Origin of the sequence: Bartonella acomydis (assembly GCF_039543025.1) — a bacterium.
In the GTDB taxonomy this organism is placed as follows: Bacteria; Pseudomonadota; Alphaproteobacteria; order Rhizobiales; family Rhizobiaceae; genus Bartonella; species Bartonella acomydis.
The window spans coordinates 57,672-115,342 of record NZ_BAABIY010000020.1 but is presented as its reverse complement, the minus strand read 5'-3'; the positions used below and the strand labels follow the sequence as shown (position 1 = coordinate 115,342).

General features: G+C 37.4%; 50 protein-coding genes and 1 other RNA gene (1 of these 51 only partly in view). 19 read left to right on the top strand and 32 right to left on the bottom strand.

The genetic code is table 11. From position 1 onward, the window contains the following. A protein-coding gene (gene argJ, locus ABD909_RS04805; RefSeq protein WP_345096829.1) for a bifunctional glutamate N-acetyltransferase/amino-acid acetyltransferase ArgJ crosses the window boundary here: on the top strand, nt 1–479 show its 3' portion. 754 nt of this gene lie to the left of the window's left edge; 479 of the gene's 1,233 nt are visible here — the last part of the coding sequence; its start codon lies beyond the left edge, outside the window; its stop codon occupies nt 477–479. A 136-nt stretch (nt 480–615) separates the two neighbouring features. Next, nucleotides 616–1,032 (top strand): (deoxy)nucleoside triphosphate pyrophosphohydrolase, encoded by a 417-nt coding sequence (locus tag ABD909_RS04800; RefSeq protein ID WP_345096828.1) that lies wholly within the window; start codon nt 616–618, stop codon nt 1,030–1,032. 738 nt (nt 1,033–1,770) lie between these two features. Here ABD909_RS04800 and ABD909_RS04795 read toward each other — a convergent pair. The 4 genes from ABD909_RS04795 to ABD909_RS04780 all read right to left on the bottom strand — a co-directional run bounded on the left by ABD909_RS04795 (nt 1,771) and on the right by ABD909_RS04780 (nt 6,270). Further along, nucleotides 1,771–2,640, bottom strand: coding sequence for a C40 family peptidase (locus ABD909_RS04795; RefSeq protein ID WP_345096827.1), 870 nt, complete (start codon nt 2,638–2,640; stop codon nt 1,771–1,773). Between the two features lie 151 nt (nt 2,641–2,791). Further along, the gene (locus ABD909_RS04790; RefSeq protein WP_345096826.1) at nt 2,792–4,168 is read right to left on the bottom strand and encodes a leucyl aminopeptidase family protein; all 1,377 of its coding nucleotides are present in this window, start codon (nt 4,166–4,168) and stop codon (nt 2,792–2,794) included. A gap of 10 nt (nt 4,169–4,178) precedes the next feature. Beyond that, complete coding sequence (gene coaA, locus ABD909_RS04785; protein ID WP_345096882.1) at nt 4,179–5,123, bottom strand: type I pantothenate kinase; 945 nt, start codon at nt 5,121–5,123, stop codon at nt 4,179–4,181. Between the two features lie 157 nt (nt 5,124–5,280). Beyond that, nucleotides 5,281–6,270: an asparaginase gene (locus ABD909_RS04780; RefSeq protein ID WP_345096881.1), complete on the bottom strand. Its 990-nt coding sequence runs from the start codon at nt 6,268–6,270 to the stop codon at nt 5,281–5,283. A 220-nt stretch (nt 6,271–6,490) separates the two neighbouring features. On the opposite strand from ABD909_RS04780, the gene hslV reads away from it, so the two are divergent. After that, complete coding sequence (gene hslV, locus ABD909_RS04775) at nt 6,491–7,072, top strand: ATP-dependent protease subunit HslV (protein WP_345096825.1); 582 nt, start codon at nt 6,491–6,493, stop codon at nt 7,070–7,072. Continuing rightward, complete coding sequence (gene hslU, locus ABD909_RS04770) at nt 7,073–8,383, top strand: ATP-dependent protease ATPase subunit HslU (RefSeq protein WP_345096823.1); 1,311 nt, start codon at nt 7,073–7,075, stop codon at nt 8,381–8,383. A 13-nt stretch (nt 8,384–8,396) separates the two neighbouring features. On the opposite strand, the gene ABD909_RS04765 is transcribed toward hslU, so the two are convergent. The 3 genes from ABD909_RS04765 to rpsO all read right to left on the bottom strand — a co-directional run bounded on the left by ABD909_RS04765 (nt 8,397) and on the right by rpsO (nt 12,193). Further along, nucleotides 8,397–9,395 (bottom strand): class I SAM-dependent methyltransferase, encoded by a 999-nt coding sequence (locus ABD909_RS04765; RefSeq protein ID WP_345096821.1) that lies wholly within the window; start codon nt 9,393–9,395, stop codon nt 8,397–8,399. 67 nt (nt 9,396–9,462) lie between these two features. Continuing rightward, nucleotides 9,463–11,664 (bottom strand): polyribonucleotide nucleotidyltransferase, encoded by a 2,202-nt coding sequence (gene pnp, locus ABD909_RS04760; RefSeq protein ID WP_345096820.1) that lies wholly within the window; start codon nt 11,662–11,664, stop codon nt 9,463–9,465. A 259-nt stretch (nt 11,665–11,923) separates the two neighbouring features. Then, nucleotides 11,924–12,193, bottom strand: coding sequence for a 30S ribosomal protein S15 (gene rpsO, locus ABD909_RS04755; RefSeq protein ID WP_006589006.1), 270 nt, complete (start codon nt 12,191–12,193; stop codon nt 11,924–11,926). Between the two features lie 322 nt (nt 12,194–12,515). Between rpsO and ABD909_RS04750 the strand changes: the two genes are divergently transcribed. Beyond that, nucleotides 12,516–14,144: an MFS transporter gene (locus ABD909_RS04750; protein ID WP_345096818.1), complete on the top strand. Its 1,629-nt coding sequence runs from the start codon at nt 12,516–12,518 to the stop codon at nt 14,142–14,144. Between the two features lie 469 nt (nt 14,145–14,613). Here the strand turns inward: ABD909_RS04750 and truB are convergent, their stop codons facing one another. The 24 genes from truB to ABD909_RS04630 form a co-directional block, all read right to left on the bottom strand. Next, nucleotides 14,614–15,573, bottom strand: coding sequence for a tRNA pseudouridine(55) synthase TruB (truB, locus tag ABD909_RS04745; RefSeq protein WP_345096817.1), 960 nt, complete (start codon nt 15,571–15,573; stop codon nt 14,614–14,616). Nucleotides 15,574–15,577: 4 nt separating this feature from the next. Then, nucleotides 15,578–15,991: a 30S ribosome-binding factor RbfA gene (gene rbfA, locus ABD909_RS04740; RefSeq protein ID WP_345096816.1), complete on the bottom strand. Its 414-nt coding sequence runs from the start codon at nt 15,989–15,991 to the stop codon at nt 15,578–15,580. Between the two features lie 126 nt (nt 15,992–16,117). Then, on the bottom strand, nt 16,118–18,640 hold the full coding sequence (gene infB, locus ABD909_RS04735; RefSeq protein ID WP_345096815.1) for a translation initiation factor IF-2: 2,523 nt from the start codon (nt 18,638–18,640) through the stop codon (nt 16,118–16,120). Then, nucleotides 18,637–19,272, bottom strand: a complete 636-nt coding sequence (locus ABD909_RS04730; protein WP_345096814.1) for an RNA-binding protein — start codon at nt 19,270–19,272, stop codon at nt 18,637–18,639. The genes infB and ABD909_RS04730 overlap by 4 nt, the downstream gene beginning before the upstream one ends. Continuing rightward, complete coding sequence (gene nusA / locus ABD909_RS04725; RefSeq protein ID WP_345096813.1) at nt 19,273–20,907, bottom strand: transcription termination factor NusA; 1,635 nt, start codon at nt 20,905–20,907, stop codon at nt 19,273–19,275. A 62-nt stretch (nt 20,908–20,969) separates the two neighbouring features. Beyond that, a complete protein-coding gene (rimP, locus tag ABD909_RS04720; RefSeq protein ID WP_345096812.1) occupies nt 20,970–21,581 on the bottom strand; it encodes a ribosome maturation factor RimP in 612 nt (203 codons plus the stop codon). Between the two features lie 150 nt (nt 21,582–21,731). Next, a complete protein-coding gene (locus tag ABD909_RS04715; RefSeq protein ID WP_345096811.1) occupies nt 21,732–22,433 on the bottom strand; it encodes a tRNA (guanine(46)-N(7))-methyltransferase TrmB in 702 nt (233 codons plus the stop codon). Continuing rightward, on the bottom strand, nt 22,430–23,698 hold the full coding sequence (metK, locus tag ABD909_RS04710) for a methionine adenosyltransferase (protein ID WP_345096810.1): 1,269 nt from the start codon (nt 23,696–23,698) through the stop codon (nt 22,430–22,432). The genes ABD909_RS04715 and metK overlap by 4 nt, the downstream gene beginning before the upstream one ends. A 127-nt stretch (nt 23,699–23,825) precedes the next feature. Next, nucleotides 23,826–24,245: a helix-turn-helix domain-containing protein gene (locus tag ABD909_RS04705; RefSeq protein WP_345096809.1), complete on the bottom strand. Its 420-nt coding sequence runs from the start codon at nt 24,243–24,245 to the stop codon at nt 23,826–23,828. Nucleotides 24,246–24,393: 148 nt separating this feature from the next. Continuing rightward, on the bottom strand, nt 24,394–26,028 hold the full coding sequence (gene lnt / locus ABD909_RS04700) for an apolipoprotein N-acyltransferase (protein WP_345096808.1): 1,635 nt from the start codon (nt 26,026–26,028) through the stop codon (nt 24,394–24,396). Next, complete coding sequence (locus ABD909_RS04695) at nt 25,991–27,010, bottom strand: hemolysin family protein (protein ID WP_345096807.1); 1,020 nt, start codon at nt 27,008–27,010, stop codon at nt 25,991–25,993. Before ABD909_RS04695 ends, lnt begins: the two co-directional genes overlap by 38 nt. A gap of 66 nt (nt 27,011–27,076) precedes the next feature. Further along, nucleotides 27,077–27,577 carry an rRNA maturation RNase YbeY gene (ybeY, locus tag ABD909_RS04690; RefSeq protein WP_345096806.1) on the bottom strand — a complete coding sequence of 167 codons (501 nt, stop codon included), beginning with the start codon at nt 27,575–27,577 and terminating at the stop codon, nt 27,077–27,079. A 12-nt stretch (nt 27,578–27,589) separates the two neighbouring features. Further along, complete coding sequence (locus tag ABD909_RS04685; protein ID WP_345096805.1) at nt 27,590–28,699, bottom strand: PhoH family protein; 1,110 nt, start codon at nt 28,697–28,699, stop codon at nt 27,590–27,592. 159 nt (nt 28,700–28,858) lie between these two features. After that, nucleotides 28,859–30,235 (bottom strand): tRNA (N6-isopentenyl adenosine(37)-C2)-methylthiotransferase MiaB, encoded by a 1,377-nt coding sequence (gene miaB, locus ABD909_RS04680; RefSeq protein WP_345096804.1) that lies wholly within the window; start codon nt 30,233–30,235, stop codon nt 28,859–28,861. A 31-nt stretch (nt 30,236–30,266) separates the two neighbouring features. After that, nucleotides 30,267–30,758 carry a ribosomal protein S18-alanine N-acetyltransferase gene (rimI, locus tag ABD909_RS04675; RefSeq protein ID WP_345096803.1) on the bottom strand — a complete coding sequence of 164 codons (492 nt, stop codon included), beginning with the start codon at nt 30,756–30,758 and terminating at the stop codon, nt 30,267–30,269. Continuing rightward, nucleotides 30,740–31,444, bottom strand: coding sequence for a tRNA (adenosine(37)-N6)-threonylcarbamoyltransferase complex dimerization subunit type 1 TsaB (tsaB, locus tag ABD909_RS04670; protein ID WP_345096802.1), 705 nt, complete (start codon nt 31,442–31,444; stop codon nt 30,740–30,742). The genes rimI and tsaB overlap by 19 nt, the downstream gene beginning before the upstream one ends. A 382-nt stretch (nt 31,445–31,826) precedes the next feature. Continuing rightward, nucleotides 31,827–32,855, bottom strand: coding sequence for a YeiH family protein (locus tag ABD909_RS04665; RefSeq protein WP_345096801.1), 1,029 nt, complete (start codon nt 32,853–32,855; stop codon nt 31,827–31,829). 69 nt (nt 32,856–32,924) lie between these two features. Further along, entirely contained in the window at nt 32,925–33,530 is a 606-nt protein-coding gene (recR, locus tag ABD909_RS04660; protein WP_345096800.1) for a recombination mediator RecR, read from the bottom strand. 36 nt (nt 33,531–33,566) lie between these two features. Continuing rightward, nucleotides 33,567–33,890, bottom strand: a complete 324-nt coding sequence (locus ABD909_RS04655) for a YbaB/EbfC family nucleoid-associated protein (RefSeq protein ID WP_345096799.1) — start codon at nt 33,888–33,890, stop codon at nt 33,567–33,569. A gap of 14 nt (nt 33,891–33,904) precedes the next feature. Beyond that, nucleotides 33,905–35,800 (bottom strand): DNA polymerase III subunit gamma/tau, encoded by a 1,896-nt coding sequence (locus ABD909_RS04650; protein WP_425547943.1) that lies wholly within the window; start codon nt 35,798–35,800, stop codon nt 33,905–33,907. A 231-nt stretch (nt 35,801–36,031) separates the two neighbouring features. After that, an RNA gene (ffs, locus tag ABD909_RS04645) (signal recognition particle sRNA small type) lies at nt 36,032–36,129 on the bottom strand. 308 nt (nt 36,130–36,437) lie between these two features. Then, nucleotides 36,438–36,842 (bottom strand): hypothetical protein, encoded by a 405-nt coding sequence (locus tag ABD909_RS04640; protein ID WP_345096797.1) that lies wholly within the window; start codon nt 36,840–36,842, stop codon nt 36,438–36,440. 541 nt (nt 36,843–37,383) lie between these two features. Beyond that, nucleotides 37,384–38,244 (bottom strand): prephenate dehydratase, encoded by an 861-nt coding sequence (locus tag ABD909_RS04635; protein ID WP_345096796.1) that lies wholly within the window; start codon nt 38,242–38,244, stop codon nt 37,384–37,386. Then, entirely contained in the window at nt 38,241–38,972 is a 732-nt protein-coding gene (locus ABD909_RS04630; RefSeq protein WP_345096794.1) for a 3-deoxy-manno-octulosonate cytidylyltransferase, read from the bottom strand. Before ABD909_RS04630 ends, ABD909_RS04635 begins: the two co-directional genes overlap by 4 nt. Before the next feature lie 107 nt (nt 38,973–39,079). On the opposite strand from ABD909_RS04630, the gene ABD909_RS04625 reads away from it, so the two are divergent. From ABD909_RS04625 to ABD909_RS04615, 3 genes are all read left to right on the top strand, one after another. Then, on the top strand, nt 39,080–39,640 hold the full coding sequence (locus ABD909_RS04625) for a c-type cytochrome (RefSeq protein WP_345096793.1): 561 nt from the start codon (nt 39,080–39,082) through the stop codon (nt 39,638–39,640). A 974-nt stretch (nt 39,641–40,614) separates the two neighbouring features. Continuing rightward, nucleotides 40,615–41,676: a HesA/MoeB/ThiF family protein gene (locus tag ABD909_RS04620; protein WP_345096792.1), complete on the top strand. Its 1,062-nt coding sequence runs from the start codon at nt 40,615–40,617 to the stop codon at nt 41,674–41,676. After that, the gene (locus ABD909_RS04615) at nt 41,676–42,911 is read left to right on the top strand and encodes an MFS transporter (protein ID WP_345096791.1); all 1,236 of its coding nucleotides are present in this window, start codon (nt 41,676–41,678) and stop codon (nt 42,909–42,911) included. Before ABD909_RS04620 ends, ABD909_RS04615 begins: the two co-directional genes overlap by 1 nt. Nucleotides 42,912–43,810: 899 nt before the next feature. Here ABD909_RS04615 and ABD909_RS04610 read toward each other — a convergent pair. Continuing rightward, complete coding sequence (locus ABD909_RS04610) at nt 43,811–44,587, bottom strand: molybdopterin-synthase adenylyltransferase MoeB (RefSeq protein WP_345096790.1); 777 nt, start codon at nt 44,585–44,587, stop codon at nt 43,811–43,813. 87 nt (nt 44,588–44,674) lie between these two features. Here ABD909_RS04610 and gshB point away from each other — a divergent pair, with 87 nt between their 5' ends. The 11 genes from gshB (at nt 44,675) to ABD909_RS04555 (ending at nt 56,922) form a co-directional block, all read left to right on the top strand. Beyond that, nucleotides 44,675–45,613: a glutathione synthase gene (gene gshB / locus ABD909_RS04605; protein WP_345096789.1), complete on the top strand. Its 939-nt coding sequence runs from the start codon at nt 44,675–44,677 to the stop codon at nt 45,611–45,613. Between the two features lie 143 nt (nt 45,614–45,756). Further along, nucleotides 45,757–46,803: a substrate-binding domain-containing protein gene (locus ABD909_RS04600; RefSeq protein WP_345096788.1), complete on the top strand. Its 1,047-nt coding sequence runs from the start codon at nt 45,757–45,759 to the stop codon at nt 46,801–46,803. A gap of 62 nt (nt 46,804–46,865) precedes the next feature. Continuing rightward, nucleotides 46,866–48,326, top strand: a complete 1,461-nt coding sequence (gene pstC, locus ABD909_RS04595; protein WP_345096787.1) for a phosphate ABC transporter permease subunit PstC — start codon at nt 46,866–46,868, stop codon at nt 48,324–48,326. Continuing rightward, nucleotides 48,323–49,615 carry a phosphate ABC transporter permease PstA gene (gene pstA, locus ABD909_RS04590; protein ID WP_345096786.1) on the top strand — a complete coding sequence of 431 codons (1,293 nt, stop codon included), beginning with the start codon at nt 48,323–48,325 and terminating at the stop codon, nt 49,613–49,615. Before pstC ends, pstA begins: the two co-directional genes overlap by 4 nt. A 75-nt stretch (nt 49,616–49,690) precedes the next feature. Further along, nucleotides 49,691–50,449, top strand: coding sequence for a phosphate ABC transporter ATP-binding protein PstB (pstB, locus tag ABD909_RS04585; protein WP_345096785.1), 759 nt, complete (start codon nt 49,691–49,693; stop codon nt 50,447–50,449). A 21-nt stretch (nt 50,450–50,470) separates the two neighbouring features. Next, on the top strand, nt 50,471–51,193 hold the full coding sequence (gene phoU, locus ABD909_RS04580) for a phosphate signaling complex protein PhoU (protein ID WP_345096784.1): 723 nt from the start codon (nt 50,471–50,473) through the stop codon (nt 51,191–51,193). 581 nt (nt 51,194–51,774) lie between these two features. Continuing rightward, nucleotides 51,775–52,626 (top strand): cell wall hydrolase, encoded by an 852-nt coding sequence (locus ABD909_RS04575; protein WP_345096783.1) that lies wholly within the window; start codon nt 51,775–51,777, stop codon nt 52,624–52,626. Between the two features lie 30 nt (nt 52,627–52,656). Then, nucleotides 52,657–53,904 (top strand): aminopeptidase, encoded by a 1,248-nt coding sequence (locus ABD909_RS04570; RefSeq protein ID WP_345096782.1) that lies wholly within the window; start codon nt 52,657–52,659, stop codon nt 53,902–53,904. 55 nt (nt 53,905–53,959) lie between these two features. Beyond that, the gene (mutM, locus tag ABD909_RS04565) at nt 53,960–54,835 is read left to right on the top strand and encodes a bifunctional DNA-formamidopyrimidine glycosylase/DNA-(apurinic or apyrimidinic site) lyase (protein ID WP_345096781.1); all 876 of its coding nucleotides are present in this window, start codon (nt 53,960–53,962) and stop codon (nt 54,833–54,835) included. 75 nt (nt 54,836–54,910) lie between these two features. After that, nucleotides 54,911–56,302 carry a dipeptidase gene (locus ABD909_RS04560; RefSeq protein ID WP_345096780.1) on the top strand — a complete coding sequence of 464 codons (1,392 nt, stop codon included), beginning with the start codon at nt 54,911–54,913 and terminating at the stop codon, nt 56,300–56,302. Beyond that, nucleotides 56,299–56,922: a ribonuclease D gene (locus ABD909_RS04555; protein ID WP_345096779.1), complete on the top strand. Its 624-nt coding sequence runs from the start codon at nt 56,299–56,301 to the stop codon at nt 56,920–56,922. Before ABD909_RS04560 ends, ABD909_RS04555 begins: the two co-directional genes overlap by 4 nt. Nucleotides 56,923–57,671: the final 749 nt, after the last annotated feature.

Below are 57,671 nucleotides of genomic sequence, written 5' to 3'. Positions count from 1 at the left end.
CACAGAAAGCTGATCCACGTTATGAGATATTTTCAAAGCATTTGCGTGCGCTTTTGCATGAGCTTGCACTACAAATTGTTTGTGATGGAGAAGGCGCACGCCATTTAATTGAAGTGAATGTGATTGGTGCAACAACAGACGATGCTGCAAAAACGATTGCTCTATCAATTGCAAATTCACCTCTTGTAAAAACCGCTATTGCTGGTGAAGATGCTAACTGGGGACGAGTAGTAATGGCAGTTGGCAAGGCAGGTGTTGAAGTAGATCGTGATCTGTTGACGATTTGGTTTGGGGAATATCGCTTAGCTGTCAATGGTGAACGAGATCCTGAATATTGCGAAAAAACAATAGCCGCTTATATGCGAGGTAAGCACATCACAATTCGTGTTGATGTGGGTTTGGGCGTTGGTACGGCGACAGTTTGGTCTTGCGATTTGACGAAAGAATACGTTACGATTAATGGGGATTACAGAAGTTAATGGATACATCATAAATTTGACATCAGGCAACTGTATATTTAGGGAGAGTAGGGAGCATTTTAGCGCTTTCATTTCGAAGTAGAGGGTAATACAAAAGAGATGTTTATCTTTATCCTTATCCTTTTTGGAGGGTGGTATGTGTACAAAAAGTTCACTTCTTCTTGTTGTTGCGTGTGCATTACTAGATAAAGATAATTGTGTTTTGCTTACAGAACGTCCTCAAGGAAAATCACTAGCTGGTTTATGGGAGTTTCCTGGTGGAAAGGTTGAACAAGGTGAAACTCCAGAAGCGTCATTAATTCGTGAATTAGAAGAAGAGCTTGGTATTCATGTTCAGGCAGATAATTTACAGCCCTTAACATTTGCAAGCCATAGCTACGACACATTTCATCTCCTAATGCCATTGTATCTTTGTTGCCATTATGAAGGTGTGGCTCAAGGGCGAGAAGGACAAAATTTAAAATGGGTTTTTATTGGTGATCTTGAGAAATATCCTATGCCTGATGCTGATAAGCCATTGGTGAAGCTTCTAAAAAATTTTCTTCTTAAATAAATCCTTGAAAAAACAATATCCTTTACAAATAAAGGATATCTTTTTTAATTCAGTTTTGAGCTGTTCAAAAATAGACACAGCAATATTCTTTAAATAATGGAGATAACACAATGCTTCGTATTTTTATTTATTGCATTCTTTGAATATAGGATCATACTTATTATACAACATAGAGCGCCATAATGTGTGCTCATTTTGAAAAAAATATTTTTGAGTGCATTTCACGACTATGTTTGTGAAGAAGATAATATAAAATTCATTGGGTCGTACTATTTTTATCTTTATGAAGGTGCAAGCTGACATCATTATATTACTTACATGTCCACCTTGCTTATATAACTGACAAGTGAATGATTTTGATTGATGTATATGAGAAAGCAATACAATCAGCACAAAGATATGAGGATATCTATTATAAAAATATTAGATTTCATGAAAGAACGAGAGAAAAAACATAAGGTGCCGTAAAGCCTCCATAGCTTTTAAAAGCTATGGAGTTGAATAAGAAAAAAATGGTAATTCCTAATAATAATTTTAATCTTTTAGATTAATCATTTTATGTTTTTCTGATTTAAGTTGCATAAAGCGCATTTTCATGAAAACTTCAATAAATGGGGCGGTGAATTATCACAATCTCCCCAATACGTGAATTGCATATAGATTTTTAAGACTTCAGATTCCATGACAGAATATAACAATAGAAATATTTGTGAGTTGTACTCATATAAAAAATACCACTTACATTTCTAATATTGGACGACGTCTTGCTATGGGATGTCGTTGATATTTTTGAGCAATACGTGTAGTTGCTTCTTCTAGTGGTTCGACCATAACATCCATAGAGGAACCATTTGCATGAATAATATTTTCATGATCCGTCATAATAGCAACATGACCTTTCCAAAAAACCAAATCACCTCGTTGAAGTTTATCACCTTCTGAGAGTGGAATTCCTACAGTTTTTTGTTGCATGTCAGTATCGCGTAAAACCACTTGACCAGCCATTGTCATAGAAAGCTGGACCAGTCCTGAGCAATCAATTCCAAAACTACTAGTTCCACCCCAAAGATAAGGTGTATGAGTCAACATTTCAGCGACCTTAACATAGTCTTTATACACGATTTGGCCAATCGGACTGAGATGACTGCTAATGATTGCACTCCCATTTTCAAGTATAGAATACTTGGTTTCACGGACTTCAACTTCATTAACAACGCTTACCTTACTTCCCATGGACAAAGGATATTCTACTGGTCCACGCAAGTCAGCTTGGAAATATTGAAAAGTACGTGGAGCTGAAACAACATGTGTTTGTTTTACGGTTGATGTGCAAAGTGCTTTTGTGTCAATATAGCCAACATAACCATCTTTGAGAGACTGTCCCCACGACATAGGGCTTTTCTGTTCAAAGATGAGAAGTTCTTCTCCAAATAAGCACTCTGTTTGCATTTCACTTTTTTTATTGTCTTCTTTAAACAATCCAGCGACAGGTACATTAACACGTTTTGTTTCGCCTTGCACAAAGCGCTGTGCTGTAACTTCTTTTTCAAGACGTTTATCTGCTATATCGTCTCTGAATGCATTTAGTCTCCGATCTCTAGAAAACATTTATTTCCCTTTCATTTTATCTTTAAATGGGTTTGCAGTCACCATGTAGGCAGATTTCTCATCTTTAAATAAAAGACAGAACATAACTTTAAAGCAATAAGATGATTCTTCTGAAACCTCAAAATTGTCCATCTTTATGGAAATTTTGTGTTTAATTTTGGTTTTTAAAAAGATTGTAAAGAGCACGAATAGTTTGTGCCGATCCACCAACAGGAAAGCCTGGTTTTTCTTTTGGAATCCAGCCATAGAGATCAAAATGTGCAAAATATTTGGTTTTTTCAACAAAAGAGTTAAGAAATAAAGCAGCAATTATAGAACCAGCAAAGTTATTTCCAGTTATATTGTTCAAGTCAGCGATTGGTGACGATAACGTTTCTAGGTAAGGCTTCCAAAGTGGCATTTGCCAAAGGGGATCACAAACAGAGTGGGCAGACTGAGAAATTTGTTGCGCCCATAGTGAATTATTACAATAAAATGCTGGAAGATCTGGTCCTAATGCTATACGCGCTGCTCCCGTTAAAGTTGCCATACAAAGCATAAATTGTGGACTTTCTTCATCACCATAAGCAAGTGCATCGGCAAGGATAAGTCGCCCTTCAGCATCTGTATTACCAACTTCAACTTTTAAACCTTTACGACTTTGGAGAATATCGCCTGGTCTATAAGCATGAGCAGAAATTGCATTTTCAACAGTTGGTATTAAAACGCGTAGACGAAAAGGTAATTTAGCATCCATGATAAGTTTAGCCAATCCCAAAACATGTGCTCCACCTCCCATATCTTTTTTCATGAGTGACATATTATTGGCTGATTTAATATCAAGGCCTCCAGTATCGAAGGTTACACCTTTACCAACCAATGTTATTTTAGGATGATTTTCTTGGCCCCAGTGCAGTTCAATCAGTCGTGGTGCAGTGCTACTGGCACGTCCTACAGCATGGATCATAGGAAAATTATATGTTAAGAGATCATCACCACAAATACTTTTTATATCAGCACCATAAGCTTTAGCCAATTGCCGTGCTTCTTCCTCGAGAGTATCGGGATTCATATCATTGGCTGGAATATTGATAAGATCACGGACAAAAAAGACAGTTTTATAAATTCTTTGAAGCTCATCAAAATTAACCGTATCGTTAACATAGATTGACAATATTTTAGAGGAAGGGTTTTGGCGATAACGATTAAATTGATAACTTCCAAATGCTAATCCAAGATAAGTATTCATTTCATGGGAAGCTTCTCCTTCTAAATGCCATTGACCAGCAGGAAGTTTTTTAGCGAGAAGCCCTGTGATAAAAGTTTCATCACCATTGCCAAGTCCAAAGAAAACTTTTTTCAAATGCCCTGTTTCATGGGGTATGAAGAGTATTTGTCCTGCTTTGCCAGTGAAATCATGAACTCTCATCCATGCTTTTGTTGAAGCATCAATTGATAAATCAGCAAGACTTTCAGGGTTTACCAAGAATATAGGACAGCTATTATCGAGAGGTTTTTGGCTAAAAAAAATGTGATGTAAATGCTTCATTGTGAAATCCTCATAATCGTCGAAGTGCAACATATTCAACCAAATGGTTTTTCCCTTTGCGTAGAATGAGATTAGACCGTGGTCGTGTTGGCAATATATTTTCTTGTAAATTTTTCAAATTAATTGTTTGCCAGATATTTTCAGCAATTTTTAAGGATTCCTCTTCACGCAGGAGTGCATAACGATGAAAATAAGATTCAGAATTTTGAAAAGCTGTTTTACGCAAACGTTTAAAACGTTCTAAATACCAGTGTCGAATGACTTCTGTTTCAGCATCTACATAAATTGAGAAATCAAAAAAGTCTGAAACAAAAGGAATAATTTTGCCATCTTTAGGAAGATCACTGACTTGCAGGACATTAATACCTTCAATGATTAATATATCAGGGTGGTCAATAGTAATAGTTTGATTTTCTAAAACATCATAAGCCATATGCGAATAAAGTGGAGCACTAACATTGCCAATACCAGCTTTTATAGCAGAAAGAAAACTTAGCAATTTTTTGATATCATAAGAATCTGGGAAACCTTTACGATTCATACGATTTTTTTTCTGTAAAACAGCATTAGGATAGAGAAAACCATCCGTTGTAATTAAATCAACTTTCAAGCTAGATGTCCAACGTTTTAAAAGTTCTTGAAGAATACGAGCGGTAGTTGATTTTCCCACCGCAACAGAGCCAGCAATCCCAATGATAAAAGGCGTTTTTCGCATTCCTTCTTGATGTAAAAATTGTTGACGCTTGTGAAAAAGTCCTTGTACTGCTTCAACATGACATGAGAGTAGACGCGATAAAGAAAGATAAATACGTTGCACTTCTTCAAGATCAATTGGATCATCGATTGAGCGTAAACGTTTAATTTCATCAAAGGTCAAAGTAAGTGGTGTATCTGCACGAAACTCTGACCATTCTTGTGCAGTAAAGATACGATAGGGTGAGTATCGATCAGAAATAGATTTGACCAAATTATCTCTTTGATCAATTTTTGAGAGAATCATATCAATCATTTGTTTTCAATTGAGACCTTTTTGCCGAAGCAATTGATTAAGAATAGAGACATGCAAGCTGTTTTACATGTTTTTATTCTTTGAGATAATAAATAATCTTTCGTTAGCTTATAGTCCATTCATCCCAGTGAGCCTTGATTTGTGTCAATGAGTATCCTTGTGCCAAAAAAGCCCATAAAAGTAAACGCGCTTTTACTGCTGATAAATAACCAGACATAAGAGCACCAGAAGCAATCAAATCGACTTCTGAGCCTTTATAACCATAAGTTGTGCGAGTTGTTGAGCCAGTACAAATACGGCTAGCAATAATAATGGGCATTTTTTGTGTATATTGTCGCACAATATCTGCTTTTTCAAAACTACAATGTCCTGATCCAAAACCAGCAATGACAAGCCCAGCATACTGCCCACTCTCAAGGCAGAATTTAATTAATTCTGTATCAGATGATAAAGAGGAGTATAGGAGAGCAACTTGGTGTTCATAATTTTGGGGAAGATCAAATGTTTTTGGAAAAAAAATTCGATCATTAAAATAAATGAGTTTTCCTTCCAAAAGAGCACCTAAAATACCTGTCATCCCTGATTGAAATGTTTCAATTTTAACAGTATGATTTTTCTGAACCCAATAAGGTGAGTGAATGCTATCGTTAATCACTACGAGAACGCCTCTGTTACGACTTTGTGGATGAGCAGCAACACGTGTTGCTGCTAAAACATTGGCTGGTCCATCAGCACCTGCTTCATGAGGCATACGCATAGCACCAGTTATAACAAGGGGTTCTGCTTTATCCCAATAAAGAGAAAGAAAAAATGCTGTCTCTTCTAGAGTATCAGTCCCTTGAGTTAAAACAATACCTTGTGCACCAGTTTCTATTTGTTTTTTTGCCCATTTTATGATTTCAAAAAGAATTTTAAAAGATAAAGATCCACTAGGCAATTGTGTGAGTGTTTGGGCATGAATATCAGCAACGTTATTTAAGCCAGGAACACTTTTGATAAGGATATCTGAGGTTAATGTCGGTTGCATTTGGTCAAAATCATCAGCAGCCATTGCAATTGTTCCTCCCAATGTCCCGATTGCTATTTTTTTCATCATTTTTCTCTTAGAAGACGCAAATTGTTTAAAAAGCTATTTAACAATAATTTGCATCGATAACAATGCACTCATTTTTTTATTTTAACAAATTGAATTGTGCTAAATCATTGTGTTTTGCAATATATGTTCTTAAATAGGGACAATAATGATTAGATTTTACATTTAATGGAAAGAAATCAATATTAAGAAAAGAAATTAATATTCAAGGAGTTTCCTTATGGCAGAACATAAGCCAGATATAATGTATGGTACTACTATTATTACTGTACGAAAAGGTGGCAAAGTCGTAATAGCCGGTGATGGTCAGGTTTCACTGGGGCAGACGATTATGAAAGGCAATGCACGTAAAGTTCGTCGTCTTGGGAAAGGTGGAGCAGTTATTGCTGGTTTTGCAGGTGCCACAGCAGATGCTTTTACTTTGCTGGAAAGATTAGAAACTAAGCTTGAACAATATCCTGATCAACTTATGCGTGCTTGTGTAGAGCTTGCAAAAGACTGGCGAACAGATCGCTATTTACGTCGTCTTGAGGCAATGATGCTTGTTGCGGATAAAAAAGTAACTTTAGCTTTAACAGGACTTGGTGATGTTTTAGAACCAGAAGATGGGGTTATGGCAATAGGTTCTGGAGGCAATTTTGCTCTTTCAGCTGCGCGGGCACTCATGGATATGGATATTGATGCTGAAACGATTGCCCGTAAAGCTATGGATATTGCCGCTAAAATTTGTGTTTACACCAATGATCATTTTACAATTGAAACATTGGATGCAGAATTATCTTCTTTAGAGAAAGCTATTTGAATGTGTGTTGTATTTTCCCCTCGTGAGACTGTTTCTGAACTTGATCGTTTTATTATTGGTCAAAATGATGCCAAACGTTCTGTTGCTATTGCATTGCGTAATCGTTGGCGTAGACAACAGCTTGATGGCCCTATGCGTGAAGAGGTCATGCCAAAGAATATTTTGATGATAGGACCAACAGGTGTTGGTAAAACAGGTATAGCGCGTCGGTTAGCAAAACTTGCTGGAGCCCCTTTTGTTAAAGTAGAAGCGACTAAATTTACTGAAGTTGGTTACGTGGGGCGCGATGTTGAACAAATTATTCGTGATCTTGTTGAGATTGCCATTTCTCTTGTGCGTGAAAAAAAACGCGAGGAAGTTAAAGTAAAGGCTCACATGAATGCTGAAGAGCGTGTTTTAGATGCGCTTGTTGGCAAGACAGCAAGTCCCGCTACCCGTGATAGTTTTCGCAAAAAATTGCGCGAAGGTGAATTGGATGAAAAAGAGATTGAAATTGAAGTAGCCGATAATAATAGCAATAGTGCTTCAACCTTTGAAATTCCTGGAATGCCTGGTGCACAAATGGGAATTATGAATTTGTCGGATATTTTTGGTAAAATGGGAAGTCGTACAAAGGTCCGCAAAACAACAGTAAAGGATGCTTTTAAGCCTCTTATTGATGATGAATCCGAAAAACTTCTTGACCAAGATCAAATTATTCAAGAAGCACTTCGTGTTACTGAAAATGATGGAATTGTTTTTATCGATGAAATTGATAAAATTGCAACGAGGGATGGTGGGGGAAGCGTTGCTGTTTCGCGTGAAGGTGTCCAACGCGATCTTTTACCATTAGTTGAAGGAACAACAATTGCTACAAAATATGGGCAAATCAAAACAGATCATATTCTTTTTATTGCATCGGGTGCATTTCATGTTGCCAAACCATCTGATTTGTTGCCAGAACTTCAGGGACGTTTGCCCATCCGCGTAGAACTCAATGCTCTTACAAGGGAAGATTTACGTCGTATTCTTACCGAACCTGAAGCAAGTCTCATCAAGCAATATGTTGCTTTAATGGCAACGGAGGAAGTTCATTTAGAAATTACCGATGATGCAATTGATGCTTTGGCAGATATTGCTGTGGATTTAAATGCAAGGATTGAAAATATAGGGGCACGTCGTTTGCAAACGGTAATGGAGCGTGTTTTGGATGAAATTTCTTTTACAGCACCTGATAAAGCTGGCACATCATTTAAAGTTGACGCTGCTTATGTCAGAAAATCAATAGGTGATCTCGCTGCTGATATTGATCTTTCGCGCTTCATTCTTTAAAGTATCATTTGTTTTATCTGCGTGCTTGGATAACTTTGAAACCATGGGCTTTTTCATGTATCAAGACTGTGTGAAAAATGTCTTTTAACAATGTTTCATAAGGCAGGTGGCTATTGGCGACAAGAAGCAGATGTCCACCTAGCTTTAGGCATTTTGCAGCATTTATAATAAAATGTTGTCCTAATGAGACGTCTGTCGTTTGTTGTGTATGAAATGGCGGGTTTGAAATGATTGTATCATAGAGTTCTGTGATTGGTTCATGCATCAGATCATACCAATAAAAATGAATGGGGCAAGAAGTTGTTACGTGTTCAAGGTGTTTTTTGGCTGCTTTCAAAGCATTATAATCGGCTTCATAGAGGTCAAGAGTTGTTAGTTTTTCACTTTTTTCAAGTGCAGTGTAAGAAAGAAAACCCCAACCAGCGCCAAAATCAGCAGTTTTTCCAGAAATAATTTCACACATATGCTGAGCAAGTGCGGCAGATCCAGGATCAATACGACCATGCGAAAACATGCCAGAAGTTGTTTGAAATTTATTTTCAAAAGAGAGTGCTGGTGAGCGTAACTGTGCAATCTTCTGTATGTCTATTTGTTGTGGAACTTGAAGCCAGAATACCAGTCCATGATTTTTAGATAATTTATCGGTGATGGGAATAAATGTTTTGACCCATTTCATCATTGAAGCAGCACCAACAGTTTTATCTCCACCAATAATAATCCATCCACCAGGCTTCACACATTCTAATAAATCAAGGAAACAATTTTGGTTAAAACCACGATATTTGCTCAAGTGTAAAAGTGCACCATCATAGATAAAATTTTTATCTATTTGAGGTGCACAATGAAACTGAGCATTGGCAAATTTTAAAAAATTTGATCGCCACGGCGTTATAACTTTTAAGTTTTTCCTCCACTCTGATCTAGGAATTTCAGTTAACCCAAAACTCAACCATGATTGGCTTGGATTAGGAAAAGGAAGGTTGTGGTTTTCAAAAGGTAAAAACAATAACACATATAGCTCTTTCAAAGAAAAAATGCCATTCTCATATGAGAATGGCATTGTATAACAAGAGAAAAGATTACTCTTCTTTTTTCTTACGACGGCGCTTATTTTCAGATTTGTTTTTTTCATCCATGCACTTGTCTTGTTCTTCTTTTATTGGCCTGTCATTCGTAATTTCTTCACCGGTTTGCTGATCGACAATTTTCATTGATAAGCGAACTTTACCACGTTCATCAAAACCCATGAGTTTTACCCAAACTTTATCACCCTCTTTAACAACATCTGTTGTTTTTGTGACGCGTTCTGAGGCAAGTTGAGAGATATGAACAAGCCCATCACGTGAACCAAAGAAATTTACAAATGCACCGAATTCTGCAGTTTTTACAACTGTCCCTTGGTAGATAGCACCAATTTCAGGCTCATCGACAATAGAGTGGATCCAGCGCTTTGCTGCTTCAATGGTTTTAGCATCAGCGGAAGCAATTTTAATTGTTCCATCATCTTCAATATTGATTTTTGCTCCAGTTTGTTCAACGATTTCTCGAATAACCTTACCACCAGAGCCGATGACATCACGAATTTTATCAACAGCAATATTCATCACTTCAATACGTGGAGAAAACTCGCTGAGTTCAGCTCGTGCACTGGTTAAAGCTTTGCTCATTTCGTGAAGGATATGAATTCGACCACTTTTAGCTTGTTCAAGTGCAATTTTCATAATTTCTTCGGTAATACCATCAATTTTAATATCCATTTGCAAGGCAGTAATACCATTTTCTGTTCCTGCCACTTTAAAATCCATATCCCCAAGATGATCTTCATCTCCTAAAATATCAGATAAAACAGCAAAGCGCTCACCTTCCTTAATTAATCCCATAGCAATACCTGCGATGGGACGTGTCAGAGGAACACCGGCATCCATGAGTGCAAGTGAAGTTCCGCAAACCGTTGCCATGGAAGAGGACCCATTGGATTCAGTAATTTCTGAAACAGCGCGAATAGTATAAGGAAAAGATTCTTTTGTTGGCAGCATAGGGTGGAGAGCACGCCATGCCAATTTTCCATGTCCAATTTCACGGCGACCAGGAGAACCAAGACGCCCTGTTTCACCTACTGAAAATGGTGGGAAATTGTAATGAAGGAGAAATGTTTCTTTATACATACCTGTCAAGGAATCCACATACTGTTCATCTTCACTTGTTCCCAGTGTTGCAATAACCATTGCTTGTGTTTCTCCACGGGTAAAAAGTGCAGATCCATGGGTTCGTGGTAAGAGACCAACTTCTGATTGGATGGGACGTACTGTTGAAAGATCACGTCCATCAATACGTTTTCCTGTATCAAGAATATTTCCGCGAACAATTTTTGCTTGCAACTGTTTAAAAACGTTTGCAATTTGGTCAGCACTAAACTTACAGTTCTCTTCTGTTTCTGATGTAAATTTATTGATGACTTCTGTTTTAAGAGCATCAATTGCAGCGTAACGCTCTTGTTTATCGGTAATTGTATAAGCCTCTCTTATATCCTGTTCGGCCATTTCCAGCATAGTTTTTTCGAGATCAGAGAGATCTTCAGGGACGAAATCACGTGGATCTTTTGCGGCGACTTCAGCAAGTTTTATAATGGCATCAAGAACAGGCTGCAAACCTTTGTGCCCAAACATAACGGCACCCAACATGATATCTTCCGGTAACTCTTGTGCTTCTGATTCAACCATCAACACAGCACTCTCTGTTCCGGCAACAACAAGATCAAGTTTTGATTCAGGCATCTCATCGATATGAGGGTTGAGAACATATTGTCCGTTACAGTAGCCAACACGAGCACCAGCAATAGGGCCCATGAAAGGAACGCCTGAGAGAGTCAATGCAGCAGAAGCTGCAATCATTGCAAGGATATCGGGATTATTTTCAAGATCATGCTGTATAACGGAAACGATAACTTGTGTATCATTTTTATAGCCGTCAGCAAAAAGGGGACGAATTGGACGATCAATCAAACGTGAAATCAAAGTTTCATTTTCAGTTGGTCGGCTTTCACGTTTTAAATAACCCCCTGGTATTCTACCAACAGCATATGATTTTTCTTGATAATTAACTGTAAGCGGAAAAAAATCTTGGTCTGGTTTTGAATTTTTTGCCGATACAACGGTTGCTAAGACAATGGTTTCTCCATAGGTGGCGATAACTGCACCATCAGCTTGACGTGCTATTTTTCCTGTTTCAATTGTGAGTGGCCGACCAGCCCATTCAATTTCTATCTTGTGCGTTTTGAACATTTTTTATCCTTAATAACCAGTGTTCACATCTTTGAGTGCTTACATTCTGGTTTTGCATAGCAGATTTTAAAACCATGGGCAGGATAACAAGACATTACAGTTTTTTCGCGAGAAGAGAAAAATAAATTACAATTTAAACGCGAACCAACTAGCAATCCTGCTTCATACTAGCAATCCTGCTTCATAATGGTTCCTCATCAGTTTTTAACAACAGTAAAAAATGGGTGGATTTCGTAGAAAAACCACCCACCTATTTTTTCTAGCGACGCAAACCTAATTTCTTGATAAGTGTTTGATAACGGTTTTGATCAACTCCTTTAAGATAATCAAGAAGACGACGGCGTTGAGAGACCATCTTTAAAAGACCACGACGGGAATGGTTATCCTTTTTGTGTGATTTAAAATGGTTCGTTAAATTAGAAATACGTTCAGAAAGTACAGCAACCTGTACTTCTGGTGATCCTGTATCACCAACTTTATTTGCATATTCTGCGATAAGAGCTTGTTTACGTTCAGCTGTAATCGACATCGTATTATCCTTTCAAAAAACAAAACACCAAAAGCCACCCATAGCCGAGATGTCGTTCAGCAAGGGCCTTTGAAAAAACAAGAAGAGTTTAAAACTCTTACCTATATTGACATTTATATAGGAAAGGAGGTTAAAATGCTAGCCCTTAAAAGCACTTTGAAGACCTTCTTTAAAAAGATGATTTTGTTTTGAAATATTGCTTGTTAACTGAGAGAGATAAAAAGTTTTTAAAGGATTATGCATTTTTTTGATACAAAGATTACTGCGTCACAGAGTTTGTGTATGACAATAAACGCGATAAATACCGATTTGGAGGCAAAAGGTGCAAAGCATTTCAACATTCAAACTTTTTCGTAATTCGGTATTTCGAAATTTGTGGTCATCCACTCTGATTTCTAATTTAGGAGGACTCATACAGGCTGTTGGAGCAGGGTGGTTAATGGCGTTGATTAGTTCTTCGCATTCCATGGTTGGACTTGTTCAAAGTGCGACAACTTTACCACTTGTTGTATTCTCTCTCATGGCAGGAGCATTAGCTGACAATTTTAATCGCCGCCAAATTATGTTGTGCGCGCAGATTATGATGATGGTTATATCCATGAGTTTGGCTATTTTATCCTATATGAGCTTTCTAACACCTTCACTGTTATTATGCTTCACATTTTTAATTGGCTGTGGAACAGCCTTTTATAATCCTTCTTGGCAGGCGACAATAGGAGATATTGTGAGCAGAGAAAATATTCCTGCTGCTGTGAGTTTGAACAGTGTTGGTTTTAATCTGATGCGTAGTGTAGGACCTGCTATTGGTGGTGCTGTCATTGCAACGTTAGGTGCAGCCGCTGCTTTTTTGTTTAATGCGATAAGTTACATTCCCTTAATTGGTGCTTTGTTTTTTTGGAAACCAAACTATGAAAACAACACTTTGCCACGAGAAAGACTTTTAGGAGCTGTCTCAGATGGTTTGCGTTATGTTGCGATGTCACCTAATCTTATCAGTATTATGGTAAGAGCGTTTATTTTTGGTATTGGAGCGATTTCAATTTTGGCTCTTTTGCCAATTGTTGTGCATAATATCCTTAGAGGAAGTGCGCTTCTTTACGGTACATTACTCGGTTGTTTTGGTTTTGGAGCCATGATAGCAGGTATAATTAATTCATCCGTACGAAGTTATTTTCGTTTAGAGACAATTATTGCAAGCGCATTTATTGGCTTTGCTGTTTCTTGCTTTTGTTTGGCAATGAGCCGCTCACTTATTATAAGCCATATTGCCTTATTTCCTGCCGGCTTATGTTGGGTTTTAGCATTATCGCTGTTTAATACATCTGTACAGCTTTCTACACCACGTTGGGTTGTGGCACGTGCTTTAGCGCTTTATCAAACGGCCTCATATGGAGGGATGGCTGTTGGAAGTGCAATTTGGGGTGCTTTAGCTGATGGTTATTCTCCGACTGTTGCTTTGAGTATTTGTTCTCTCTTCTTGGTTTTTGGAGCCTTGGCGGGGATAAAGTTTAGAATTCAAGAAATTCCCCAGATAGATTTGGATCCGCTTGATCATTTCAGAGAACCAGAACTTTTACTAGACCTAAAAGCAAGGAGTGGCCCGATCATGATTATGATCGATTATCAAATTCATGAAAATGATCTTGAAGAATTTCTCAAAGTCATGACACGTCGTCGCCATATTCGTTTACGTGATGGAGCTCGCCAATGGGTTCTCTTACGCGATCTTGAAAGACCCCAATATTGGACAGAAGCATATCATATGCCAACATGGATCGATTATTTACGCCATAATCACCGTCGCATAAAAGCAGATGCAGAGGTAAATAAACTTCTGCGTCACTTAAATTGTGCGCCTAACGGTATAAGAGTACACCGCATGATTGAACGACAAACAATACCACAAGCAGATGAAATGATTTTAAAGTCTTCTGCTGATCAATTACCTTGATTATAAGGGGACGAAAACAGTTTTCTCACAGTCTATTCAATGTATGCAATATCATTATTTTATGGATAAATTTGTTTATATGAACAAAATAATAGCAATTATAGAGATTAATGAACACTTTATACTACTGGTAAATTGTGGGCAGATTTATTTTAAACAAATAATGAAAAATTACAAATATTGCAATTTGTTTAAGCTAAAGCCTGTTTTTCTATTCCACAACAATTTCTTAACATGATAGTATGTATCCATATATCCAATAATGATTAAAGAGACAATTTAAAATAAAAAAGTAGTCTTTATTCTTTATTATGCAAGCAAGAATTAGACTTTCGAACACATAACAGATTTCAGATTTTCGATACAAATTATTGTAAAAGGCTAAGTATAAGATAATGAAAAGGGTTATCTTCTTTTTATTGATATGAGAAAAACCTTTTTACAAAAGATTGTTATAAGAAAGAATAAATCAAATTGTGAAAATCCGTTTTGGTTTGAATAGGCTTTTGTTAAGGCTACCTATAGAAAGAAGTTGCCCTTTATAAAAAACACAGACCTCATCTTCATAAAGAGATGCATTGTGATTACAAAGAGGCACTGGAGTGCCCATCATAATCCGCTGTGCTTGGGGTTCACTAAGAGTGTAATGAGGGAGACAATTCAGAGCAGCCCCTGTCTCCATTAAAAGTGCATCGAGGGTTGAAAAGTTTCTTTTGGAAGAAGTATTATTTTCATTTTTTATATTTTTACTCAATTCTGCTGCTTTTAGCATGTTCCATGTGATGAGATCATTTTCACAAAACGGTGCTACTGCAATACGTCTTAAATCAGCTATATGCCCATAGCACTTAAGATCACGTCCCATATCACGTGCCAGGGAGCGCACATAGGTCCCCTTTCCGCAGGTTATTTCAAAGACAGAATATTCTCTGGTCGGATTTTCTATTAATTTAAAGGTTTCTATTTCCACTTGACGCGGTGGAATTTCAACAATTTCACCTTCACGGGCTAAATCATAGGCACGATTACCAGAAATTTTAATTGCCGAAAACTGCGGAGGTGTTTGCAGAATAACACCTGTATATTGAGGGAGAAGGGCAAGAATCTCTTCTTTTGTTGGACGTTTGGGAGATGTCTTAATTACTTCTCCTTCTAGATCATCTGTTGATCGTTCTTCACCCCACGCTATGTGAAAACGATAGGTTTTTGTACCTTGCATCACGTAAGAAACGGTTTTAGTTGCCTCACCCAATGCAATGGGGAGGAGACCAGAAGCAAGAGGATCCAGTGTACCCGCATGCCCTGCTTTTTGTGCATGAAAGAGCCATTTGATTTTTGAAACAGCTTCTGTCGATCTCATTCCCTTTGGTTTATCAAATATAACCCAGCCAGAAACAGAACGGCCTTTTTTTTTACATTGCCGTACCATGCTTTTAATCCTCAAATTCATCATTATCATTCTGTTGAAGATCACGTGCTACCTCAGGTAAGCGGAGCAGGGCATCAATTTTTGAAAAATTATCAAAACTGCTATCAAGTCGAAAACGCAGTTCAGGCATATATTTCATCTGACGCAACGCATGACTGATTTCTCTACGGATAAAACGGCTATGTTTATTGAGGATGTCAACGATATCAACATGAGATGCATTCTCAACAGTGCTGAGAGGAGAAATAAAGCAGGTAGCAATTTTTAAATCTGGTGACATGCGTACTTCAGAAACTGAAACCACCATATTTTTCAAGAGATCTTCAAGGAGAACACCGCGCTGTAATATATGTGCTACTGCATGGCGCACTTGTTCTCCTACTCTGAGTTGCCGTTGTGATGGCCCTGCATTTTTCATCAAAATCTTTATCCTTATTACACTCTCTTTTTTGACCATCTTAAAAGATTAAGGAAAAACAGAGGCGTTTCATAGAAATCCAATAACGTTCCTCATTTTTTGATTGAGCAAAGTCATTGGATGATTTCATAATGTGCGATTAATATGTTCGATACGGAAGGTTTCAATCATATCTCCTGCGCGTATATCTTCATAGTTTTCGAAGGCTATACCGCATTCTTGACCACTTTGTACTTCATTGACTTCATCTTTGAAGCGTTTGAGTGTTTTCAGTTTTCCTTCATGAATGACAATATTATCACGGATAAGGCGAACACCAGCTCCCCGTTCTATTTTACCTTCTGTAACGCGACAACCCGCAACTTTTCCGATTTTTGTAATGTTAAAGACTTCTAAAATTTCAGCATTACCAAGGAAAGTTTCGCGCTGTTCTGGTGAAAGCAATCCTGACATGGCAGCTTTTATATCGTCAACAAGATCATAAATGATATTATAATAGCGAATTTCAATGCCTTGCGTTTTAGCAGAATCACGTGCCTGTTTGTTAGCACGAACATTAAAGCCAATCACAGCTGAGTTAGAAGCTTCCGCAAGAGAAATATCACTTTCAGTGATACCTCCAGCACCAGAATGCACAATGCGTGCACGCACCTCTTCATTTCCGAGTTTTTCTAATGCTGAAGCGATTGCTTCGATTGATCCCTGTACATCTCCTTTAATAATAAGAGGAAATTCTTTAATGCCAGTGGTTTGCAATTTTGTCATCATTTGTTCAAGAGAACCACGAGAACCAGTTTGTCGAGCGACAGCTTTATCACGTGCTAATCGCTGGCGATATTCAGCAATCTCGCGTGCTTTTGCTTCATGACTAACAACAGCAAAACGATCACCCGCTTGTGGTGTTCCCTGCATACCTAAAATTTCAATAGGTGTAGAAGGAACCGCTTCTTTGACGTGACGACCATAGTCATCGATCAAAGCACGCACGCGCCCCCATTCATTACCGGCAACAATAATATCAGAAGGATGCAATGTACCTTTTTGCACAAGAACTGTTGCAACAGAGCCACGACCACGATCCAATTTGGCCTCAATAACAACACCCTCTGCTGTTCGTTGAGGATCTGCTTTGAGATCGAGCATTTCAGCTTGAAGGAGAATAGCTTCGAGAAGTTTATCAAGATTTTGGCCAGTTTTAGCAGAAACTTCAACGTCCAAAGTCTCACCACCCATTGTTTCAACAAAGACTTCATGCTGTAAAAGTTCTGTACGCACTTTTTGAGCATTCGCAGCTGGTTTATCAATTTTATTAATAGCAACAATAATAGGTACGCCAGCAGCTTTGGCATGATTGATTGATTCAATCGTCTGCGGCATGACACTATCATCAGCTGCGACAACGAGGACGGCAATATCGGTAACACGAGCACCACGAGCACGCATAGCTGTGAAGGCAGCGTGTCCGGGTGTGTCAATAAAGGTAATTTTTTGACCATTTTGTTCTACTTGATAAGCGCCAATATGCTGCGTAATACCACCTGCTTCACCAGAAACAACATTGGCTTTTCGAATAGCATCAAGAAGAGAAGTTTTTCCATGGTCGACATGGCCCATAATCGTTACAACGGGTGGACGAGAACGCATTTTTTGAGGATTATCAGCAATATTAAAAATACCTTCTTCCACATCAGATTCTAAAATACGTTTGACAGTATGACCAAATTCAACAGCGATAAGTTCAGCAACATCTGCATCGATAACATCGCCAGGTTTCATCATTTGTCCCTGTTTCATTAAAAATTTAATAACATCAACGGAACGCTCAGTCATACGCTGTGCGAGTTCTTGAATTGTAATGGTTTCAGGAAGAACAACTTCGCGAGAAATTTTTTCTCTTGGTTCTTGGTTTTGTGCTCGTTTAAATTTCTCCTGCCTGCGACGCATCGCAGCCATTGAGCGTCCACGTGCACTCCCTTCTTCGTCTAAAGCACTATTGAGAGTGAGTTTTCCACGACGTCGTTCATCTGCTCCTTTTACGACCTTTGGTGCACGAACTTCTGATTTCACGGGGTTAGTACGTCGACTATGTCGATCTTCTTCTTTATTTTCATCTGCTTTACGTTTTTCAACCACAGTTGTATTTTTAGGCGCAATAGGAATGTCTATCGGTTCTATAATAGAGGGTGTGGAGTTAAGAGGTGGTGTCTCTACCGGCGGTTTTTCTTCTTCTTGATATATTTCTGTTTCTTGAATTGACTGCTGCAAACTTTCTTCACGCTCTTTTGCACGTCTTGCTTCTTCTTCAGCTTGTTCACGGATTATTTTTTCTTGGATATGTGCTTCTTCTAATGCACGAAGCCTCGCTTCCATTTCAGTAGATGAGAGATTACTCTTCGCGACAGGTTTGCTCGGTTTTTCTTCTTCATATCGCGGCTTAGAGCGTTGAGAAGCTACATGCGGTTTCGTAATCGGCTGTTGTATTTCAGTTTTTTCTTCAGGTCGTGTAATTTTACGCCGTTTGGTTTCGACAACCACAGCCTTTGTACGGCCATGGCTAAAATTTTGTTTAACCGTACTCATTTCTAGGACCGACCGCTTGAGGGTTAGGGTCCTTTTGACTGTTATTTTGTCGTTATTCTTTTCACTCATTGTACTTCCTTCACGGTTTGAACCGTCATCTCACCAGACTTGCTGTACTTTTCATCACGATAGACGAGTAGTTTATGTATCGTTTTGAGAAACACTTCGGCAGCTTTAATATCTAATAAGGCTGCATGCATAACAGGATTAGCACCAAAAGCCACCCGCATTTCATTACTTGTAAATAAAGATATGGTTTTTATATTCCGATTTGTTTGTTGTTGTACTGTATGAATAGCTTGTGCAATTTTTCGTTTCCCATCTTCTCTAGTTTCTTTAGCATGAAGTACGAGAATAACCTGACCAGAGCGGATAGCAGCATCAACTTTTGTTGCTCCCATAACAACGGCACCTGCTTTTTTCGCCATAGAAAGGCTTGCAAGAGCAGATTTTATTAAAAGTGTATCAACAATATGTGCAAGATTTGGTGCAACCTCAACTTCTTTTTTAAAACTTTTATGAAAAGCTTTCTGTTTAATGGCTTTCTCAATGATAGAATGATGAGCAGAAACCCAAACACCACGTCCTGGTAAGTTGGCTTTAAGATCGGGGACAATTTGATTATTGGGACCAATAACAAAACGGATCAGCGTTTTTGCTGAAGCGTTTTTTCTGGTCACAATGCAAGTCCGTTCATTCATTTAAAGTTCATCCACGTTCAAATTATCGATGTTTTCATCTTTTGCAAAGTTTTCATTCTCAGCGAGAATTTCTTTTTTAACAAGATCAGCTTCGTTTATCCAGCCTGCTTGCACACGTGCCGCTAAAACCATCGCTTCTGCATCAGCACGTGTAATATCAAATGGAGTTAGGATGCCAGCAAAATTTTGTGTTTGACCTTCTTTACGTTCTCTCCAACCAGCCAAATCATCGACTGCGTAGCCAGCAAAGTCTTCTATTGTCTTTACACCATCTTCGCCAATCGCAACTAACATAGCACTTGTCATACCAGGCAGTGCTCGCAATTCGTCGCTAACACCGAGTTTTTTGCGCTTTTCATCAAGTTCTTTTTCTTTATGTTCGAGATATTCGCGCGCACGGTTTTGGATTTCAGCAGCAGTTTCCTGATCAAAACCATCAATAGAGGCAATTTCTTCAAGATCAATATAGGCAATTTCTTCAATAGAAGAAAAACCCTCTGATGCCATAACCTGCCCAATCATTTCGTCAACATCTAAAGATTCCATAAAAAGTTTACTACGTTCAGTAAATTCTTTTTGACGATTTTCAGATTCTTCCTTTTCCGTTAAAATATCAATATTCCATCCTGTTAATTGCGAGGCTAAACGAACATTTTGTCCACGCCGTCCAATAGCAAGGCTAAGTTGGTCATCAGGCACAATGACTTCAATGCGTTCTGCATCTTCGTCAAGTACAACTTTTGAAACTTCAGCAGGTTGTAGCGCATTAACGATAAACGTTGCTGCATCAGGGGACCAAGGAATAATATCAATTTTTTCACCTTGTAGTTCTGCGACCACAGCTTGTACACGGCTTCCTCGCATTCCCACACACGCTCCAACAGGATCAATGGAACCATCGCGTGAGATAACAGCAATTTTAGCACGTGAACCTGGATCACGGGCAACGGATTTAATTTCTATAATACCATCATAGATTTCCGGTACTTCCATGGTAAACAATTTTACCATAAATTGAGGATGTGTGCGCGAAAGGAAAATTTGCGGACCACGCGATTCACGGTGCACATCGTTGACAAAGGCACGGATACGATCTCCATAACGGAAAGATTCACGGGGAATTAATTCATCACGACGCACGATAGCTTCACCCCGTCCTAGATCAACAATAACATTGCCATATTCCACACGTTTCACGGTACCAGAAATAATTTCACCAATTTTATTTTTAAATTCCTCATATTGTTGTTCACGTTCTGCATCGCGTACCTTTTGTACTATAACCTGTTTAGCAGATTGTGCTGCGATACGCCCAAAATCCATAGGAGGTAAAAGATCAGCAAAAAAATCACCAATTTTTGCATCTGTTTGACGTTTAAGTGCATCGGACAAAGCTATTTCACTTGTATAATCTTCAACGACATCAACAATTTTGAGTAGGCGTTGTAGTTTAATTTCACCTGTTTTGGAATTGATTTCAGCACGGATATTGGTTTCTTGACCATAACGAGAACGTGCTGCTTTCTGAATAGCATCAGCCATTGCAGAAATAACAATTTCACGGTCAATTGACTTTTCACGTGCAACAGCTTCTGCAATTTGCAGAATTTCAAGCCTGTTAGCGCTTGTAGCCATCAATTTTCTCCTTCTTTGTGCCACACAAGGGGCATTTCCCAGTGATATTAATTTTTGTAATTTTACGTCTGTTTTGAGATATGAGGATGATCTTCGGGAATGAATTGTGGATTTAAATCTTTATTTTTTTTCAATGCATCGCGAATAAGTTCATCTGTTAGCACCAAATGCGCATTTATGATATCACAAAAGGGGATAGAGATATACATAGCTTCTCCATAAGCAGCTTTATCAGTGTTTAAAGTAAATCCATTTTGCGTGATATTTTTAAGTATTCCACGAAATTTACGGCGGCCATCAATTGTTATTTTGGTTTCAATCTTTGCAAGATGTCCTTGCCAGTGAAAAAAGTCAGATTTCCTTACCAGAGGACGATCAATCCCAGGTGATGAAATTTCTAAATGATATTTGCGTTCGATAACATTTTGCACATCAAGAAGAGGCGAAACAGTTCTACTAATGGTTTCGCAATCTTCTACGGTCATAGAGCCATCAGCACGTTCTACCATAATTTGAAGTGTTAAACCATTTAAACCAAGCAACTTTACGCGAACCAAACGAAAACCTAAAGGCTTAAGCAATGGTGTGATAAGAACCCCAATGCGCGCTTCGATACCATCTTCTTCAAACAGACGTGGTTCATCAAGATCGCTTATTTTTTCAGTTTCGTTCATACATTTTATCCAAGTCATTTTCACTAGTTTATGACATTAAAAAAGAGCGGGTCCAATGTCCCACTCTTCATCATAAGACCAAGAATTTCAATATTACTACTCTTAAATTCAAAATTTTTCAAGTTGTTTATAAGAAAAGCATTTCACCATTTATTTCTTTATAAAGCTAAGATAGGCAGGTATTCGTCCCTCACGTAGAGCTTTTGCTTCATAGCGCGTACTTATCCATAGCGGATAAGGCGTTTTCCAATCCTTAGGGTTTTCTGCCTCCCACTCAAAATGATGATGTTGTGCACAATGATAGAGGGTCCAGTTTACATAACTGTCTATATCGCTGGTAAAACGAAATTTTTTTCCTGTTTTAAGAACACGAGCAAAACGGTTCAGATTTTTTATATTGATGAAACGTCGTTTCCAATGTTTTTTTTTGGGCCATGGATCAGGATAGAAAAGATCTATACCATCAAGTGAAGCATCTGGAAGCCAATCAAGAAGGATTGTTGCATCATTATCATAAAGGCGAAGTTGGTTTTGATATTGTTTATGTTGTTCAAGAGACAGTAATATTTTTGCCATACCATTGGTAAAGGGCTCAATGCCAATAAAACCAGTTTGTGGAAGATATTCCATTTCATGCAATAAATGTTCACCACCACCAAAACCAATTTCAAGTCGAACTTCTTTTACTGTACTAGGAAATAAGGATATGAAATCTAAGGGGGCAGGATTATTTAAATCAATATGAAGAGTTGGAAGCAGCATTTTCATACGTGCAAGCTGACTGTCTCGCAGTCGTTTTCCTTGTCGGCGACCAAAAAAAGCTTCACACCTACATGTATTATAGTCATTCATGGCATTTTAATCATTGTTTGAAGTGTTGGAACAAGATCCGTTTTTTCCCATGAAAATGAACCGTCAGGTTTTGGTGTGCGTCCAAAATGACCATAAGCAGCTGTTTTTGTATAAATAGGTTTATTGAGGTTAAGATGTTTTCGAATGCCAGTCGGTGAAAGATCCATGATTTTGCGGATAGTTTTTTCAAGAATTTTTTCATCAACCTTTCCTGTTCCATGGAGATTCAAATAAATGGATAAGGGTTGTGCAATACCAATTGCATAGGAGATTTGAATGGTGCATCGTTCTGCTAAATCAGCTGCAACAATATTCTTAGCTAGATAACGTGCAGCATAGGCTGCGGAACGATCAACTTTTGTTGTATCTTTTCCTGAAAAGGCTCCTCCGCCATGAGGTGCAGCGCCTCCATAAGTGTCAACGATAATTTTACGTCCTGTCAATCCAGCATCGCTTTGAGGACCACCGATGACAAATTTTCCTGTTGGGTTAATATACCAACGACATTGGGTAGAAATGGGAATATCATGTAAAGCTTGACGAATATAAGGCTCAACCACTGTACGGACTTTATCCGAATTCCAATTTTCATCTAAATGTTGTGTTGAAAGAACGATGGACGTTACCTCTATAGGTTTTCCATCTTTATACCGTATTGTTATTTGGCTTTTTGCATCCGGTCCCAATTTTCCAGTTTCTCCTTCTCCTTTATGGCGGGCTGCAGCAAGAAGTTTGAGAATTTTATGAGCATAATAAATAGGAGCTGGCATAAGATCTGGTGTTTCACGACAAGCATATCCAAACATGATTCCCTGATCACCTGCTCCTTCTTCACCATGTCGATCCGTAGCATTATCAACACCGCGTGCAATATCTGTTGATTGAGGACGTAAAAGAACATCAATTTTAACAGTTTTCCAATGGAAGCCTACCTGTTCATAACCAATTGCGCGAATAGCATGACGCGCTACTGCACGAAAACGCGCAGGATTAATGAGTAAACAGCCAGTTTCATCGTAGATAAATTCTTTATTTTTATCTCTTTTTAAGAGTGTATCAGGAACACGTACTTCACCAGCAATAACAACACGATTCACACTCACAAGAGTTTCACATGCGACCCGTACCAACCATGGATCTGTACCTGTTTTTTGTGCTTCTTTATAGACCATATCAACGATTTCATCGGAAATACGATCGCAAATCTTATCAGGATGTCCCTCAGATACCGACTCACTCGTAAAAAAATAATCTTGATGAGGCATAGGAACTCCTTCAAAAAGAAAACCAATAGGTTATTAATTGTCTGTTAAAGCTGGTCCTATTTGCCAACCTCATGACAAATCGTCAATGCTCAATTTATAAACTTCATGGAGAGAAAATACGTAACCTTTATTTTACATTTTGTTTGTCATATTCTTCTTCAGACAATGCTTTTGCCAAGTCAATGATTTTTCTACGCACTTTAGCATCAGAGATATTTGTAAAAGCACGCATTAATTGTATACCTTCATTACTGGAGCAAAAGTCTATAAAATCATTATCGCTTTCAGTAAATCCTTCTACGTGCTGTGTCTGGAGACCTTTATCAAAAAAATAAGAAACAGGAACATCCATAATTTCTGCAATTGCTTGAAGACGGCTTGCTCCAATACGATTTGTACCTTTTTCATATTTTTGAATTTGCTGGAAGGTAACACCTAATTTTTCACCTAGTTTTTCTTGGGTCAATCCTAAAATATTACGACGTAAACGAATACGGGTTCCAACATAGATGTCTATAGGATCGGGTTTTTTTCTAGTCTCGGCCATAATGCAACTCTTTAATTTCCAGCACTTTGCTTCTAAACCAACAAAAGATTTCTCTAAGGCTGGTTTATCATATAATTAAAATAATATGTAACAATTTTTCCCAATATTACTGGCATACACAATGTAATACCGTATATGGGCATTTGAATCATTTAAGATGTTTTGTAGAACCAAAACCGATGCGGCACAATAGCATAAGAATAAATAAGATGAAAGTAGAGAATATTCTATATTCATTGCTTCCTATAGGGGGAATGGGTGATGGAATTGGTGAATCAATAATGCCAATAGCATTTTGCTGGAGAGCTACAATGATTCGCCCATAAGAATCAATAACAGCTGATATCCCATTATTGGCGGCTCGTATGAGGGGGATTCCCAGTTCAACGGCACGAAGCTGTGCTTGTTGAAGATGTTGATATGGACCAGGGGTTATACCAAACCATGCATCATTTGTAATATTAATGATTGCTTGAGGAAAGGAACCTTTAAAAGTCATTTCATTGGGAAATATGATTTCATAACAAATCAATGGAAGATAAGAAAATCCATTTGGCATTGTGACAATTTTGCGCACACTTGCAGCACTATATCCACCTATATTATCGGCAAGGATATGTAATCCAATTTTTTCCAATAAATTTTGATAAGGGAGATATTCACCAAAAGGAACCAAGTGTAGTTTATCAGAGGTGTTTAAAATATTACCTTTATTGTTAATGACGGCAATTGTATTAAAATATTGTACTTGTTCATGAAAGGGATCACCACTGGTACGTATAGCACCAAGAATAGCCCATTGTTTGGGTTTTAGAAGAGAAGCAATACGCATTGTGGTTGTAGAGTTATCATAGAGAAGATAAGGAATGGATGCTTCTGGCCATATGATAAAGTCAGGCTCTCTATTGTGGTCTGCTGTTGGCGTTGCACTCAAACGCATATGAGTCTCAAATATAGCTTCTCGTGTTGTATTATTAAGTTTTATATTTTGCTGTATAGAAGGTTGAACAATACGCACCCAATAACGACTTTTTTGATCATCAGTTATGTTTTCTGCAGTATTGAGACGGTAAAATCCAAAACCACTGTGAATAAGTATAAGCGATAAGCAAAGAACAAGTGCGCTTTTCTTTTTTTCATTCGTTAATAAAACAGCGGGTAAACTATAGGCTAAGACAGTAAGAATATTCATTCCATAAAGCCCCACGATTGCATCCGATTGCATAAGCATAGGGGTTGGCATAGCTGTATAGCCAAGGGCATTCCATGGAAAGCCTGTGAAAAGGTGGGCGCGCAACCATTCTGCTAATCCTAGTGCAAAGGCTAGAACAAAAAAGCGTGCTATTCCTTTAGTCCATAGCAAACCAACAAGAAATCCAGCAAAAAACCAATAAAGAGCAAGGTAGAGAGGAGGCCCCAAAATAGCAAAGGGCACTGCCCAACCAAAAGAAATAGGATTTGCGAATAGAGCTTTGCATAGCCACCAAAGACTACAAATAAAATAACTGAAACCAAAATTTCCACAGCTAAAAGCGTAAGTCAGAAAGCGCTTTTTAATGTTTTGGATGGTACTTATTGTGTCAAGCAAAACAACAAAGATGGGGAAAGTTAAAAAGCACAGAGGTGTCAAATAGAAGGGTGGAAGTGCAAAAGACGTAAATGCACCACATAAAAATACCCATGCTTGCCGTTTCCAACTGGTAAGAGAAGATAAGAAAATTATGAAATTGCTTAAAAACATTTGACTATTTTTCAGAAAGAGCATTTTTCTCAAAATTCTCATTTTTTGGAATACGAAAAATACGCAATCGCTTAATCCGGCGTTTATCAGCTTCTAAAATACGAAATTGATAACCAGGAACTGCTTCAACAACTTCACCTTTTGCAGGAATGCGGTCAAGGATGGAGACAATCAAGCCACCAATGGTATCAACTTCGTCACCATATTCTCCGATGATAAAATCAGGACCAAGAGCTTTTTCCACATCTTCTAGTTCGGTTCTTGCGTCCACAAGCCATTTATTATTGGGTTCGCGCACGATAGCATTATCGACATGATCATGTTCATCTTCGATATCACCAACGACTAATTCGACAATATCTTCCATTGAAACGAGACCGTCTGTACCTCCATGTTCATCGATAACCAAAGCCATTTGTGTTCGTGTGATTTGCATACGGGTTAATAATTTGCTTGCCGGCATGGAACTAGGAACAAAAAGAACAGCACGAATCAAATCTAATTCACCGATTGGAGTGTGTAAATACGTATGGTTTAACTGAAGAAAATCAGATTTTTGCTCAGTTTTGGTTGAGTTGATAATAAAGCGAGTCATATAGTTAAGGATATCTCGGATATGGATCATACCCCGTGGATCATCTAGAGTTTCAGCATAAACAGGTACGCGAGAATGGCCAATTTTTGCAAAACATTGAAGAGCTTCCCCAAGTGGGGTGTTTATTTCCAACGCTTCGATTTCAGAACGTGGAATCATAACATCATCAACGCGTGCTTCACGCAAGCGTAAGATATTATGCAGCATCGTGCGTTCTTCAGGTGAGAAGGGAGCCGTATCCTTTTCGTTGTCAATTTTAAGGGCAACGGTAAGATCATCGCGCAGAGATGTAGAATTACGACCACGTAAAAACGAAAATAAATGATTCATTAGAGAATATTTTTCCGTATGATTTGCTTGTTGTAAGGAATGTTCTTCAATATGAGAAGATGTTTGACGGTTATTTGGTGCATTTATTTTGTTTGCCATGATTTTGAAATCTTCAAACTTTCTTTTTAGAGGCATAAGAGATTTTAAATTGTATGATGTTGATTTTCATTTAAAAAGTTGATTTTTATCATTTTCAAATTCACTATAAGGGTCTTTTATAGAAAGCTTTTGAAGAATTTCTTTTTCAAGTTTTTCCATTTGGTAAGCTTCATTATCTGTTTCATGATTATAGCCAAGAAGGTGAAGAACACCATGAACAATCATATGTGTCAAATGATCCTGAAATAATTTTCCCTCACTCTTTGCTTCAAGTAAAACAGTTTCTCGCGCAATAATAATATCACCAAGCATAGGTCCTGGAGTCTGCCCAACTTTAAGTGAAAAAGCAGGAAAGGACAATACATTGGTGGGTTTGTTTTTACCACGCCATTGCGCATTAATTTGTGCCATATATTTGTCATTGGTAAAAAGCAGGCTAATTTCACTGACAACATTTTCGAATGAAAGGTGATGCATTGTCGTTTTTAATGCTTTTTCAGTGATATTATACAGTATTTGTTCATCATCCCACCCAGAACTGTCGATATTTATATCAATAGTAATCATGACAAATTGAACTCACTTTTTTGACGAAGTACTTGAAGATGGCATTTCTTTAATTTGTGGAGCAGAATCCTCATCATAAGCACGGACGATAGCAGCCACAAGAGGATGGCGCACAACATCTTTTTCATCAAAACGAATAATTGCAACATTTTCTATGTGTGAGAGAATGCGAATTGCTTCGTTTAAACCTGATTTTTGTCCGCTCGGTAAATCAATTTGGCTTACATCCCCTGTGATGATCATACGTGCTCCTTCGCCAAGACGGGTGAGGAACATTTTCATTTGCATAGGCGTGGTATTTTGTGCCTCATCAAGAATAACAGCTGCATGGGTAAGGGTTCGCCCGCGCATAAAAGCAAGGGGAGCAATTTCTATGACACCAGAAGCCAAGATACGCTCTATTTTTTCGACAGGGATCATATCATAAAGGGCGTCATAAAGTGGACGTAAATAGGGGTCGACTTTTTCTTTTAGATCTCCTGGAAGAAAGCCAAGATGCTCTCCAGCCTCAACGGCAGGACGTGAAAGGATAATGCGCTCAATAATTCCACGCTCTAGAAGCACGACAGCATGCGCAACAGCAAGATATGTTTTGCCTGTTCCTGCGGGGCCTACACAAAAAACAAGTTCACTATGGTCCATTGCACATATATAAGCATCTTGTGTTGGTGTCCTAGCATGGATGACTTTTTGATGGGTATTTAATCGTGCGGGGATACGTTTTTTTGCAGGTTGGGTTGTTGTTAGGCCTTCTTGCTGTTCTTGTAGTAAATTCGCCATGGCAATTGCTCCTTTTGTATCTGATAAAGTGAGCTCTTGATGTGTTTTAGCGCGTTCATAAAGCTGCTGTAAAACGTATTGTGCTTGTTGTATAGCAGCAATATTTCCACGGATTAAAACCTCATTACCGCGCGGATGAATGCTAAGTCCGAGTTTTTGTTCGATATAGATAAGATTTTCATCAAGTTTACCAAAAACGGCTTTAGCATATTTATTATTTTCAAAAATGAAAACAACTTGATGATCATCTGATGCCCTTGCTTTTCCCAAGGTACGAGTATTTTCAGGGGAAGCATTTATTTTTTCTTTAACGCGTTTTACTTTTTCGGTTGAAGCTTTCAACCTATTCTCCCATATCTATTATAAATTTGTATACTTTCTTCAATAAACTTTATAAAAGATGATTTATCTTTCATAGAGTATAAGTTTTAGATGTAATCATTTTCTTCAAAAATAAAAGAGCTTTCCTAAATCTTTGTTGTAAATAAGGCATTCAAGATATTAAACATTTGCTATTTCACCAACAAAACTATTTGAACTTGCATTTTTAATATAAGTTGTCACCATACAGCCTGTAGAAGCATCTGTATCCATGACAACAGGTAAAAGCCAAGGTGAGCGCCCTACCATTTGTCCTGAGTGACGTCCGGCCTTTTCAATAAGAACATCGGTTGTTTGTCCAATTTTAGAACGCAAAAATGCATTTTGTTGTTCAAGGAGAAGAACTTGTAAATGTTGGAGCCTAGCATCTTTTACAGTTTCATCAACATGATTTTTCATTGTTGCCCCCACTGTTCCAGGGCGAGGTGAATATTTAAAAGAATAGGCAGAACTGTATTGCACTTGTTTAATAAGTTTAATGGTTTTTTCAAAGTCTTCATCTGTTTCTCCCGGAAATCCTACAATAAAATCGCCTGAAAAAGCAATGTCTGGACGTGCATTGCGGATTTTTTCGATAAGCTGAAGATAATGAATAGTTTTATGTTGGCGATTCATGGCTTTTAAAATGCGATCTGAACCAGATTGAACAGGCAAATGTAGGTAAGGCATCAATATGTCCAGATCTCGATGTGCAGCAATAAGGCTTGCATCCATATCTCGTGGGTGACTCGTTGTGTAACGCAGACGCTTTAAACCATCCAGTTTGGCAAGATGGTAGAGAAGATCACCAAGACGCCAGATTTTACCATCCGCACTTTGTCCATGCCAACCATTTACATTTTGTCCAAGCAACGTAATTTCTTTGACACCCGCTTCAATAAGTTGACGCGCTTCTTCAGTAATTTGCTCGACAGATCGTGATATTTCTGCACCGCGTGTGTAAGGGACAACACAAAAAGTACAAAATTTATCACAGCCTTCTTGCACTGTTAGAAATGCACTCACTCCCCTTTTTCTTACAGCACGTTTATTATGAGGTGGTAAATGAGCAAATTTATCTTCGACAGCATAGTCTGTTTCGATAATTTTTTTTCCTTTTTTCGCTTTTTCTAACAAATCTGGTAAGCGATGATACATTTGCGGACCAATGACAAAATCTACTATTGGAGCACGGCGTAAGATTTCATTCCCCTCAGCTTGCGCAACGCAACCAGTTACACCGACCATCAAGGGTTTATCGGGAGTCCGTTCTTGACGCATCACGCGCAAGCGACCAAGATCAGAATAAAGTTTTTCTGCTGCTTTTTCACGAATATGACAGGTATTAACAAGAATAAGGTCTGCGTCATTTGGTGTTTGTGTCGTAATATAACCTTGTGTACTGAGACTATCAGTCATTCGTTGGCTATCATAAACGTTCATTTGACATCCATAGGTTTTAATAAAAACCTTTTTAAGATTAACAGGGGGGGTATTTTTAGGATTTGCTTTATTCATAGCCTATGTCTAAATGTTTTTGATATAAATCTCAATCTGTTTGCTTAAAAGTTTTTTGCATAATGATTGCATCTCCTCGGCTATTATTTGATTGGTAATAAGCAAGGCGTTTAGCAATTTTTTGAAATTCAAAACGATGATAAAGCTTCAAAGCAGAAAGATTTGTTTCTTCTACTTCTAGGAAAAGTTTAAGAGCACGTTTATGGTGTAGATGGTGAAGTGTGCTATTGATAAGTAAGGTGCCAATTCCTTGTCGATGAAAATGCGGGTGAACAGCAATTGTAATAATTTCTGCTTCATCAAGAATGAGACGGCAGAGGCAAAAACCTAAAATTTGCTCAGGTTGAGCAATGAGGGAAGTTTTGTATCCGAAAATAGAGTGATCTGTTAAGAAATTATCAAAGGTTTGTTTTTCCCAAGCAGAAACAAAGCAGTGTTGATGAATTTGATGAAGAGAAGCACTATCATCAATTTGTAGCGGAGCAATCTCAAAATGATTTTTTTTCAATGAAAATTCGGACATACTTTTTTTCGTGGTAAAGCAAAATCAGTTTGTTGTTTTGCATCAGCATTACGTAAATAGAGTGGGCAGGGAGGGCTTTGGGATTGTTTTTTTGCTGCAAGATAGGCATAATTCACAATGTCTGCCGTCTCACAAAGAAGTTTGTCTAGGATAATTTTTTTGTTTATCTGATTATTTTTTACATGTAGCGCTATGATATCAGCTGCTGGACCGGTCAATTTTGTTTGTTGCGGTAAATCTTCGATAATATCTTCAATTGTTTTTAATCCTGGTACTCCCAAAGGTGTGAGATCTTTATTAAAGTTTTGATAGTAAAACATGCCTTTTCCTGCTTCAATGACAACGGTGATTGTTGATGCAGTATTTTTATTGGTTGTTGTCTGTGCTGCTAAAGCTTCGAGGGCACTTACTCCAACAGCGGGTATTTCAAGTGCTAATGCTAAAGCGCGTGCTGTTGAAACTCCCACGCGCAGACCAGTAAATGATCCTGGCCCAATATTAACAGCAATACGATCAACTTGATTAAGGGTCATATTGGCCTGTGTCATTATTTGTGCAATGTGCCCAATAAGTTTTTCAGCATGTCCTTTGTTCATGCGTTCGCTTATGCGTGCAAGGACAGATTTATGATGAATGAGTGCAACGGCACAATAAATTGAAGCAGTATCTATGGCAAGGATAAGCATAAAAATATTTTAGTTAAATAAGATGATAAACAAAAGGTCTGCTGTGTTTTTTATTTTGTTAGTTTTTTTGCAAAATTTTAAAAAAATTATGAATACCAATAAGCAACAATATCTTTTTTTGATATAGTCGATACTGATTTGATCGTCAATTGCATCTATCGTAGCATATCCTAAGCAAAAGCTAATAGAAAGAGAAAAGCTATAAAATCATTTATTATTCCTAATAAAAACATATTTTGTAAAAATTCGATTTTCTATCTAAAAGGATAGGCCAGTTTTGGGTATTTTTAACTTGGTTTCATAAAAAAACCCCAATACTGATGAGCTTTTGGGATAATTTATATGATATTAAGAAAAGTCAAAATATTTGAGAACGCATATTTTAAAATGTTATATGATTTAAATCATTCAATTGTATCATGATAAGGCTACAAACACTGAGGATAAATATGGAGCAAATTGAAGCCAGAATGACGCGCCATCCCGCTTTCTTTAATGATCGGATATCAACACCTAAACCTAATGCTGCCATTGAAATGACAGTGAACAACTGAGCAATAAATTTGATAGGGACAAGGGTTGTTTCAGGAATAAGTCCACTTGAGCGCATTAACATCATAAAAATAAAGGCAATAATAAACCATGGAATGAAAGTATGCAAGCGAAAGCGTGTTTGTGCTGATCGATGATAAATGAGTGATAGAGCAAAAATAACAGGACCCAACATGAGAACGCGGACCAATTTAACAACAGTTGCAATTTGAGTACTTACAAAAGAAATAGATGCGGTTGCTGCTAAAACCTGTGGTACGGCATAAACCATCATACCGGCAAGTATACCGTATTGGCTAAATGACAAATTCAAAAAGAGGTATAAAAAAGGGAGAAGTAAAATAATCATGACTCCTAAAAGAGCAGTAAAAGCAATTGAAGCAGCGACTTCTTCGTGTTTTGCTTTAATGATGGGAGCAACAGCAACGATAGCGGAATTGCCACAAATAGCGTTTCCGCAAGCAACCAGCATTGCCAAATGTGAAGAAAGTCCTAAAATTCGGCCGATAAAAAAGCTCATAAGAATTGTTATGAATATAACGAATACAATGCTAGCAAGCAAATACCAACCGGCTGAAAAAACCGCATGTACGCTAATGCTCGCTCCTAGAAGCATGATAGCAAATTCAAGAAGTGTTTTTGCACAAAAAGCTATACCTTTTTGAAAATATGTTGGTAAAGTAAAACAACTACGGGTGATGGATCCTAAGAGAATTGCCAAAACAAGACTTTCAAGCCATGCTTGCCCAAAAAGCTGCTGTTCTAAGACTTCTAAACCGTATGCTAAGATTGATATGAGTAAACATGCAATGATACCAGGACCAAAGTCGTTTAAAAGTGAGAGATTTTTTTTTATCATTTTAATATTTCCTCCATAACAAAGAAATGATAGAAAACAAAAAGGGTTAACAGAAAAAAGAAAAAAGTTTTAAAGATTTGTTCTCGCCTGTAACGCTGCGGCTAAAGTTCCATCATCAAGATAATCAAGTTCACCTCCTACAGGCACTCCGTGAGCGAGTCGGGTAACTTTAACTGAGAAATTGGCAAGTTGATCGGTGATATAATGCGCTGTTGTTTGTCCCTCAACAGTAGCATTGACAGCGAGAATAATTTCCGTGATAGAATTTTGTACAACACGCTGTATTAAGGGGGCGATATTGAGTTCATCAGGACCTATTCCATCTAAGGGAGAGAGTCGTCCACCCAATACATGGTAATGTGCGGCTAAAGTTTTTGCGCGCTCAAGTGCCCACAGATCAGCAATATCTTCGACAACAATAATTGTTGTATTATCGCGGCGTGGATCAGTACAGATCGAACAAGGATCAATTGTATCTACATTCCCACAAACAGAACAAATGCAAACTTTGTCTATAGCAACTTGTATTGCCGCTCCTAAAGGCTCCAGCAATGTTTCTTTTTTTTTGATAAGGTGAAGTGCAGCACGACGAGCAGAACGTGGACCAAGACCTGGTAACCGTGCCAGAAGCTGAATGAGATGCTCAATCTCAGGTCCTGCAATGTATTTAGACATATTCTCATCCCACAAGATTAAATAAAATCTGCCTCATTAGAATGGGAGTTTAAAACCTGAGGGGAGTGGTAATCCTGCTGTTATGCTTTTGGTTTTTTCTTCTATAGCGATGTCAATTTTTGCTCTGGCATCATTATAAGCTGCCATGATTAAATCTTCAAGGATTTCAGTCTCCTCAGGTGTGAGTAATGAAGGATCAATGTGAAGCGCTGTAATAATATTTTTTCCGTTTAAGGTGACACTAACAAGACCACCACCTGCCGTACCAATGACTTCTAATTTCGCCAGTTCTTCTTGAACTTTCTGCATTTTTTCTTGCATTTCTTTGGCTTTTTTCATCATGCTCATCATATCACGCATAGAAATAGGTATCCTTATTCATCATGAGTTTCACTTTCATTTTTAAAAGTTTCTGTACTTTTAAAACTATTGGGGAGTAAATCAAGTTCGTTTTCTTGTTTATTTAGGCGAATGTCGACAATTTTTGCTTCTGGAAAATGGTTGAGTATTTTTGCGATATCCGGATCTGTTTCGGCATTGGAAAAAAGTGTTTTTTGAATAGCTATACTTTCTTCCTGCAGGGTTGGTCCCCCTCCCTCATTAACAAAGGTGATAGTCCAGCGTTTTTTAGTCCATTGAAAAAGCATTTTTTCTATGTCACGAGCAAGAGAATGTGGAGCATCTTTAGAAAGTCTTAAGGTAATATGCTCAGGTTTAAAAGAAACAGGATGAACAAATTCTTTAACAAGTATTTTAAAATGGAGATCGTTATGCTGTTCAGCTAGTTTAACAATATCGTGTAAGGAATTGATAACGGTGGTTTGCAATTCATTAATTTCTGTTGCGCTTTTTGTGGAGGGATGTGATGAATTTGCAAGTTTTTCAGAAATTTCAACGGGTACAGAATTTTCAAGAATTTGAATTTCAGCTGAATTTTTTTCTTGCAAGGAGTGGTTAAATTGTGTTCCAAGTGTCTTTAAATCTGATTGGTTGGCTGGTGTGTTTAGAGTAGTTGAGGAAGAATGGGCATATACACCTGTTGTTGTATTATGTGCATTTGTAGATTCTTGACGAGAAGAATTTGGAACGATTGTGAGAGGCGTTTTTTCTTGGATAAGTTTTTTTAAAGCTTCATCAAGAGTGGGGAGATCAGCTGTGTGTGCAAGACGAATGAGTAACATTTCTGCGGCTTGCAGTGGATGGGCTGTCTGATTCACTTCCTGTAAACCTTTGAGTAACATTTGCCAGCTTCGGGATAAAACAGGGACGGAAAGTTTTTGTGAAAAATTTAAGCTTCTTAAACGTTCATCTTCAGTAAGCGAAAGGTCTTCGGCTATTTCTGGAGTAAAACGCAGACGTGTTACCAGATGATTGAAATCGGCTAATTCTGTTAATATAGTAAGAGGATCAGCGCCAGCATCATATTGGCTGCGCAATTCATGTAAGGCATTTACAACATTACCTTTCATGATAAATTCAAAAAGATCAATGATACGTGCTTGATCAGCCAATCCTAGCATGTCGCGCACTGTAATGGCACTGACATTTCCATTGCTGTGAGCAATTGCTTGATCAAAGATAGATAAAGCATCACGTACAGAGCCTTCTGCAGCACGGGCAATCAGAGAGAGCGCTTGATCTTCCACTTCTACTTTTTCATATTTTGCAATTTGGCGCAGATGTGTGCTCAAAACTTTTGATTCAATACGGTGCAAATCAAAACGCTGACAACGTGAAAGAATTGTAATAGGAACTTTGCGGATTTCTGTCGTTGCAAAAATAAATTTTACATGTGCGGGTGGTTCTTCAAGTGTTTTCAAGAGACCGTTAAATGCTTGCGTTGAGAGCATATGTACTTCATCAATAATATAAACTTTATAGCGAGCAGAAACAGGACGGTAACGTATTTTTTCAATAATTTCACGAATATCATCAATACCTGTATGTGAAGCTGCATCCATTTCTATAACATCGATATGGCGTCCCTCAATGATTTGAGTGCAATGTTCACCAAGTGTTTTCAATACGGTTGTTGGTTGGTCAATATCCTTTGTTTTGTAGTTGAGTGCACGTGCTAAAATACGTGCTGTTGTGGTTTTACCTACTCCACGAATTCCTGTTAGCATCCACGCTTGAGCAATACGACCTGTTTCAAAGGCGTTTGTGAGAGTACGTACCATGGCCTCTTGACCAATGAGGTCAGAGAAATTTTGAGGCCGATATTTGCGAGCAAGAACACGATAGGCTGTCTCTACCGGCATATTTTCTATTAATGATTCCACTTTGGAGCTCTTATGCGTACAGTTCGATAACACGAAGGCACAAATTAACACCTTAATCTATTATAAAAGGATCTTTTCTCAATCAAATTATTTTTTAAAAATAAGAGGACAATTTTCTTAAAAACAGCAAAAAATCTCTTATTTCTTTATACACAATGCTGCTTTGAAAATTGTAGACACTTCACGGAAAAATAACCAAAATGTAATCTATACAGCAACATAGGAGGTTGGCAAAATGACCCGTACAAAAACCCGTTGGGGCTGCTTCTTTCCAGACCTGACCCAGTTGGCGAGCAGTTCGTCCACAACCAACCTCCCAAATTCATATTGTAGATTTAAAATGAAAAATCAAGCTAAGAAACAAAAAATATGACACGAACAACCAAGAATTTTTCCTTTGAGTTTAATTTTTGTATGATAAACAGCAAAAAGTAATGGAGATTTAAATTTTCAGGAACAGCTCCTGTTATTGATTTACCATGAACAAAACTTTTTTATTACGTAAGCATAAAACTCAACTTCTCAAAAACCGAGCGTTAATAATTTATGACGCTCGATTTCGAAAAAAGCTTATTTCAGTATTTCCATACATTAACGCAAAGCCAAGATATTGTTTGAAATATTATTAATAATCCCCTGTATCACAGTCTATCCCAGTAATTTTTTTCTTAGTAATATTTTTAAAAGTATAATGTCCCGATGAAGGGAAACTTATATGGAGGGATTTTACATCTTTGAGCGTAAAGATCTTATGTTCTTTATCATGTGTTATTTTCTTTTCATCATCTGCAACAATTTTTAATTTTTCTAAGTCAGCAGGAGACGAGTATGATAAAGTAAAAGATGCTTTTTTGGGTTTAAATGCTTTACAAGCATATTCAACACCTTGCTGTACTGTATCGGACGTACCAATTATAGCAGTTTCATTTGGTGCAAAATTCCATTTTTTCTCGCCAAATCCAGCAAATGCAGCACTGGAGTAAACAAGAATATTGGCAACGAGTAATCCTTGAGTGCAGATTTTTTTCATTGTTTTTCCCTTTATCCTAAAAATAATATTGATCATAAATCAGTTTTCATAAATATAAAAGATCAAATTTCATTGTAAAAAGCAGGGTTAAACTATATTTTAACTTTATAAAATCATTTTACGCGCTGCTTAAAGCTAAAATAATTGAAAGCATTATTATTGGCTATACTCTGATAATAATTTTAAACCATTATATATATGCTTTTCTTTTGTAGATTGACAGTCATACCTTTAAAATAAGCTGTTATAAGTAGTATATCTTCTCAAAGAGCTTTTTATATCAAAAAATAGAATGATAAAAGAAATTTCACTTTGGTGCTGATATGTTTTGTCTGTATTGAATTTATGTCCTTGTATATGTAATTCGTAGAAGAATATTATCTGGGTAATTGAAATTGTTTTATTAAATCAATTTATTTTTTTCAGCATTCACTATGAAGCTTGTTAGCAAAAGAGGACTCTTTTTTCAAGGCAAGTTGCACTATGGAATTTTCAGAATATTCTTCAATATTTATAAAAATGATATAATTTAATGGTTTTTTTATACAGGTGTTCGATCGTTTTGAGCTGGATAAATGCCGATAATGCGAAGTTCAGCAGAAAAAAAAGAGAGTTCTTCTAGAGCAAGCTTCATCATGGGATCTTCAGGATGCCCTTCGATATCAACAAAAAATTGTGTTGCATTAAAATTTCCACCAATTTGGTAGCTTTCTAACTTTGTCATATTGATACCGTTTGTAGCAAATCCTCCTAAAGCTTTATAAAGAGCAGCTGGCACATTACGCACGCGAAAAAGAAGGCTTGTGATGATTTTTTCGCCATTTTGAGGGATAGGCACGTGCCGTTGAGAACGCGAGAGAATGACAAAACGTGTGATGTTATGAGGGTTATCTTCAACATTTTTTTCAAGAATATCAAGGCCATAGAGTTCTGCTGCGATCAGAGGAGCTAAAGCTGCTTGTGAACGTTTTGCATTTTCTTTAATAAATTTTGCAGCTCCAGCGGTATCAGGTGAAATCACAGGAATCCAGCCATTGTTTCGGATGATTTTTCGGCATTGTGCAAGGGCATGCGTGTGGCTGTGAACAGTTTTAATTTCATCATGCCTAACGCCGGGTAAAACCATGAGTTGAAAATGAATAGGTAAAAAATATTCATCAATAATGTAAAGGGATGATTGCGGTAAAAGATGATGAATATCCGCAACGCGGCCAGCAAGAGTATTTTCAATAGGAATCATAGCAAGATCAGCTTGCCCACTTTCCACTAAATTCAGTGCCTCTTCAAAAGTTACAGAAGGAACAGCTTCCATATTGGGAAACATATGAGTACAAGCAATATGGGAATTGGCGCCATATTCTCCTTGAAAAGAAATTTTATTGGTTTTTTTAAGTGTTTTCATGCTAAAATCTTGCGAACTCTTTCAAGATCACGTTGTGTATCTACTCCTAAGGGAATTGTATCGATTATCTCTACATCGATACGCATATTATGCTCTAATGCACGTAATTGTTCAAGTTTTTCACGTTGTTCGAGGGAAGAGGGTTTGAATGCCACAAATTGTTCAAGTGCTTTGCGTCGATAGGCATATATTCCAACATGATGGTAAAGAGGACCATCTCCATAGGGCGCTGTTGTGCGGGTAAAATAAAGGGCACGAAAACGATTTTGAGAAAGTGGTGTACCAATAATTTTGACGACATTGGGATCTCTCTTTTCTTTTTCATCAATGATTTTGGCACCCAAAGTTGCAATATCAGTAGAGTTATTTTCCAAAGGGCGTAAAGCACTGATAATTTCATGAGGTGTTATTGTTGGCAGATCACCTTGTACATTTAAAATGGTATTGTAGCGTTGTTCAGGATCAATACGCGTTAAAGCTTCATAAATCCGATCAGAACCAGATTTATGATCGCCACATGTTATGATACACTCATGCCCATAAGTTGTAACGGCTTTGGCGATTTCATGGTGATCTGTTGCCACGAGAACGCGTCCTATCACGGTTTTTTTTGCTTGTTCAGCAACATGAACAATCATTGGCTTTCCAGCAATCTGAGCGAGAGCTTTTTGAGGCAGACGCGTTGAGTCCATACGAGCGGGAATCAGAATAATCGGTTCAAGAGTCATAGCAAAGTTCCAAATGCCGTGTGTAAAGCATTTATCATGTTGTATGTTATAAAGAAAAAGCTTAAATTAAAAGTGATAATGAAAAGATAATAAACGTTTAAGTTTTTATGAAACGCTCAACAGTTGTCTATTTTGCTTTTTCTTGTATATGTGTGTTGATGAGTGTAGTGGGAATTTCTACACTCAGTGATATAATTTATGATCATTCTCCATCGGTTCAACATTCTCATACAGTTATAAGGAATGATGCATTCAGGGAAAAACAGAAAGCATCTGATATTTCTTTGTCCTTAAACGATCGTCTTCAACAAGGCAATCTTGAAAAGGGACGTAAACTCTTTCGCCAATGTGCCATATGCCATACCTCTGGACGCAATGAATCCGGTCGTGTTGGTCCAGTACTTTGGGATATAGTGAACCGTCCTTTGGCAGCGGCACCAGACTTTGCTTATTCACGGGTGTTACGTGCAAATTCTGATCAAAAATGGGATTTTATAAATTTGGATCGCTATCTGCAATCACCACGTAAAGCATTTCCAGGGACAATTATGTCATTCCGTGGGATAAAGAATGATCAAGATCGTGCTGATCTTTTACTTTATTTACGCAGTTTATCTGATCATCCTGTTCCTTTGCTAATAGATAATAAAGAAGGCGAACTAAACTAAATTATACCATAGATGTTTTTTTTAGAAAAAGATGTGATTGGTTTTGAGATTTTTATTTGTAATTTGGGTTTAAATGTATTTTTTAATCTATCCATTATCTTTTTGCATAATTGAATCTGCTACATAACACAAAATCCTGTAAGTATTTATCCCGAGCGTGTTGGTTTATCATTGGGAGAGGGGCGTTTTTTATTATAAGAAATATTCCAATAAAGCTTTAAGATTTATGCAGTTAGTTATGCTTAGAGAAGCGATTTAATTTTTTCATAAGCATAGTTTTCATTTTCAAGAGTAGGAGTGTCTTACTAAAAATTTATTCTGTAAAGAGCGTAAGATATATTGAATTCAATGTCATTTAAAGATTGTGCATTGTTAAGAAAAGTTTCATCTGTATTTCTTATTTTCTCTTGTTGGTAATTTAGTAATCAAGCAAAACATGCCTATGCTAGCATTAAATTAAAATTATCTGATCAAAATTGAAAAATACAAATATCAGGCAAAGTTTCATTTGAAAATCAAATTGATGTTATTTCCATATAGTAAGCAATATCAAAGAGGTAGAGAGACAGAATAAATACTTTTCTGGCACACCATTTGAATTTTGTTAAAGTTAGCTAAATAAGCACTATAGAAAATAAAGCTTAACAAGAACAAGCTTCATTTATTTTCTGAATGCAAAAGAGAATTCTCATATGTATGAGATATTTTCTAAGAGGTTTCATGAATATTGTATAAAAATATATTGAAAATAATAATTCTTGACATATCCCTCCCGCTGTCATATCCCTCCCGCTGTCATATCCCTCCCGCTGTCATATGATTGGCAAGTAACAGAAACGATAGAAATAAAGGGGAGAGGGTATTATGGATCATATCTTTTGTAACTAATAAATAATTTGTAGAATACTCTTCCCTGAGATGATTTTTCAGGGAAGAGTTTATTTTTGTGAATAAATGTGGGGGAGGGAGAGCGTATGAAACAGCAATATGTTTTGGGAAAATACACCCGTGTTATTGTTCGTGAAGAAGATGCCATTTTTGGGGCAGGCTCAAAACAATTTGTTATCAATGAGAGAAAATACTGGGAAAATTTGGTACTTCTCGCAGCACAGTGGATTGAGAAAAAGACGCTAGAAGAAGCTTACAATTCTCTATCGTCAATCATGTTAAGAGAAGACTTTAATTACGCATTTGACTTTCTTTTTTCTAACCACTTTCTTGTTTTGGCTGAGACATCGGACAACATCTTCAAGAATCGATATTCAAGAAATCATCTCCACTATCAAAGTTATGGTGTGAATCCAGAATCCGTTCAATATACCCTTTCTCAAAAAAGAGTGGTCATTTTAGGGTGTGGCGGGATTGGTAATCATGTATCAGCAATACTCGCGTCCTCTGGTGTGGGAAAATTAATTCTTGTCGACAATGATGTGATCGAAATGAGTAACCTTACCAGACAAATTCTTTTTACTGAACAAGACGTTGGACTTCCCAAAACAACTGTTCTTCGGCGTGAGTTGTTACAGAGAAACAGTGAGAGTAAAGTGACAGAGTTACAAATGTCAATTATGGACAAAACGGATATAAACAAATTGCCCAAAGCTGATTTATGGGTCATTTCTGCGGATACACCTGATCAGTTGATGCTCTGGGTAAATGAATGGTGTGTAAAAAATCAACAAGCTTATATAAATTCCGGCTATGTCAATGATATAGCTGCGTTTGGACCTTTTTACATACCGGGAAAAACTGGCTGCTATGCATGTGGTTCATCCATAGGAAATCTTCCCCCAAAAAGCAATAGTTTAATCTATGAGGCTTGCATTGCTATTAATAATAATTTTAAAGTTGCAACATTTCCTCCCGTGAATGCTCTTTCCGCTGCCATGTGTGCTAACGATGCTCTTAAATTTTTGGGTAATTATGGTGATCTTCTTTCCACGGATCGTCGTGTGGGAATATGGAGTAGCAAGCTTTTCACAGAAGAGCGTTCTCTAAAAAAGAATCCTCATTGCAAAGTCTGTGGAACAAAATAATGAACAGGTCTCGAATACTTGCTGTAACCTACGGATCTTATCACGCGGTACGGATGTTAATTGGTGTTTATCATGCCATTTTTCTCATGTCTATGGGGGTTACTCTATCTCAATTAGCTTTACTTCAAGTCGCCTTTTCAGTAACCGTTTTGCTTCTTGATTTTCCTTGTGCTGTTTTAGCTGACAGATATCGGCGTAAAAATTCAGTCATGGTTGGAGTTTTTATGACGGAATTGTTTTATCTTCTCTGTCTTCACGCTCCTAATATGATAGCGCTTATCATTGCACAAATCCTCTATGCAGCAGGAATTTGCCTCATTGCCAGTGCCATTGATGGATGGATTTATCATTCTCTCGGTCATCAACAAGATCGTTTTTCGCATTATGCACATCTCGCTCACCAGATAAACTCTTTCGGTAGTATTATCAGTGGTATCATAGGAATTGCAACGATCTATTATTCTGGGCAATATTTCATGGGCTATATTATCTCAGGTACCATGATGGGAATAATTTTCTTTATATTCCTTATTGTTCCTGAAGAAAAAACATCTATAGGTGAAGGGCTAAAAACAAAAAATATTCTGCAAAATGCTAAGGAAACGCTTTGGGTATTTAAAAACACTGTAGGTGGAGCATGGTTTATTTTGCTGATGTGCCTTTTTAGCGCTGGCATTCAAGTTATTTATCACTTCTGGCAGCCAATAATACTCTCTGGAGGAAAGATTGGTCACCTCAACACTTCGCAAATGTTGGCACTCATGTTCTGTCATATAGGAGCTTTCTCAGCTCAATATTTTTCTAATTTACTCATGTCGAAATATCACGTACTTGATAAAAAATATAAGGATTATATGAAATATTTTTCATTTTTCTCTGCTTTTATGTGTATTGCTCTTTATTTTTTTGTCCATAACAATCAAACTGCTATAGCAATTATTGCATTTTCTTTAATTCATGGATTTATTTGCACTGTACCGATAGGAGCAAAAAGTCTCTTTTTTTCAGAGCTTACTCAAAAACAAACAGGGCATATTTCCGGCATTATCGGTGCTGTATCTTTTAGTGGAAGAATATTTTCGATTGCGGTATTAAGCATCATTTCTTTTTTGCCTGCAAAAGTTTCACCGTCTTACTATCTTGTACTACCCACTTTAACTTTTTTCATGTGTGGCTTGGTTACTATCAGGTGGATGTCGCTCTCTGGTAAATCTGTTTTGAAAAAAACTATATAACAAATATATTTGATAAAACGATTGCTTTTGAAGTTTTATAGATCATGAAAATGAGCAGGGCTTGTTTTACTAATAAAGTAGGAAAATCTGCTTTCAGAAAGCTTTTCTATCTTATAAATTACTGCATTAAGCGCATTGAAATAATACAGAACTTTGTACGACTAAATCTGGTTTATTGCACCAAACACAGTTTTTAAGATTTTTTTGAAAAACTGCAACTTTGTTTTTATTTGGGCGTGTAGAAAAAAGAGTTTTATCAGAAGTCATAAGGATTATGAAAAAGATAAAATCATTGATATATTGAAACTTTACATGGGCTGATAGTTTTTTCTCGCTACGTTATTCCCATGATTTTTCTGATGGACAAAGACAATGAATTGCTCTTGGCACGTGCAATCATTCTTAAGCTGCACTTTAATGGTGTTTGATGAAACAACGCTTTCTTTTGATGTAAGTATACAGGCACAAATTATTAATCTTTTGTATCGTCTACAATAAAAATATCATTTAGGTTATCTTTTTATGAGTCATCATTTGGAAGTTGTTAAAGCAATTTCACATGAAGTGATTATTATACGCAAGGGAGAAATATTTGAACATGATTCTGCTGTCGTTTTTTTCTTCTCCGCTAAATTCCTACACATAAAGCTTGATGTTTGCAGACTTTGCATTAAAATCCACGTGCTTATAGATCATAAGCTTAAGTTATACCGGCTCTTCCTTATAAGAAATTTTCTCCACTAACAGTTTTACGCTTTTTGTGATCAGTTTAAATGTTTCATTACTTATAATATTGTGATGTAATTTGCACTGTCATACCGATAATTTTGATTTCAGCGTATCTCGAGAGTATGTTACAAGTTGGCAGAGGAAAGCATTATCACGCTTTCTTCAAATTTTTAAGTAGCTTCTGTATTTATAATGGAATTTGATCGTTTATAAGTAATAACATTAAATTGTGCGGATAATCCGTTATAGAGAAGGATTTTTCCCACGAGTGGTTCGCCAATATTTGTGATGAGTTTAATAGCTTCCATTGCTTGGAGTGTTCCGATAACTCCCGGTACAACACCAATGATTCCGGTTTCAGCACATGTTGAGAGAATGCCAGGAGCTGGCGGATTGGGAAATAAGTCACGATAATGAGGATTATTGTCTTTATAAGGCATGAGCACGGTCAATGAACCGTTAAAACGTTCTACAGCACCGCTTATTAAAGGTTTTTTGCATTGAGCGGCATGATCAGCAAGCAAATAACGCGTGGTAAAATTATCACATCCATCAACAATGATGTGGTAGGCGTTGAGGAGTCTATCCACATTACTTTTATCCAAACGTATGTTATGTTTTTTAACTGTAACATGGGGGTTTATGGCTTTTATAAAAGCTTTAGCGCTATCCGTTTTGCAGTGATGAATTGTGCTGGTTTTATGAATAACTTGGCGTTGTAAATTAGAAAGCGAAACGATATCATCATCAACAATTCCAAGGAAACCAACACCTGCGGCAGCTAAATAGGTTAAGATAGGAGCACCAAGTCCACCAGCGCCAACAACAAGAACACGGGCAGCTTTAAGCTTTTGTTGTCCCGCTCCACCAATTTCAGGTAAAATAATGTGACGTGCATAGCGTTCGATTTCTTCACTACTTAATTTTATATCAGCATCTTGTCTCATGAGCTTTCTCTTGTCATAGTTTTTTTATTATTTACTGAGTTTATGGCGCATAGACCAGTCCGCTTTTACTATAGGGAGGTTTTATTCATGAAAATTGCCATTCAGATGGATCATATTTCAACCATTCAGATTCAAGGTGATACGACATTTGCACTTGCTTTAGCAGCGCAAGAACGCGGTCACTCTCTTTTTCATTATACACCAGAGCGTTTATCTATGCGCGATGGTTGTGTGATTGCATGGCTGGAATCATTAACGGTACGTGATGAAGAAGAAAACCATTATCAATTAGGCAAGCCTTGTCGTACACAATTGATAGATATGGATGTGATTCTTTTACGCCAAGATCCTCCCTTTGATCTCAATTATATTACCACAACACATTTGTTAGAACGCATTCATTCTCAAACGCTTATTGTGAATAATCCAGCATGGGTGCGCAATAGTCCAGAAAAAATTTTTGTAACAGAATTTCCTGATTTGATGCCAGAGACTTTAGTTACCAAAGATATTGAAGAAATTATGGCTTTTAGAGACACATTTGGTGATATTATTGTGAAACCACTTTATGGCAATGGGGGGGCTGGTGTTTTCCATTTGAAACAGGATGATCGTAATTTAGCAGCACTTTTAGAAATGTTTGGACAAATTTATCGCGAACCTTTTGTTGTTCAGCGCTATTTAGAGGCAGTACGAAAAGGGGATAAACGCATTATTTTGCTTGATGGTACACCTGTAGGGGCAATTAATAGGATTGCCGCAGAAACGGATGTTCGCTCAAACATGCATGTTGGAGGTCGTGCAGAAAATGTTGAGTTAACAAAACGTGATTATGAAATTTGTAAACGTATTGGTTCGACTTTAAAGGAACGCGGACTTCTTTTTGTGGGCATTGATGTGATTGGAAATTATATAACAGAAATCAATGTGACATCTCCTACTGGAATTCGTGAAATTAAACGTTTTGGTGGTACAGATGTTGCGCATCTTTTCTGGGATGTTGTTGAGTGCAAACGTTCAAATTAAACTTATTTGGACAAAGAGTTCAAACATGCTTTTTTTAAATGAACAATGTTACTTTTTTATATGTTATACTGCAAATATAGACTAGAATTGAAATTATCATTAAAGGCAAGAGAATTTGATTCATATTTTTAAGGAGTTTATAAATGAGTAGATTTTTATCAGTTGGGGTGGGGCTGATTTTCATGGTATTGTTCTCAATGAATGTGAGCAATGCACGTGATCAAATTCAGATGACTGGTTCATCTACAGTTTTGCCTTATCAGAAGATTGTTGCGGAAGCATTTGGAGAAATGTATCCCCAATTTAAGGTGCCGGTTATCGAATCCGGTGGAACAGGAGCTGGTATCAAAGAATTTTGCCGTGGCATTGGGGAGAACGCCATTGATATCGTTAATGCTTCGCGGGCAATGAAGCTTAGTGAACTACAATCTTGTTTTAATGCTGGTGTAAAAGATGTTGAAGAGATTCGCATAGGGTATGATGGTATTGTTTTTGCAACAGATATAAATGGTCCTGATTGGAAATTGCAACCAGTAGATGTTTATAGGGCGCTTGCTGCTCAGATTATGAGAGACGGAAAATTGCAGACTAATAATGTTTCGAAATGGAGTGAAGTCAACAGTGCTCTTCCTGATTGGACGATAGCAGCTTATATTCCTGGAGAGAAGCATGGAACGCGTGAAGTTTTTGAAGAGAAATTGTTAGCTGCAGGCTGTAAGGAGAGTGGAGCAGTGGATGCGATGAAATCTTTAGGGATGGATGATAAGGCAATACATGCAGCGTGCATTGCTGTGCGTAAGGATGGTAAAGCCATTGATATTGATGGTGATTATTCTGAAACATTTGCGCGTCTTACTTCTAATAAAACAGGAGTTGGTGTTTTTGGTTTATCTTTTTATCAAAATAATGCCGATAAGCTAAAGGTTGCGAATGTTAATGGTGTTGCACCAACTGTTGAAACAATCTCTAATGGTCAATATCCAGTTTCTCGTCCACTATTTTTCTATATTAAAAAAGTGCATTTAGGAATTACTCCGGGGTTACGAGAATATGTTGATTTTTTTCTTTCTGAACAAATGATGAGTCCAGATAGCCCTTTGGCTGAATATGGTTTGATTATTGCTTCTGAAAAAGAGCGCCAAGCGCAGCGTTCCGCTTTTTCTACTGGTCGTGTTATGACGTTGAAATAATTTTCTAGATTTGTCAGTATAGATATTTCTTTACTGCTTTTTTATAAACATTGAAAGAAAATATGCACATTTCCTTCATTATTTTTCTATTATTGATTCTTGGATTTGTTGGCTTTTGTTTTTCTTATATACGTGCCCGCACTCTTGAATATGCACAATATAAGATGCATTCTCGTGCGTGTTATTATGGGTGGTGGACATTTTTAATGACGGTTATTCCACCTCTTGTTTTTTTAATTTTTTGGGATGGTGGAAGTGCAATTTATTTAGAGTATTATGCTTCTCGAGAAGTTGAGGCATATAGTGCACAGATAACAGAGCTTATGAATCATGACCTACTTTGGGGAACACTTCGAAGTTTGGTTAAAACGCTGCATCGCTTTGAGGAGGAACTTGCTAGCGCTTCGTATGAAGAAGTGCGGGCACAGTTATTCGCAAAAGGATTGATTTTACCTTATGAAGCATCAGATGATATGTTAAGGATAGCACAATCGTGGATATCTTCTTCTAAAAAGCTTCAACTTATTGGTCATATTTTTCTTTTTGTTATTGCATCCTTTGGCTTAATTTGTGGAATGATGCAAATTGCTCCACATCATCGCGCGCGCAATAAGGTTGAATGTTTGATTGTTATTGGGTTGGCTTGTGCATCTATTATTGCAGTTTTGACAACAATAGCCATTGCACTTTCCATGTTCTTTCAGACGGTGAGTTTTTTTCAGTCTGTATCCTTTTCAAATTTCTTTTTTGGAACAGTTTGGGATCCGCGTTTTTCAGCGGGAAGTTCGGGGGATGGTGTGGGACAATTTGGTTTAATTCCACTGCTTGCTGGCACACTTTACATTGCATTTGTCGCAATGGTTTTTGCTGTGCCAATAGGATTATTTTCTGCTCTTTATATGGCGGAATATGCTTCGTCTCGATTGCGCTCAATAATAAAACCATTATTGGAAGTTCTTGCTGGTATTCCAACCATTGTTTATGGTTTTTTTGCTTTGAAGGTTGTTGGGCCATTTTTACGTGATCTTTCTGTTTCTCTTTCTGGTGATGCTGGTTTTATTATGGCTCAGAGTGTTTTAACCGCTGGAGTTGTGATGGGAATTATGTTGATACCTTTTGTTTCCTCTTTGTCGGATGACGTTATTACAGCTGTTCCACGCATTTTACGCGAAGGTTCTTATGGTTTAGGAGCAACGCAATCGGAAACGATTAAAAAAGTGGTTATACCAGCAGCGCTTCCAGGGATTATGGGAGCAATTTTATTGACAGCCTCACGTGCAATTGGAGAAACGATGATTGTAGTTTTGGCAGCAGGTGTTGCAGCGAACTTAACGCTTAGTCCATTTGAAGCGATGACCACGATGACAGTTAAGATTGTGAATCAATTGACCGGTGATCTTGAATTTAATTCTCCCCAAACTCTTGTTGCTTTTGCTTTAGGGATGACACTCTTTATTATGACTCTTTTGATGAATATTTTTGCTCTTTATATCGTGCGTAAATACCGGGAACAATATGAATGAATGAAGATTTTCTTTTTCTCCGTCGCAATATTGGACTCAAACGTCGATATTGGGCTGAACGTCGTTTCCGCGCTTATGGTATCATTGCTATTTTTATTGGTTTGTTTTTTTTATTTGCGCTTTTGTGGTCTATTATTAGTCAAGGTTATACGGCGTTTTTTCAAAGTGAAATGACCTTATCGATTTATTTGGATGAGAAAATTATTGATCCAAGTGGTCAGCGTTTGACAAAACCACAAATACTTATAACGGCCAATTATTCTCTTCTTGTACGCAATGCTTTAGTGAAAAAGCTTGGTATAGATCAAAATGATCGGGCAGTACTACGGGATATTAGCCGTATGTTTTCAAATAGTGTACGTGTTCAACTGCGTGAAATGGTGACAAAAAATCCACAGTTGATTGGTACAATACAAAAAATCAAAGTCTTGATGGCAGCGGACATTGATTCTGCTTATAAGGGACAAATTGATTTGCATGTAGCAGAAAAAAATCGCAAAGTTTCTAATCGCCAAATAGAATGGATGAAACGCTTAGCCGGTGATGGCACGCTTTATAAAACATTTAATTTTGGTTTTTTTACATTTGGTGGCTCAAGTCGACCTGAGACTGCGGGATTAGGTGTTGCAATCATTGGTTCTTTTTACATGATAGCTATAGTTCTATTGCTTTCACTTCCCATAGGAATAGCAACTGCAGTTTATTTAGAAGAATATGCACGCAAAAATAAATTTACAGATTTTATAGAGGTGAATATCAATAATCTTGCCGCGGTTCCTTCGATTGTTTTTGGTCTATTAGGGCTTTCTGTTTTTATTAATTTTTTGGGGTTACCACGTTCCGCCTCTTGTGTTGGTGGACTTGTTCTAGCTCTTATGACGCTGCCAACAATTATTATTGCCACCCGTTCTGCTTTGCGGGCTGTTCCTCTTTCTATTCGCTCAGCTGCTTTAGGTTTAGGGGCATCAAAAACACAAATGGTTTTTCACCATGTTATTCCTTTAGCGGCTCCTGGTATTTTGACTGGTACAATTATTGGTATGGCGCAGGCTTTGGGTGAAACGGCTCCTTTGCTTTTAATTGGAATGGTTGCTTTTGTTGTCAATATTCCTACCACTCCCATGGATCCAGCAACAGCTTTGCCTGTTCAAATTTTTATGTGGGCTGGTGAAGCAGAGCGTGCCTTTGTTGAAAAGACATCAGGTGCTATTATCGTATTAATGACTTTTCTTGCGATTATGAATATTTCTGCGGTTTTTTTACGTCGACGATTTGAACGACGCCAATAATTTCAATAAAACAGTCATTTCGATAAATATTTATTTCTGTAAGATTTATGTTTTAAAATAAAGTGAGTTTTTGTCATGAAAATTAAAATGCGTGGTCAGGATGTAAGGGTTTTTTATGGGGGGAAAGAAGCACTTCATGGTATTACTCTTGATATTCCTGAACATCAGGTCACGGCTTTGATAGGTCCTTCAGGATGCGGAAAGTCGACTTTTTTACGTTGTTTTAATCGTATGAATGATATCATTGATGACGCTAAAATAACGGGTCTTATTACCTTGGATGGGAACAATATTTATGATCAGAGGATTGATGTTGTAGAGTTACGCGCCCGGGTAGGGATGGTTTTTCAAAAGCCCAATCCTTTTCCAAAATCTATATTTGAGAATGTTGCCTATGGTCCACGCATTCATGGTTTAGTAAAATCACGTGCTGAATTGCATGATGTGGTTGAAAAGAGTTTGAGGCAGGCAGGTTTATTTGAGGAAGTAAAAGATCGTCTTCATGAGGCGGGCACAAGTTTATCAGGAGGGCAGCAACAACGTTTATGTATTGCGCGTGCGATCGCCATTAGTCCTGAAGTTATTTTGATGGATGAGCCCTGTTCAGCTCTTGACCCAATTGCGACGGCACGGATTGAAGAGCTTATCGATGCATTACGACAAAATTATACAATTGTTATTGTGACACACTCCATGCAACAGGCAGCGCGTGTTTCTCAATATACAGCTATGTTTCATTTAGGGCATTTGGTAGAAGTTGGCGCGACTGAGATGATTTTCACTTCACCAAAAGAACAACGTACGCAAGATTATATTACGGGGCGTTTTGGATAGGTGAATTGAGGAGTATAAAATATGTCTATGAACCATATTGTTCGTTCTTATGATACAGAATTAAAATATTTGAAAGCAAGGATTACAGAAATGGGTAATCACGCGCAAGGCATGATTGAACGTTCTGTTGCATCGATTGTCTGTAGTGATCTTCAACTTGCAACAGAAGTTATTGCTGATGATTTGTTTTTAGATGAAGCAGAACGTGATATTGATGAGAAGGCCATTACGATTATTTGTAAACGTCAACCTATGGCTGTTGATCTGCGTGAAATTATTGGAGCTATTCGTATTTCTTCTGATCTTGAGCGGATTGGTGACATGGCCAAAAACATTGCAAAGCGAACGGTCGCACTTTCACAAACACATCAATCTGCTGCGTTTTACCATGGGCTTGAAACAATGACCGCTTTAGCACTTAGTCAGTTAAAGGAAGTGTTGAGTGCTTATACAAGCCGTTTATTGGAGCGTGTTGATGCCGTACGTGAGCGTGATGGTAAAATTGATGCTCTTTATACTTCTCTTTTTCGTGAGCTTTTAACCTATATGATGGAGGATATGCGCAATATTACGGTCTGTACACATTTACTTTTTTGTTTAAAAAATATTGAACGAATTGGTGATCATGTTACCAACATTGCGGAAATGTTACATTATATCATAACGGGTTATCATATGTCTTTTGAGCGTCCTCGTGATGATCTTACCTATAAGGTTGGGGTAGGTGAGAAGAAAATAGATTAACATTTTTCTTTTCAATTTATAAAATTCTTTTTAGCTTTTAGATTAAGTAAATATAATTGATGTTGGTTATAAGAGAAATATTATAGCACGTGTAAAGAAGCAGAGAGATCAGCTTTTCAAGCTGATATGACGGATTTTAATTCTTAATTTGACAGATTTGGATATTGGGTGGTATTGTTGTGCTATTTTAACCGGAGGGGAAAGTTTTCTCTTCATTATGTTTAAATGTTTATGAGGGGATATTTGTGTTGGTTTCACCAATATTGATATAAACAGTTTTAATACTTCAATTTTTTCGTCTGTAGAATTATTATTGGAGGTTTTTTGAAGATGTGTTATTTTTTGCTTTTTAGAGTGTAAAAGTTGATATTGTTTGGCTGTATTTAGCCATTAAAAATAACAGTATTTATCTGTAAATTAAGGCTTTTTTTATTTTTTATTGAGTATAAATGCCTTTTAATTACTCCTTGTATTAAAATTTTACTAAGTTGTAACAATTAACCGTGTACTTTCTTTAAGGATACATTTAAAACGCGTTCAAGTTCTGAGTACTTCAAAGATATGGGGATGTATTATATAAAATGAAAAAAAAATTCTGGACTGTTTTTGTAACTTGTTTTTTAGCACCATTTGTTATTGTGGGATGTGTTTCGGATCATTTTAGTGTTGAGAACGTGAATGAGAAGAAGAAGGCAAAAACAGTAATCTATCCACTGACCGAACGTCAATGCCTTATGCGTGCAATGTATTTTGAATCAAATCGTTCCAGTCGTGAAGGAATGATTGCCGTTGGCACTGTTGTTATGAATCGTGTTAATTCAAGTGCTTACCCAAAAACGATTTGCGGTGTTGTTGGTCAGTATAAGCAGTTTGCTCCTGGTGTTTTAACGCGTCCTATGACAGAGTCTGCATCTGTTGATCGTGTTAAAGAAGCTGCAGATGCTGTTTTACGCGGCGAACGGGATAAGAAACTTAAAAACGCTAAGTTTTTTCATACTGCGGGTTTATCTTTCCCTTATAAAAACATGTACTATGTTCGTATTGCAGGAGGAAATGCGTTTTATGAAAAACGTTCACGTGATGGATCTCTTCAAGTTCCCACGAATGATCGCCCCTATGATGTTGCTTATGCTTTTGTTCAAGAACGTTCTGGAAATGCGCCAAGTTTTATCGATATTGGCTTGTCAAGCACACGCATAAAAGCAGAGAAAAAACAAAATACATCTTCTTCGATAGAGGTGGCGCAAGCAGACATGGTGCGCCCTCAGTCTTTTTTTACAGTACAACTTGATAAAGTTCCCATTCCCACATCAGCACCTCATCGTATAGAGAAAGAAGGGGAAAGCAGAGCGATTATCGCCTATGCTACGCCTTCATCAGAGCAGTTAAGTGCAATTGTTACAGTATTAGAAAAACGGTACAGAAGCCGGTAATTTTCACAACCAAAGTAAAGGATATTGGTAATGTACTTTGATATTCATGAGTCAATTTCGCCTGAAATGCTTAATCGTCTTGCAGAAATTACGGTAAAAGTCGGGTTGAATTTACAAGAGGGACAAGATCTTGTTCTGACTTCTCCAGTTTCAGCATTACCTTTTGTTCGGCGTATTGCCTATCATGCTTATAAGGTTGGTGCTGGTGTGATTACACCACTTTTTAGTGATGATATGTTATCGCTTACACGTTTTGAGAATGCTCATACTGCTAGTTTTGATTGTGCACCTGCTTGGTTGTATGAGGGAATGGCGAAGGCTTTTGAAAATGGAGCTGCGCGTTTAGCGATTGTTGGTGATAATCCTTTGCTCCTTTCTCATCAAGATTTTGATAAAGTTTCACGTTTAAATAAAGCTACTTCAATAGCTTACCAGCCAGCTCTTAAGCAAATATCAAATTTTGCTATGAATTGGTCGATTGTTTCTTATCCAACAACAGGGTGGGCTGAAGCAATGTTTTCTGCTTTACCACTTCATGAAGCAATTAAAAAATTAGCTGATGCAATTTTTTCTGCTTCCCGTGTTACAGAAGAGGACCCAATAGATGCGTGGGCTATTCATAACGCAACTTTGAAACAACGGTCATCTTGGCTTAATGAGCAGCGTTTTTCAGCTTTACATTTTACAGGACCAGGTACTGATTTAAGAGTTGGGTTAGCGGATGATCATGAATGGCATGGTGGTGCATCAGTTGCAAAAAATGGTGTTGTCTGCAATCCTAATATTCCAACAGAAGAAGTATTTACCACGCCTCATGCTCATAAAGTTGAAGGGTTTGTTCGTTCTACAAAGCCTCTTTCCTATCAAGGAGCACTCATTGATAATATTGAGATGCGGTTTGAAGCTGGGCGTATTGTTGATGCACGTGCTTCAACAGGGCAGGAAGTTTTACAACAGGTTTTGCAAAGTGATGAGGGTGCAAGTCGTTTGGGTGAAGTTGCACTTGTCCCACATTCTTCACCGATTTCTGAAAGTGGTTTACTTTTTTATAACACATTATTTGATGAAAATGCTGCATGTCATATTGCTTTAGGGCAGTGTTATTCCAAATGTTTTTTGGATGGAGCCTCATTAACGGCAGAGGAAATTGCAGCACGGGGTGGTAATAAAAGTGTTATTCATATTGACTGGATGATTGGGTCTGGTGAAATTGATATAGATGGCATTACGCAAGATGGTATGAGAGTTCCTGTGTTTCGTAAAGGTGAGTGGGCTTAAATTTTATTTTTTCAAGAGTAGTTGTTGGATAGCGTATAGTAATTTAAGAAAATAGATGCCTGAACTTCCTGAAGTAGAAACAGTTCGTCGTGGACTAGAGCCTGTTGTAACGGGAGCAAAGATATTATCTCTCACGCTTAATCGTAGAGATTTGCGTTTTCCTTTTCCCGAGGCATTTTCTGAGCGACTTACGGGGCACACAATTGTAGAGCTTGGTCGGCGCGCAAAATATTTATTGTTTCATCTTTCACAAGATGAAACGGTTTTAAGTCATTTAGGAATGTCCGGATCATGGCGTGTAGAAGATGCTTTTTTAAGAAAAGCATCTTCTGCTACAGGGAAATTTGTAAAACATGATCACGTTATTATGAATATTCAGGCAAAGGATGGCAAAGTTTATCATCTTATTTATAATGATGTGCGTCGTTTTGGGTTTATGCTTTTAGTAGATACCAGCAAGTTTCATAAGCATCCGCTTTTAAAAAAGCTAGGGATCGAGCCCATGAGTAATGCATTTTCTGGTCGTTATTTACAAAAGGCTTTCACTAATAAAAAAATATCTCTTAAGGGTGTTTTGCTTGATCAGTCTATTGTTGCGGGGCTTGGAAATATTTATGTTTGCGAAGCTCTTTGGCGTAGTCGTTTGTCTCCACAACGCAGTGCATTTACATTGGCATCGGAAACTATGCATGCACGTAAATTTTCAGATTCTTTAGCGCAGAATATACGCGATGTAATTTCTGAAGCTATTTTATCTGGCGGGTCTTCTTTACGTGATTATATGCATGTAGACGGTTCTCTTGGTTATTTTCAACATGCTTTTTCAGTTTATGGACGAGAAGGCAAGGAATGCTTGCAATGTGGAACGCCTATTGTACGTATTTTACAGTCGGGACGTTCAAGTTTTTACTGTTCACAGTGCCAAAAATGAATAAGTTCTCTTGCAAAATCTTATGAGAGGCTTAAAGTCACGTTTATAATTATATAAAGATTGGGTGGCTTTTTTATGCTGAATAAAGTATTAACACATCTTGATGAGAATATAGAAAAAAGCCTTGAACGTCTTTTTTCTCTTTTACGTTTTCAATCGATTTCTACAGACTCGGCTTATAAGGTTGCATGTCGCCAAGCAGCTGATTGGTTAGTAGAGGATTTAAAAACTATTGGATTTGAGGCTTCACGGCGCGATACACCTGGTCATCCAATGGTTGTTGGTCATCACCCCGGTCCTTCGGATGATTGTTTACATGTTTTGTTTTACGGACATTATGATGTTCAACCTGTTGATCCATTGAGTTTATGGGAAGATAATCCATTTACGCCTTCTTTAAAAGAGAGAGATGGAGAAAAAGTTATTTGTGCTCGTGGTGCTTCAGATGACAAAGGTCAGTTGATGACTTTTATTGAAGCGTGTCGTGCATTTAAGAAAGAAACAGGGCAGCTTCCTGTTAAAGTTACTATTTTATGTGAAGGTGAGGAAGAATGTGCTTCTCCTTCTCTTGTTCCTTTTTTGAAAGCAAATAAGGAGGAGCTTAAGGCAGATTGTGCACTGGTTTGTGATACATCTATGTGGGATGCTGACACACCATCTATTGCTCTTTCTCTTCGAGGCATTATGGCAGAAGAGATTATTATTACTGCAGCGAATCGTGATTTGCATTCTGGTTGTTTTGGGGGGGTAGCAGCCAATCCCATTCGTATTTTAGCTAAAGTTTTGGCAGGGCTTCACGACGAAAATAATAAAGTGACGCTTCCTGGTTTTTATGATGGAGTAGAAGAAACACCTCCACATATTTTACAATCATGGAATGCGCTTAATTGTACTGCTGAACATTTGCTTGGTCCTATAGGTCTTTCCGTTTCAGCTGGCGAAAAAGGGCGAAGTATTTTAGAGCTTGTATGGGCACGTCCTACCATGGAAATTAATGGTATTAGTGGAGGTTACGAAGGGGAAGGGATGAAAACGGTTATTGCGTCTCAAGCAAGTGCAAAAGTATCGTGCCGTCTCGTACATAAGCAAGATCCAGAGAAAATACGCCAAGCATTGCGTGATTATGTACGTAGCTCAATTCCCGTTGACTGTACGGTTGAATTTAAGGACCATGGTTCTTCTCCAGCACTTCAGCTTTCCCATGATTCATCTTTTATTAAGACGGCGAAGGATGCTTTATCACAAGAGTGGGGAGTTCCTACTGTATTGACCGCCATGGGGGGCTCGATTCCAATTGTTGCAGATTTTCAGTCAATTCTTAATATGGAAACTGTTTTGGTTGGTTTTGCATTAGCTGATGATTGCATTCATTCGCCTAATGAAAAATATAATTTAAAATCATTTCATAAAGGACAACGGTCTTGGGCCCGTATTCTTGCAGCCTTAGCAAAAAAGGAGGATAGATGACAGAAATCCGCGTTCATCAAGGTGATTTACCAAATTTAGATAATTATAAAACTGATGCCGTTGCGATTGATACTGAAACTTTAGGGCTACAACCATATCGTGATCGTTTATGTGTTGTTCAGCTTTCTTCTGGAGATGGTACTGCTGACATTATACAGATTGCTAAAGGACAAAAGAATGCTCCTAATTTGGTTAAGCTGCTTGAAGATAAGGCAATCACTAAAATATTTCATTTTGGACGTTTTGATCTTGCTATTTTAGCGCATACATTTGGCATTATGCCAGATGTGGTTTTTTGTACGAAAATTGCCTCAAGACTCACGCGTACCTATACGGATCGTCATGGATTAAAGGAAATTTGTGGTGAATTGCTGAATGTGAATATTTCTAAACAACAGCAATCTTCCGATTGGGCTGCTGAGACTTTATCGCGTGCGCAAGTTGAATATGCGGCATCGGATGTTTTATATTTGCATCGTTTAAAAGATATATTTGAAAAACGCTTAAAACGTGAAGAGCGTGAACATGTTGCAAAGGCATGTTTTCAATTTTTGCCCATGAGGGCAAAACTTGATCTTTTGGGATGGGGAGAGGTTGATATTTTTGCGCATCATAGCTGACTTTAAATTCTTTTTAAAAATCAGATTAAGAAGAATTGTTTGATGCAATAAAACATAATACCCATATGTTATGGGTATTATGCTCTTTCGTCTATTTTGATGAGACGTGTTTTTAACATAACTCTTAAGTTTAATGAATGCTATTGCCTTTCAAGATCGCATAATTAGGAATATTTTATAAAAATGTGTTTTTTTGTGTTTATAACAGCCAGTGTGTTTGAAAAAACGAACAATTTTACAGGAAGTCTTTGGTAATGCGAGGGCGATAGGTTAATTAAAGAATGTGTATATTATTACATTTCAACATACTAATTTGTAATAATTTAGCATTTTTATATTGAATAACAATACCGAATAACCTAAGATTTTTTTATTTCAAAATCATTTACTTATACGTCATAAGCGCGGAATTGGTATGTGTAACAACTATTGAGGAAAAGAATAAAATATACCTCTTATGAACCATTTCATGTAAAAGTTATTACAACATTTTGTGTTGGCAAATAGAAGAAGAATACCAGTATTCTAACACTACAATGCATTGACCATTAGAGGATAAGAATAGTCTTTGCTAGAGAAATGAATGAATAAATTGTGTCGTTGATTTTACATCTAACGCTGTATTGTGTTCATTTATTACAAAATTAAGTGATTTTTATGTCAGTATAGCTTGGTAATTCTCATTTATTTAAAAATCAAAGTACTAAAAATTCTCCTTTTATAAGTAAAAAGATCATCTTTCTATGGAA

What these genes read in the sequence shown, in the direction of transcription:
- ABD909_RS04695 (WP_345096807.1), bottom strand. Translation starts at nt 27,010, where the DNA reads ATGGCAAACAAAATAAATGCACCAAATAACCGTCAAACATCTTCTCAT.
- ybeY (WP_345096806.1), bottom strand. Translation starts at nt 27,577, where the DNA reads ATGATTACTATTGATATAAATATCGACAGTTCTGGGTGGGATGATGAA.
- pstC (WP_345096787.1), top strand. Translation starts at nt 46,866, where the DNA reads ATGCACATTTCCTTCATTATTTTTCTATTATTGATTCTTGGATTTGTT.
- ABD909_RS04625 (WP_345096793.1), top strand. Translation starts at nt 39,080, where the DNA reads ATGAAACGCTCAACAGTTGTCTATTTTGCTTTTTCTTGTATATGTGTG.
- nusA (WP_345096813.1), bottom strand. Translation starts at nt 20,907, where the DNA reads ATGGCTACAAGCGCTAACAGGCTTGAAATTCTGCAAATTGCAGAAGCT.
- ABD909_RS04600 (WP_345096788.1), top strand. Translation starts at nt 45,757, where the DNA reads ATGAGTAGATTTTTATCAGTTGGGGTGGGGCTGATTTTCATGGTATTG.
- ABD909_RS04610 (WP_345096790.1), bottom strand. Translation starts at nt 44,587, where the DNA reads ATGAGACAAGATGCTGATATAAAATTAAGTAGTGAAGAAATCGAACGC.
- pnp (WP_345096820.1), bottom strand. Translation starts at nt 11,664, where the DNA reads ATGTTCAAAACGCACAAGATAGAAATTGAATGGGCTGGTCGGCCACTC.
- metK (WP_345096810.1), bottom strand. Translation starts at nt 23,698, where the DNA reads ATGCCTCATCAAGATTATTTTTTTACGAGTGAGTCGGTATCTGAGGGA.
- ABD909_RS04790 (WP_345096826.1), bottom strand. Translation starts at nt 4,168, where the DNA reads ATGAAGCATTTACATCACATTTTTTTTAGCCAAAAACCTCTCGATAAT.
- gshB (WP_345096789.1), top strand. Translation starts at nt 44,675, where the DNA reads ATGAAAATTGCCATTCAGATGGATCATATTTCAACCATTCAGATTCAA.
- ABD909_RS04780 (WP_345096881.1), bottom strand. Translation starts at nt 6,270, where the DNA reads ATGAAAAAAATAGCAATCGGGACATTGGGAGGAACAATTGCAATGGCT.
- ABD909_RS04795 (WP_345096827.1), bottom strand. Translation starts at nt 2,640, where the DNA reads ATGTTTTCTAGAGATCGGAGACTAAATGCATTCAGAGACGATATAGCA.
- rimI (WP_345096803.1), bottom strand. Translation starts at nt 30,758, where the DNA reads ATGTCCGAATTTTCATTGAAAAAAAATCATTTTGAGATTGCTCCGCTA.
- ABD909_RS04635 (WP_345096796.1), bottom strand. Translation starts at nt 38,244, where the DNA reads ATGAAAACACTTAAAAAAACCAATAAAATTTCTTTTCAAGGAGAATAT.
- ABD909_RS04730 (WP_345096814.1), bottom strand. Translation starts at nt 19,272, where the DNA reads ATGAATGAACGGACTTGCATTGTGACCAGAAAAAACGCTTCAGCAAAA.
- phoU (WP_345096784.1), top strand. Translation starts at nt 50,471, where the DNA reads ATGTCTATGAACCATATTGTTCGTTCTTATGATACAGAATTAAAATAT.
- rpsO (WP_006589006.1), bottom strand. Translation starts at nt 12,193, where the DNA reads ATGTCGATTACAGCTGAACGTAAACAAGCTCTTATCGCAGAATATGCA.
- ABD909_RS04640 (WP_345096797.1), bottom strand. Translation starts at nt 36,842, where the DNA reads ATGAAAAAAATCTGCACTCAAGGATTACTCGTTGCCAATATTCTTGTT.
- hslV (WP_345096825.1), top strand. Translation starts at nt 6,491, where the DNA reads ATGGCAGAACATAAGCCAGATATAATGTATGGTACTACTATTATTACT.
- ABD909_RS04560 (WP_345096780.1), top strand. Translation starts at nt 54,911, where the DNA reads ATGCTGAATAAAGTATTAACACATCTTGATGAGAATATAGAAAAAAGC.
- pstB (WP_345096785.1), top strand. Translation starts at nt 49,691, where the DNA reads ATGAAAATTAAAATGCGTGGTCAGGATGTAAGGGTTTTTTATGGGGGG.
- ABD909_RS04655 (WP_345096799.1), bottom strand. Translation starts at nt 33,890, where the DNA reads ATGCGTGATATGATGAGCATGATGAAAAAAGCCAAAGAAATGCAAGAA.
- infB (WP_345096815.1), bottom strand. Translation starts at nt 18,640, where the DNA reads ATGAGTGAAAAGAATAACGACAAAATAACAGTCAAAAGGACCCTAACC.
- recR (WP_345096800.1), bottom strand. Translation starts at nt 33,530, where the DNA reads ATGTCTAAATACATTGCAGGACCTGAGATTGAGCATCTCATTCAGCTT.
- rimP (WP_345096812.1), bottom strand. Translation starts at nt 21,581, where the DNA reads ATGAACGAAACTGAAAAAATAAGCGATCTTGATGAACCACGTCTGTTT.
- ABD909_RS04715 (WP_345096811.1), bottom strand. Translation starts at nt 22,433, where the DNA reads ATGAATGACTATAATACATGTAGGTGTGAAGCTTTTTTTGGTCGCCGA.
- truB (WP_345096817.1), bottom strand. Translation starts at nt 15,573, where the DNA reads ATGGTACGGCAATGTAAAAAAAAAGGCCGTTCTGTTTCTGGCTGGGTT.
- ABD909_RS04615 (WP_345096791.1), top strand. Translation starts at nt 41,676, where the DNA reads ATGAACAGGTCTCGAATACTTGCTGTAACCTACGGATCTTATCACGCG.
- ABD909_RS04570 (WP_345096782.1), top strand. Translation starts at nt 52,657, where the DNA reads ATGTACTTTGATATTCATGAGTCAATTTCGCCTGAAATGCTTAATCGT.
- ABD909_RS04665 (WP_345096801.1), bottom strand. Translation starts at nt 32,855, where the DNA reads ATGATAAAAAAAAATCTCTCACTTTTAAACGACTTTGGTCCTGGTATC.
- ABD909_RS04630 (WP_345096794.1), bottom strand. Translation starts at nt 38,972, where the DNA reads ATGACTCTTGAACCGATTATTCTGATTCCCGCTCGTATGGACTCAACG.
- rbfA (WP_345096816.1), bottom strand. Translation starts at nt 15,991, where the DNA reads ATGAAAAATGCAGGGCCATCACAACGGCAACTCAGAGTAGGAGAACAA.
- tsaB (WP_345096802.1), bottom strand. Translation starts at nt 31,444, where the DNA reads ATGCTTATCCTTGCCATAGATACTGCTTCAATTTATTGTGCCGTTGCA.
- ABD909_RS04705 (WP_345096809.1), bottom strand. Translation starts at nt 24,245, where the DNA reads ATGGCCGAGACTAGAAAAAAACCCGATCCTATAGACATCTATGTTGGA.
- miaB (WP_345096804.1), bottom strand. Translation starts at nt 30,235, where the DNA reads ATGAATAAAGCAAATCCTAAAAATACCCCCCCTGTTAATCTTAAAAAG.
- pstA (WP_345096786.1), top strand. Translation starts at nt 48,323, where the DNA reads ATGAATGAAGATTTTCTTTTTCTCCGTCGCAATATTGGACTCAAACGT.
- ABD909_RS04620 (WP_345096792.1), top strand. Translation starts at nt 40,615, where the DNA reads ATGAAACAGCAATATGTTTTGGGAAAATACACCCGTGTTATTGTTCGT.
- ABD909_RS04555 (WP_345096779.1), top strand. Translation starts at nt 56,299, where the DNA reads ATGACAGAAATCCGCGTTCATCAAGGTGATTTACCAAATTTAGATAAT.
- ABD909_RS04575 (WP_345096783.1), top strand. Translation starts at nt 51,775, where the DNA reads ATGAAAAAAAAATTCTGGACTGTTTTTGTAACTTGTTTTTTAGCACCA.
- ABD909_RS04800 (WP_345096828.1), top strand. Translation starts at nt 616, where the DNA reads ATGTGTACAAAAAGTTCACTTCTTCTTGTTGTTGCGTGTGCATTACTA.
- hslU (WP_345096823.1), top strand. Translation starts at nt 7,073, where the DNA reads ATGTGTGTTGTATTTTCCCCTCGTGAGACTGTTTCTGAACTTGATCGT.
- lnt (WP_345096808.1), bottom strand. Translation starts at nt 26,028, where the DNA reads ATGAGAATTTTGAGAAAAATGCTCTTTCTGAAAAATAGTCAAATGTTT.
- mutM (WP_345096781.1), top strand. Translation starts at nt 53,960, where the DNA reads ATGCCTGAACTTCCTGAAGTAGAAACAGTTCGTCGTGGACTAGAGCCT.